This window comes from Kineococcus xinjiangensis (genome assembly GCF_002934625.1).
In the GTDB taxonomy this organism is placed as follows: Bacteria; Actinomycetota; Actinomycetes; order Actinomycetales; family Kineococcaceae; genus Kineococcus_A; species Kineococcus_A xinjiangensis.
Window position 1 is genome coordinate 1 of record NZ_PTJD01000001.1, and the last position, 56,152, is coordinate 56,152.

The 56,152-nt window shown below is 74.2% G+C and carries 56 protein-coding genes, 4 tRNA genes and 1 pseudogene (1 of these 61 cut by a window edge); 24 read left to right on the forward strand and 37 right to left on the reverse strand.

Annotated elements, in window-relative coordinates; translation table 11 throughout:
- Positions 1–274 precede the first annotated feature (274 nt).
- Complete coding sequence (locus CLV92_RS00005; RefSeq protein WP_146099361.1) at positions 275–823, forward strand: hypothetical protein; 549 nt, start codon at positions 275–277, stop codon at positions 821–823.
- A gap of 370 nt (positions 824–1,193) precedes the next feature.
- Here the strand turns inward: CLV92_RS00005 and CLV92_RS00010 are convergent, their stop codons facing one another.
- Both CLV92_RS00010 and CLV92_RS00015 read right to left on the reverse strand, forming a co-directional pair.
- Entirely contained in the window at positions 1,194–1,958 is a 765-nt protein-coding gene (locus tag CLV92_RS00010) for a maleylpyruvate isomerase family mycothiol-dependent enzyme (protein ID WP_158257077.1), read from the reverse strand.
- Positions 1,955–2,608, reverse strand: a complete 654-nt coding sequence (locus CLV92_RS00015) for a pyridoxine/pyridoxamine 5'-phosphate oxidase (RefSeq protein ID WP_104430761.1) — start codon at positions 2,606–2,608, stop codon at positions 1,955–1,957. The genes CLV92_RS00010 and CLV92_RS00015 overlap by 4 nt, the downstream gene beginning before the upstream one ends.
- A 54-nt stretch (positions 2,609–2,662) precedes the next feature.
- Between CLV92_RS00015 and CLV92_RS00020 the strand changes: the two genes are divergently transcribed.
- Positions 2,663–3,244, forward strand: a complete 582-nt coding sequence (locus CLV92_RS00020) for a TetR/AcrR family transcriptional regulator (RefSeq protein WP_158257078.1) — start codon at positions 2,663–2,665, stop codon at positions 3,242–3,244.
- Positions 3,245–3,347: 103 nt separating this feature from the next.
- On the opposite strand, the gene CLV92_RS00025 is transcribed toward CLV92_RS00020, so the two are convergent.
- Both CLV92_RS00025 and CLV92_RS00030 read right to left on the reverse strand, forming a co-directional pair.
- Positions 3,348–4,025, reverse strand: coding sequence for an HAD family hydrolase (locus CLV92_RS00025; protein ID WP_104430763.1), 678 nt, complete (start codon positions 4,023–4,025; stop codon positions 3,348–3,350).
- Between the two features lie 175 nt (positions 4,026–4,200).
- On the reverse strand, positions 4,201–5,178 hold the full coding sequence (locus CLV92_RS00030) for a LacI family DNA-binding transcriptional regulator (protein WP_211290731.1): 978 nt from the start codon (positions 5,176–5,178) through the stop codon (positions 4,201–4,203).
- A 294-nt stretch (positions 5,179–5,472) separates the two neighbouring features.
- Here CLV92_RS00030 and CLV92_RS00035 point away from each other — a divergent pair, with 294 nt between their 5' ends.
- Positions 5,473–8,238 (forward strand): glycosyl hydrolase, encoded by a 2,766-nt coding sequence (locus CLV92_RS00035; protein WP_104430765.1) that lies wholly within the window; start codon positions 5,473–5,475, stop codon positions 8,236–8,238.
- Between the two features lie 141 nt (positions 8,239–8,379).
- Positions 8,380–9,045 carry a hypothetical protein gene (locus tag CLV92_RS00040; protein WP_104430766.1) on the forward strand — a complete coding sequence of 222 codons (666 nt, stop codon included), beginning with the start codon at positions 8,380–8,382 and terminating at the stop codon, positions 9,043–9,045.
- 73 nt (positions 9,046–9,118) lie between these two features.
- Here CLV92_RS00040 and CLV92_RS00045 read toward each other — a convergent pair whose 3' ends face one another.
- Complete coding sequence (locus CLV92_RS00045; protein WP_104431212.1) at positions 9,119–10,615, reverse strand: sensor histidine kinase; 1,497 nt, start codon at positions 10,613–10,615, stop codon at positions 9,119–9,121.
- A 44-nt stretch (positions 10,616–10,659) separates the two neighbouring features.
- Positions 10,660–11,391 (reverse strand): response regulator transcription factor, encoded by a 732-nt coding sequence (locus CLV92_RS00050; protein ID WP_281256872.1) that lies wholly within the window; start codon positions 11,389–11,391, stop codon positions 10,660–10,662.
- Positions 11,392–11,553: 162 nt separating this feature from the next.
- Between CLV92_RS00050 and CLV92_RS23170 the strand changes: the two genes are divergently transcribed.
- Positions 11,554–12,711, forward strand: coding sequence for a dioxygenase family protein (locus tag CLV92_RS23170; protein ID WP_104430768.1), 1,158 nt, complete (start codon positions 11,554–11,556; stop codon positions 12,709–12,711).
- Positions 12,712–12,923: 212 nt separating this feature from the next.
- On the opposite strand, the gene CLV92_RS00060 is transcribed toward CLV92_RS23170, so the two are convergent.
- From CLV92_RS00060 to CLV92_RS00085, 7 genes are all read right to left on the reverse strand, one after another.
- Positions 12,924–12,996 (reverse strand) — tRNA-Arg (locus tag CLV92_RS00060).
- A gap of 86 nt (positions 12,997–13,082) precedes the next feature.
- A tRNA-His gene (locus tag CLV92_RS00065) sits at positions 13,083–13,159 on the reverse strand.
- A gap of 110 nt (positions 13,160–13,269) precedes the next feature.
- Positions 13,270–13,812 carry an HNH endonuclease gene (locus CLV92_RS00070; RefSeq protein ID WP_245886259.1) on the reverse strand — a complete coding sequence of 181 codons (543 nt, stop codon included), beginning with the start codon at positions 13,810–13,812 and terminating at the stop codon, positions 13,270–13,272.
- Positions 13,813–13,935: 123 nt separating this feature from the next.
- A tRNA-Gly gene (locus tag CLV92_RS00075) sits at positions 13,936–14,008 on the reverse strand.
- 5 nt (positions 14,009–14,013) lie between these two features.
- A tRNA-Pro gene (locus CLV92_RS00080) sits at positions 14,014–14,088 on the reverse strand.
- Positions 14,089–14,178: 90 nt separating this feature from the next.
- Complete coding sequence (locus CLV92_RS21215) at positions 14,179–14,322, reverse strand: hypothetical protein (RefSeq protein WP_158257079.1); 144 nt, start codon at positions 14,320–14,322, stop codon at positions 14,179–14,181.
- An 85-nt stretch (positions 14,323–14,407) separates the two neighbouring features.
- The gene (locus CLV92_RS00085) at positions 14,408–15,058 is read right to left on the reverse strand and encodes a class I SAM-dependent DNA methyltransferase (protein ID WP_211290732.1); all 651 of its coding nucleotides are present in this window, start codon (positions 15,056–15,058) and stop codon (positions 14,408–14,410) included.
- Positions 15,059–15,214: 156 nt separating this feature from the next.
- Between CLV92_RS00085 and CLV92_RS00090 the strand changes: the two genes are divergently transcribed.
- Entirely contained in the window at positions 15,215–17,605 is a 2,391-nt protein-coding gene (locus CLV92_RS00090; RefSeq protein ID WP_104430769.1) for an EAL domain-containing protein, read from the forward strand.
- Positions 17,606–17,687: 82 nt separating this feature from the next.
- The gene (locus CLV92_RS00095) at positions 17,688–18,044 is read left to right on the forward strand and encodes a cupin domain-containing protein (protein WP_104430770.1); all 357 of its coding nucleotides are present in this window, start codon (positions 17,688–17,690) and stop codon (positions 18,042–18,044) included.
- A gap of 41 nt (positions 18,045–18,085) precedes the next feature.
- Here CLV92_RS00095 and CLV92_RS00100 read toward each other — a convergent pair whose 3' ends face one another.
- From CLV92_RS00100 to CLV92_RS00135, 8 genes are all read right to left on the reverse strand, one after another.
- Positions 18,086–18,682 carry a hypothetical protein gene (locus tag CLV92_RS00100; protein WP_104430771.1) on the reverse strand — a complete coding sequence of 199 codons (597 nt, stop codon included), beginning with the start codon at positions 18,680–18,682 and terminating at the stop codon, positions 18,086–18,088.
- A 160-nt stretch (positions 18,683–18,842) separates the two neighbouring features.
- The gene (locus tag CLV92_RS22115; RefSeq protein WP_245886261.1) at positions 18,843–19,007 is read right to left on the reverse strand and encodes an ANTAR domain-containing protein; all 165 of its coding nucleotides are present in this window, start codon (positions 19,005–19,007) and stop codon (positions 18,843–18,845) included.
- Between the two features lie 244 nt (positions 19,008–19,251).
- Positions 19,252–20,229 (reverse strand): TIGR01777 family oxidoreductase, encoded by a 978-nt coding sequence (locus CLV92_RS00110; protein ID WP_104430772.1) that lies wholly within the window; start codon positions 20,227–20,229, stop codon positions 19,252–19,254.
- Positions 20,230–20,352: 123 nt separating this feature from the next.
- On the reverse strand, positions 20,353–21,801 hold the full coding sequence (gene argG, locus CLV92_RS00115) for an argininosuccinate synthase (protein WP_104430773.1): 1,449 nt from the start codon (positions 21,799–21,801) through the stop codon (positions 20,353–20,355).
- Positions 21,802–21,901: 100 nt separating this feature from the next.
- Positions 21,902–22,360 (reverse strand): GNAT family N-acetyltransferase, encoded by a 459-nt coding sequence (locus CLV92_RS00120; RefSeq protein ID WP_104430774.1) that lies wholly within the window; start codon positions 22,358–22,360, stop codon positions 21,902–21,904.
- A gap of 144 nt (positions 22,361–22,504) precedes the next feature.
- Positions 22,505–22,765 (reverse strand): hypothetical protein, encoded by a 261-nt coding sequence (locus tag CLV92_RS00125; protein ID WP_104430775.1) that lies wholly within the window; start codon positions 22,763–22,765, stop codon positions 22,505–22,507.
- A gap of 118 nt (positions 22,766–22,883) precedes the next feature.
- Positions 22,884–23,279: an ATP-binding protein gene (locus CLV92_RS00130; RefSeq protein WP_104430776.1), complete on the reverse strand. Its 396-nt coding sequence runs from the start codon at positions 23,277–23,279 to the stop codon at positions 22,884–22,886.
- Between the two features lie 81 nt (positions 23,280–23,360).
- Positions 23,361–23,717, reverse strand: coding sequence for a hypothetical protein (locus CLV92_RS00135; RefSeq protein ID WP_104430777.1), 357 nt, complete (start codon positions 23,715–23,717; stop codon positions 23,361–23,363).
- Between the two features lie 327 nt (positions 23,718–24,044).
- On the opposite strand from CLV92_RS00135, the gene CLV92_RS00140 reads away from it, so the two are divergent.
- The gene (locus tag CLV92_RS00140) at positions 24,045–24,491 is read left to right on the forward strand and encodes a GNAT family N-acetyltransferase (RefSeq protein ID WP_104430778.1); all 447 of its coding nucleotides are present in this window, start codon (positions 24,045–24,047) and stop codon (positions 24,489–24,491) included.
- Positions 24,492–24,631: 140 nt separating this feature from the next.
- On the opposite strand, the gene CLV92_RS00145 is transcribed toward CLV92_RS00140, so the two are convergent.
- Positions 24,632–25,411, reverse strand: coding sequence for a hypothetical protein (locus CLV92_RS00145; protein WP_104430779.1), 780 nt, complete (start codon positions 25,409–25,411; stop codon positions 24,632–24,634).
- 83 nt (positions 25,412–25,494) lie between these two features.
- On the reverse strand, positions 25,495–25,842 hold the full coding sequence (locus tag CLV92_RS00150) for a hypothetical protein (protein ID WP_104430780.1): 348 nt from the start codon (positions 25,840–25,842) through the stop codon (positions 25,495–25,497).
- A gap of 212 nt (positions 25,843–26,054) precedes the next feature.
- Between CLV92_RS00150 and CLV92_RS00155 the strand changes: the two genes are divergently transcribed.
- From CLV92_RS00155 to CLV92_RS00175, 4 genes are all read left to right on the forward strand, one after another.
- Entirely contained in the window at positions 26,055–27,497 is a 1,443-nt protein-coding gene (locus tag CLV92_RS00155; RefSeq protein ID WP_104430781.1) for a cell wall-binding repeat-containing protein, read from the forward strand.
- A 650-nt stretch (positions 27,498–28,147) separates the two neighbouring features.
- Positions 28,148–28,438: a hypothetical protein gene (locus tag CLV92_RS00165; protein WP_146099362.1), complete on the forward strand. Its 291-nt coding sequence runs from the start codon at positions 28,148–28,150 to the stop codon at positions 28,436–28,438.
- A 155-nt stretch (positions 28,439–28,593) separates the two neighbouring features.
- Positions 28,594–29,415, forward strand: a complete 822-nt coding sequence (locus tag CLV92_RS00170) for a hypothetical protein (RefSeq protein ID WP_104430784.1) — start codon at positions 28,594–28,596, stop codon at positions 29,413–29,415.
- Between the two features lie 111 nt (positions 29,416–29,526).
- Positions 29,527–30,255 carry a mycothiol-dependent nitroreductase Rv2466c family protein gene (locus CLV92_RS00175; RefSeq protein ID WP_104430785.1) on the forward strand — a complete coding sequence of 243 codons (729 nt, stop codon included), beginning with the start codon at positions 29,527–29,529 and terminating at the stop codon, positions 30,253–30,255.
- A gap of 12 nt (positions 30,256–30,267) precedes the next feature.
- On the opposite strand, the gene CLV92_RS00180 is transcribed toward CLV92_RS00175, so the two are convergent.
- Both CLV92_RS00180 and CLV92_RS00185 read right to left on the reverse strand, forming a co-directional pair.
- Positions 30,268–31,515, reverse strand: coding sequence for an MFS transporter (locus tag CLV92_RS00180; RefSeq protein WP_104430786.1), 1,248 nt, complete (start codon positions 31,513–31,515; stop codon positions 30,268–30,270).
- Positions 31,516–31,600: 85 nt separating this feature from the next.
- A complete protein-coding gene (locus CLV92_RS00185; protein ID WP_146099363.1) occupies positions 31,601–32,476 on the reverse strand; it encodes an oxygenase MpaB family protein in 876 nt (291 codons plus the stop codon).
- Positions 32,477–32,586: 110 nt separating this feature from the next.
- Here CLV92_RS00185 and CLV92_RS00190 point away from each other — a divergent pair, with 110 nt between their 5' ends.
- Entirely contained in the window at positions 32,587–33,384 is a 798-nt protein-coding gene (locus CLV92_RS00190) for a 3-hydroxybutyrate dehydrogenase (protein ID WP_104430788.1), read from the forward strand.
- A 26-nt stretch (positions 33,385–33,410) separates the two neighbouring features.
- Here the strand turns inward: CLV92_RS00190 and glmS are convergent, their stop codons facing one another.
- From glmS to CLV92_RS22685, 4 genes are all read right to left on the reverse strand, one after another.
- A complete protein-coding gene (gene glmS, locus CLV92_RS00195; protein ID WP_104430789.1) occupies positions 33,411–35,240 on the reverse strand; it encodes a glutamine--fructose-6-phosphate transaminase (isomerizing) in 1,830 nt (609 codons plus the stop codon).
- A gap of 38 nt (positions 35,241–35,278) precedes the next feature.
- On the reverse strand, positions 35,279–35,548 hold the full coding sequence (locus CLV92_RS00200; RefSeq protein ID WP_104430790.1) for a hypothetical protein: 270 nt from the start codon (positions 35,546–35,548) through the stop codon (positions 35,279–35,281).
- A gap of 101 nt (positions 35,549–35,649) precedes the next feature.
- The gene (locus CLV92_RS00205) at positions 35,650–36,591 is read right to left on the reverse strand and encodes a CPBP family glutamic-type intramembrane protease (protein ID WP_104430791.1); all 942 of its coding nucleotides are present in this window, start codon (positions 36,589–36,591) and stop codon (positions 35,650–35,652) included.
- A 91-nt stretch (positions 36,592–36,682) separates the two neighbouring features.
- On the reverse strand, positions 36,683–38,017 hold the full coding sequence (locus CLV92_RS22685) for a methyltransferase (protein WP_104430792.1): 1,335 nt from the start codon (positions 38,015–38,017) through the stop codon (positions 36,683–36,685).
- Between the two features lie 297 nt (positions 38,018–38,314).
- Between CLV92_RS22685 and CLV92_RS00215 the strand changes: the two genes are divergently transcribed.
- Entirely contained in the window at positions 38,315–39,109 is a 795-nt protein-coding gene (locus tag CLV92_RS00215) for a CDP-alcohol phosphatidyltransferase family protein (protein ID WP_104430793.1), read from the forward strand.
- A 100-nt stretch (positions 39,110–39,209) separates the two neighbouring features.
- Here the strand turns inward: CLV92_RS00215 and betT are convergent, their stop codons facing one another.
- Entirely contained in the window at positions 39,210–41,207 is a 1,998-nt protein-coding gene (gene betT / locus CLV92_RS00220; protein WP_104430794.1) for a choline BCCT transporter BetT, read from the reverse strand.
- Between the two features lie 440 nt (positions 41,208–41,647).
- Between betT and CLV92_RS00225 the strand changes: the two genes are divergently transcribed.
- A complete protein-coding gene (locus tag CLV92_RS00225) occupies positions 41,648–41,896 on the forward strand; it encodes a hypothetical protein (RefSeq protein WP_104430795.1) in 249 nt (82 codons plus the stop codon).
- A 40-nt stretch (positions 41,897–41,936) separates the two neighbouring features.
- Here CLV92_RS00225 and CLV92_RS00230 read toward each other — a convergent pair whose 3' ends face one another.
- Entirely contained in the window at positions 41,937–42,431 is a 495-nt protein-coding gene (locus tag CLV92_RS00230; protein ID WP_104430796.1) for a MarR family winged helix-turn-helix transcriptional regulator, read from the reverse strand.
- A 111-nt stretch (positions 42,432–42,542) separates the two neighbouring features.
- Between CLV92_RS00230 and CLV92_RS00235 the strand changes: the two genes are divergently transcribed.
- Complete coding sequence (locus CLV92_RS00235; protein ID WP_158257080.1) at positions 42,543–43,094, forward strand: NADPH-dependent FMN reductase; 552 nt, start codon at positions 42,543–42,545, stop codon at positions 43,092–43,094.
- Between the two features lie 43 nt (positions 43,095–43,137).
- Here the strand turns inward: CLV92_RS00235 and CLV92_RS00240 are convergent, their stop codons facing one another.
- A complete protein-coding gene (locus CLV92_RS00240; RefSeq protein WP_104430798.1) occupies positions 43,138–44,085 on the reverse strand; it encodes a nucleotidyltransferase domain-containing protein in 948 nt (315 codons plus the stop codon).
- A gap of 71 nt (positions 44,086–44,156) precedes the next feature.
- Between CLV92_RS00240 and CLV92_RS00245 the strand changes: the two genes are divergently transcribed.
- Positions 44,157–45,239 carry a VIT1/CCC1 transporter family protein gene (locus tag CLV92_RS00245; RefSeq protein WP_104430799.1) on the forward strand — a complete coding sequence of 361 codons (1,083 nt, stop codon included), beginning with the start codon at positions 44,157–44,159 and terminating at the stop codon, positions 45,237–45,239.
- A gap of 107 nt (positions 45,240–45,346) precedes the next feature.
- Here CLV92_RS00245 and CLV92_RS00250 read toward each other — a convergent pair whose 3' ends face one another.
- Together CLV92_RS00250 and CLV92_RS22690 are read right to left on the reverse strand one after the other, a co-directional pair.
- Positions 45,347–45,652 carry a hypothetical protein gene (locus CLV92_RS00250; protein ID WP_104430800.1) on the reverse strand — a complete coding sequence of 102 codons (306 nt, stop codon included), beginning with the start codon at positions 45,650–45,652 and terminating at the stop codon, positions 45,347–45,349.
- A gap of 124 nt (positions 45,653–45,776) precedes the next feature.
- Positions 45,777–46,250, reverse strand: a pseudogene (locus CLV92_RS22690) (DUF805 domain-containing protein); the annotation flags it as partial.
- Positions 46,251–46,429: 179 nt separating this feature from the next.
- Between CLV92_RS22690 and CLV92_RS00260 the strand changes: the two are divergent.
- On the forward strand, positions 46,430–46,960 hold the full coding sequence (locus CLV92_RS00260) for a hypothetical protein (RefSeq protein ID WP_104430801.1): 531 nt from the start codon (positions 46,430–46,432) through the stop codon (positions 46,958–46,960).
- Positions 46,961–46,978: 18 nt separating this feature from the next.
- Here the strand turns inward: CLV92_RS00260 and eat are convergent, their stop codons facing one another.
- On the reverse strand, positions 46,979–48,430 hold the full coding sequence (eat, locus tag CLV92_RS00265) for an ethanolamine permease (RefSeq protein WP_104430802.1): 1,452 nt from the start codon (positions 48,428–48,430) through the stop codon (positions 46,979–46,981).
- Positions 48,431–48,703: 273 nt separating this feature from the next.
- Between eat and CLV92_RS00270 the strand changes: the two genes are divergently transcribed.
- The 6 genes from CLV92_RS00270 (at position 48,704) to CLV92_RS00295 (ending at position 54,791) form a co-directional block, all read left to right on the forward strand.
- Entirely contained in the window at positions 48,704–50,116 is a 1,413-nt protein-coding gene (locus CLV92_RS00270) for a glutamine synthetase family protein (protein WP_245886263.1), read from the forward strand.
- The gene (locus CLV92_RS00275) at positions 50,097–50,918 is read left to right on the forward strand and encodes a gamma-glutamyl-gamma-aminobutyrate hydrolase family protein (protein WP_104430804.1); all 822 of its coding nucleotides are present in this window, start codon (positions 50,097–50,099) and stop codon (positions 50,916–50,918) included. The genes CLV92_RS00270 and CLV92_RS00275 overlap by 20 nt, the downstream gene beginning before the upstream one ends.
- On the forward strand, positions 50,915–52,306 hold the full coding sequence (locus CLV92_RS00280; protein ID WP_245886265.1) for an aldehyde dehydrogenase family protein: 1,392 nt from the start codon (positions 50,915–50,917) through the stop codon (positions 52,304–52,306). Before CLV92_RS00275 ends, CLV92_RS00280 begins: the two co-directional genes overlap by 4 nt.
- Positions 52,307–52,331: 25 nt before the next feature.
- Positions 52,332–53,144, forward strand: coding sequence for a 3-oxoacyl-ACP reductase (locus CLV92_RS00285; protein ID WP_104430805.1), 813 nt, complete (start codon positions 52,332–52,334; stop codon positions 53,142–53,144).
- 25 nt (positions 53,145–53,169) lie between these two features.
- Positions 53,170–53,919 carry a FadR/GntR family transcriptional regulator gene (locus CLV92_RS00290; protein WP_104430806.1) on the forward strand — a complete coding sequence of 250 codons (750 nt, stop codon included), beginning with the start codon at positions 53,170–53,172 and terminating at the stop codon, positions 53,917–53,919.
- A gap of 104 nt (positions 53,920–54,023) precedes the next feature.
- Positions 54,024–54,791, forward strand: a complete 768-nt coding sequence (locus CLV92_RS00295) for a maleylpyruvate isomerase family mycothiol-dependent enzyme (RefSeq protein ID WP_158257081.1) — start codon at positions 54,024–54,026, stop codon at positions 54,789–54,791.
- A 37-nt stretch (positions 54,792–54,828) separates the two neighbouring features.
- On the opposite strand, the gene CLV92_RS00300 is transcribed toward CLV92_RS00295, so the two are convergent.
- Positions 54,829–55,653 (reverse strand): HDOD domain-containing protein, encoded by an 825-nt coding sequence (locus tag CLV92_RS00300; protein WP_104430808.1) that lies wholly within the window; start codon positions 55,651–55,653, stop codon positions 54,829–54,831.
- Positions 55,637–56,152: the final stretch of a putative bifunctional diguanylate cyclase/phosphodiesterase gene (locus tag CLV92_RS00305; protein ID WP_158257082.1), read on the reverse strand. The gene runs 1,764 nt beyond the window's last position; the window shows 516 of its 2,280 coding nt (coding positions 1,765–2,280); its start codon lies off the right edge, out of view; it ends in the stop codon at positions 55,637–55,639. The genes CLV92_RS00300 and CLV92_RS00305 overlap by 17 nt, the downstream gene beginning before the upstream one ends.

A 56,152-nucleotide genomic window follows, 5' to 3' on the forward strand; every position in this document is an offset into this window, starting at 1 on the left:
GCGGCGACCTGCTCCAGCGTCACGTCCGGATCACGGTTGCGAGCGACCCGCACGACGTCATCGCGGAACTCGCGGGGGTAAGGCTTGGGCACAGCAACATCCTCCCAGGCTGCCTCTCGGGCAAGCCAGCGTCGGTGTCACCGGATCATGCAGCAGACCCCTCGAAGCTGCCCTGACCGTCTGGGGTCCGCACGCCATCGGCCTGCCCGACCCCAGCCAGACAGAGGACGGGGTACGCGAAGTCAAGGTCGGGAAGGTCACGGCCCGTCGCTGGGTGAGCCCCTGGGGCGTGGTGCAGTCCTGGACCTCCGACACGGGCAAGTGGGTTGTCACCGCCTCCGATCTCGACGCAGCCACCGTCCAGCGCGTCGCCGAGACGATCGAAGCCAACGGTGACGCCCGGAGCGTCAGCGAGCTGCTGTCCACGATGGAGTCGGTGGACCTGCCCGCACCGCCAGAGCCACCGTTCCTGACCTTCAGAGCCCTCTACGGCGTCCACGACGGCGGTGGCGAGGAACCGATCTTCGACGTGTCCATCACCGATGACGGCATCCCCTGGCAGGCCAACGCCAGCACCGGGCCACTCGAGGTGGATGCCGAAGGCGAGCTCGTCGACATCAACGGCCAGCTCGCCAATGCCGGCAGCAACGGCGCAGAGCCCGGCTTCGTGGACTGGCAGCCGGAACCGGGGATCTACGCGCAGATGTTCGGCTACGTGGAGAAGGGCTACCAGGACCTCATCCCACTCGCCCGCACCCTGCAGCCCGCCCGCCCGGACGACCTGAGGATCACAGCCCTGCCACCGGTCACCCCTGGGTCCTGAGGTCGGGGCAGGTTACGGCTTCTCCGTTGTGGTGAAGCGTCACCACAACGGAGAGACCGCGGGCTGCAGTCATCATCCGGCGCGGATAGCTGCACGAGCAGACGCCCGACCCCACTGAGTGCGGAATGCCGTCGCGTCAGTGCCGTAGTGCAGGATTCGTCACAACCGACCGTGCCACGATCTTGACTCAAGACAGGGTTGTGGTGCGTCACGATGTGCGGCGTGCCCGAAGCCCGGGTGGCGAGCTTCGCGCGTAGCGAGGGGCCGGATGCTCCTCGCTGCAGACGGCGGTGGAGCACCGCGTGGCTCCCGACAGCGTCGGCGGCGCCTGCGCCAGAAGTGCCGGACTGGCGTTCCGACGCAGGGCACGTCACGGCCACAGTCCCAGGTCGGGCAGTGGAGCGGGTACGGCAGTGGGTTGGTGCGGCGGCCGACGTCCGCTGAGCCATACCGCGAGGTCCTGGAGTCGTCCTCGGATGCGGACGGTGGGGCCGACGCCGCTTGTGACGTGTCCGGCCGTGCCGTCGGGTTTCAGCGTCACCCGCCGGCCCTGGGGTAGGCGCGGGCCGAGGTGGGCGAGCAGGTGCCAGCACAGGGCCGGGGGCCACTGTTCGGTGGTCATCGTGGGCAGGTCGAGGTCGCTGCCGTGGATGTGCACCTCGCGCCACCACGCCAGCAGGACATCGTGCAGAGTGCCGTCGCGGTAGCTGCAGGGAAGTGCCCACTCCTCGTCGCCGACCTGGCCGAAGGCCGTCTCGAGGTGCTGCAGCGCAACGACGGCATCGGCGACGAGCCGCTGGGCTGGAAGGGCGGCGCCTGCGGTGATGGAGGCGTCACGGCCGGCGCGTCCACCGTCGTAGACCGCGATGCGCCGGCCGGCCCGGGCGCACTGGACCTGGCGGGTGAAGGCCTGCGCCAGATCAGCGAGGTGACGCAGCAGGTGGGCCCGGGTCCAGCCCGGAAGAGCCGTCTCCCGACGCACGTCCTCCTCACGCAGATCAACGATCACGCGGGTCAGGGTGCGGTGGACGGCCTCCACGTCGGAGCGCAGCACCGCAACGGGCGGCAGGCGACGCGGGTCCGCCGAGAAGAGCCCGCCGTTCGATGTGGCGGTCGGAGGATCCGCGTGCGTCATGCCCACAACTCCTGCCGCACCCATGCCCCACCTTCACTGCGGTAGCGCAAGCGGGTGTGGCGACGGGTCACCGCTGCCTGCCAGAACTCCACCTCCCGTGGCTGCAGGACGTACAGCCGCCACGAGGAGGCCACCGAGTCCGGGGCGGCCTCCAGACGCCGGCGCGCCGCGGCCAGTTGCGCTGCAGCGTCCTCACCGTCAGGGCGGACCTGGCTCTGTCGTCCCAGCAGCGCCTCGGCCCGCGCATCGAGGGAGCGGGCGAGGAAGTCCGCGCCGGCCGCCTCGGATCCGGCGTCGCTGACCACGCCCCGTACGCGGATCTGGCGCCCCAGCAGCGGCCAGTAACTGCTCAGCGCGGCCTTCGGCTGCTGCGCCAGCTGGACCCCCTTGGCGCTGTCCGCACTGGAAGCGAAGTACCAGCCGGTCACATCCACGTCCTTGAGGATCAGCACCCGCGCATCCGGGGCACCGTGCGCGTCGACCGTGCTGAGCGTGACCGCATGCGGCTCGGGCACGTCGGCGCCGATGGCGTGGCGCAGCCAGTCGAGGCACAACGCCACCGGCTCCTCGGGCGCATCGGAAGTGTCGAAGGTCGGCAGAGACCGGTCGAACACCGGTAGTGATCGCAGCGTCTGACGCAGGGAGGTCACACCGCGAGCTTGCCATACCTGCGGGTAGGTATGGAGGTGTGGCAGGATGGCGTCGTGCCGAAGGACGCCAGTGACAGCCGCCGTCGCCTGCTGGATGCCACCGCGGAGCTGCTGTGGGAGCGCGGCGTCAGTGGCACGACCCCCCGAGTGGTCTGGGAACGCAGTGGAGTCGGGCAGGGCAGCTACTACCACCACTTCGCCTCCAAGACTGCCCTGGCCCGATCAGCTCTGGAGGAGGTCGTCGAGCGCAGCCTGCAGCAGGCCGTGGCCGATCTCGAGGCGCCAGGCCCGGCACTTGCAGCCCTTCAGGCCTACGTGCTGCGCCCGCGCGAAGGGGGCAAGGGCTGCAAGATCGGCCGGCACACCAGCGACCACGCCGTCATGAGCACTCCCGAGCTCACCGAGCCGCTGCGGCACTACTTCACCGAACTGCACGCTCAGGTGCGCCGCACACTGCAGCGGGCCCGCGAACAAGGGCAGGACGTCGGCGACGTCGACGACCTCGCTGACACCGTGGTAGCCACCCTCCAGGGCGGCTACGTCCTCGCCCGGGCCACCGGCGACGACGCGCACATGCAGCGGGCAGTCCGAGGCCTCGTGCACCTGCTGAGCAGCGCCACCGCCTCGGGCACGTAGGTGGCGGCCGCTCGACCGGTTGCCGTCCGCGGACCCGAGAGACCCACCAAGCGGCATGGGGACGCATCTCTCCACCCGCAGGCCCGAAGACCCGGATGACCCCTCACGACCCCGGGCCCAGCACCGCAAGCAGCTCAGCCAGCGACGCGGCGACGTAGGTGGGATCCAGCCGCGGCGGGAGGGGACGGCCAACGCGGTTGATCCACGCGGTGTCGATGCCCAGCGCCGCCGCACCCGCGACGTCGGAGGACGGGGAGTCGCCGACGTGGACGACCTCGGCGGCGTCCAGGCCGAGCTGCGCCAGGGCCAGCCGGAACGGCTCGGGACGGGGCTTGTACGCGCGGGCGTCCTGACTGCTGACCAGCGCGTCCACGGTGATGCCGTGCAGGGCCAGCAGCGCGTCGAGGTCGGTGCGGTCGACGTCGGAGACCAGGCACACCGGAACCTGCAACGCGGCCAGGAAGGGCGGCGCGTCGGCGAACAGCGGAGGGCGCGACCAGAAGGCCATCTGCTCCGCGCACAGGACCTCCGCGTCGACGCGCGCCCCGAAGTGCGCTGCCGTCTCCGCGAGGCTGCTGACGTTGAGATCGTTCAGGGAGCGGAAACCGGCACCGTACGACTCATCGGCTGCTCGGCAGATGCGGTCGTACCACTCCCGCTCCACCAGCACCGAATCCACTCCACCAGCCACCCGCGCCACTCGCACGCAGACCTCGGTCAGCAGATCATCGTCGTCGCGCACCAGCGTTCCGTAGACATCCAGCAAGACCGCGCGGTACACGCCCGGATCCTAGGTGCTCGAGCATCGACCGATGCGCTTCGGAAGGGACCGCGAGGCGACGGGGGGAGCGGAGCCGCCCGGCGAGCGGGGTGGTGTTCGGGCGCACCGGGCACCGGGCGCCGGACAGCCATCAGCGAGCTGATGACGACAGCGGGCCGGACAGGGCTGCGCCCGCTCAGGCGGAGACGCGGAGCACGAGCTCCGTCGGCAGCACCACCGGGGCGGCCGGTTCCCCCGTCCGCAGCTGGTGCAGGAGGGCTTCGACGGCTCGCTGCGCCTGCTCGGCGATGGGTTGACGCACGGTCGTCAGGGGTGGAGCGGCGTATTCGGCGAGCTCGACGTCGTCGAAGCCGATCACCGCGACGTCCCGGGGCACCCTGCGCTCGGCCTTGGCCAGCGCCCGCAGCGCCCCCACAGCCATGGCGTCGCTGGCGACGAACACCGCGTCGAGATCCGGCTGGCGAAGCAGCAGTTCGTGCATCGCCTGCTCTCCCGAGGTGCGCGTCCACGCCCCGTGCGCCAGGTCGAGCAGCTGCGCACCCCCAGCCTCCAGCCCGGCCTGCAAGCCCGCGATCCGGCCGGCGCTGGCGGGCATGTCGGTCGGACCACCGATGGCGACGACGCGGCGCCGGCCCGCCGCGAGGAACCTCTCGGCGACCAGGCGCCCACCGCCGGGGTTGTCGCAGTCCACGGAACAGACCCCGGGCAGGACGACCGCGGACGCGCCGCAGAAGACGAAGGGAACGCCGGCATGCAGGAGCCGCTCGGGCAGCGGGTCCCCGTCGTGCACCGAGACGAGCAGGACACCGTCGAAGTGCCCGGAGACGACGTAGTCGGCAACCGATTGCTGCTCCGCGTCGTCGCGCGCTGCGAGGACCACCAGGTGGATGCCGGTGCCGATGAGGGATTGACTCGCGGCGATCATGGTGGCGCTGACGTAGGGGTCGCTGACGCCGAAGGAGAGGGTTTCGCGCACGACGAGAGCGAGCGCGCTGGTCCTGCGGGTGACCAGGCCGCGGGCCGACTGGTTGGGGACGTAGCCGAGGCGCGCGATGGCCGCCTGGACCGCCTCGCGGTGCTCCTCGGACACCCGGGCAGAGGAGTTGATCACCCTGGAGACGGTGGCGGGTGACACGCCGGCCTCCAGGGCCACGGTCTGCAGGGTGGGCGCCTTCCCGTGGGGGCTCGGACGCAACCGCCGTCGCACGTCGCCCCCTCCCCTGGCCGGGACCTCATGCTAGCCACCCCGGCGGCCGTCGTGGGGCGGTGATCGCCTCCCAGTTCCCCAGGGGACGCGCAGGCACCGGACGGGACGCGCGGACCCAGCGCGTTAGCACTCTCGACACCCGGAGGCCGCCCCATTGACACATCCGTTGCAGCATCTCCATGATTGCGCTTTCACGAGCGCCGGCATCGCTGCGCGCCGACATCCCACTCCGGAGGACACGTGTCCCTCACACGCACCGTCGCGTGGCACCGCGCCGCACACCGGACCGCCTTCGCGGCCCTCGCCCTCTCCCTCGGCGCGGCCGGCCTCGCCGCCGTCCCGGTCAGCGGCGCCAGCGCCGCGACCGTCGGGCGCGGCAGCTATGCCGACACCCTGCCCGCCGACGCCAGCGGCCCCACCTCCACGTGCGGCAACCTGACGAGCAACCCCCGCCAGTTCGTCACCGCCAACGCCCCGGCCGGCCCCGTGCCGACCAACGACTGGTGGTCCTCGCTGCTGTTCAAGCGCACGGACTGCGCCTACTCCCAGCCGCTGGCCGCCCACCCGATGTCCTTCGACGCCGTCGCCGGCGGTCTCGACGTCTCCTACACCACCACCCCCAGCATCACCGGCACGGCCGACGGGGTGAGCGAGTTCCACTACACCCACACCACCGACCTCACCGTCGGCGTGGCGGGGTTGAACTCCCGCGACACCAAGGTCGACGGCTGGAGCGACTGGACGGTGAGCCCCTACTGGTCGGACGGCACCCGCACGCTGCGGGCGACCATCGGTCACGGCCTGCCCTTCGTCTACGCGCGCGTCACCGGCGGCAACGCCCGCATCGGCCTGGCCGGCACGCCCACCGTCTGGTCCAACAACGGCTCCACGGTCGGCTTCACCGTCCGGGGGCACGACTACGTCGCCTTCGCGCCTACCGGGTCGGCGTGGAACGTCGGGGCGGGCGAGCTCACCTCCGGCCTCGGCGGCAAGGGCTACTACTCCGTGGCCGTCCTGCCCACCACCGCCGCCTCGACCAACGCCGACCGGGTCGCCGCCCTGCAGCGGCTGGCGCCCTACGCCCACAACCACGTCACCGGCACCCGCGTGAGCTGGTCCTACAACGGCACCAACAGCACGGTGCGGTCCACGTACTCCTTCACCACGCAGGCTCTGGAGGGCAGCACCACCGGCACCGCAGTGGCGCTGTACCCGCACCAGTGGCGCCACCTCAGCGGCACCACCGCCGCCACCCCGGCCTACGTCTCGCCCCGCGGGCAGATGCGCACCCTGACCGGCGTCACGTCCTTCACCACCGCGATGAAGTACACCGGCGTACTGCCCGAGCTGCCGCCTGCCGGCATGTCCTCCGCGGACGCCGCAACGCTCAACAGCTACCTCGACCCGTTCGCCACCGGCGATCCCTTCGCCGGGTTCGGCCCCGACACGTACTGGCAGGGCAAGGCCCTCGGCCGGGCCGCGCGCATCGCCGAGATCGCCCACCAGGTCGGGCGCACCGACGTGCGCGACCACATGGTCGCCGCCATGAAGGCGCGACTGACCGACTGGTTCACCGCCTCCCCCGGCGAGACGCAGCGGCTCTTCGCCTACGAGCCGAACTGGAAGACGCTCATCGGCTTCCCCGCCTCCTACGGATCCGACCAGGAGCTGAACGACCACCACTTCCACTACGGGTACTTCGTCGCCGCCGCAGCCACCGTGGCGAAGTTCGACCCCGCCTGGGCGGCGAGCTCGGGCTACGGCGGCATGGTGGACACCGTGGTGCGCGACGCGAACAACTACGACCGTGCGGACGCGCGCTTCCCGTTCCTGCGCGACTTCGACATCTACGCGGGCCACGACTGGGCCTCCGGCCACGCGGGCTTCGGGTCCGGCAACAACCAGGAGTCCTCCTCCGAGGGCCAGAACTTCGCGGCCGGGCTCATCCAGTTCGGGGAGGCGACCGGGAACACGGCGATGCGCGATGCCGGCATCTTCCTCTGGACGACGCAGACGGCCGCGATCCACGAGTACTGGTTCGACTCCCGCAACCAGAACTTCCCCTCCGCCTTCGGCCACGACACCGTCGGCATGGTGTGGGGCGACGGCGCCTCCTACTCCACCTGGTTCACCGCCGAGCCCGAGATGATCCAGGGCATCAACATGCTCCCCATCACCGGTGGTTCGCTCTACCTCGGCCACAACCCCGCCTACATCGACCGCAACATCGCCGAGCTGGAACGGGTCAACGGCGGACCGGCGCAGGTGTGGAAGGACGTCATCTGGTCCTTCCAGGCCCTCTCGCGCCCCGACCTCGCCCTCACTGCCTTCCGCCGCGACCCCGGCTACACCCCCGAGGAGGGCGAGTCCAAGGCCCACACCTTCCACTGGATCCGCAGCCTCAACGCCCTCGGGCGGGTCGACATCTCCGTCACCGCCGACACCCCGCTGTACGCGGTGTTCAACAACGCCGGCAAGCGCACCTACGTCGCGTCCAACCCCACCGCCACGACCCGCACGGTCACGTTCTCCGACGGCACGAAGCTCACGGTCGAACCTCGCCGGACCGCCACCACCAGCGGCGGCACCGGCGGATTCGTGGCGCGCTCCACGATCCAGGCCGAGGCCGCCACCGCGCAGTCCGGCACCGGCCGCGAAGCCACCACCGACACCGGCGGCGGCGAGAACGTCGCCTGGATCGGCAACGGCGACTGGCTGCGGTTCGACGCCGTCGACTTCGGCACCACCGCACCCACGACGGTGAACCTGCGCGTCGCCTCCGGTGCCGCCGCGGGCATCAGCGGGACCGTCGAGGTGCGGCTCGACTCGACCACCGGCCCCCTCCTGGGGAGCGCCTCGGTGGCGAACACCGGTGGCTGGCAGAGCTGGCGGACAGTGCCGGCGAGCGTGTCCGGCGTCACGGGCAAGCGGACCGTCTACGTCAACTTCCGCTCCGGCCAGCCAGCCGACTTCGTCAACCTCAACTGGCTCAGCTTCTCCGGCTGACCACGAGGTCCCTCCGGTTCCGCCGCGCGCGCGGGAACACGAAGGGGCGGGACAGGCTCGTCACAGCCTCCGCACAGGCGGCCCGTCGATCGTCGTGGTGGCCCCAGGAGGGACCCGGGGCCGCGACGACGGGGAGACAGCATGAGGATCACGAAGCGGATCGTGGCCGCCGGGACCGCCGGGGTGCTCGGACTGGGGGCGGTGGGCACGGCGCTGGTGGTGGCTCCGGTGGTGGCCGTGGCCGCCACGCCGGAGGAGGGCGCCGCCGGGCAGGGCAGCACGGAGCCGGGCCTGGTGGACCGGCTGCAGTCGATCAAGGACGCGCTGGCGGGGCTCGTCACCGACGGCACGATCACCCAGGAGCAGGCCGACGCGGTGGCCGAGACCCTGGAGTCCAGCGAGGCGCTGCGCCACGGCCGCCACCACGGCCCCGGTGGCCGCGGCGGCTTCGGTGGGCGCGGCGGGGCGGACCTCGCGGCGGCCGCGGAGGTGCTCGGCACGAGCGCGGAGGAGCTGCACACCGCCCTGCACGAGGGCACGTCGCTGGCCGCGATCGCCGGGGAGCGGGGTGTCGCCGTCGACGAGCTCGTCGATGCACTGGTCGCCGCGAGCACCGAGCGCATCGAGCAGGCCGTCACGGAGGGGCGCCTGCCCCGGGAGCAGGCCGACGAGAAGATCGCCGCCCTGCCGGAGCGGGTCGCCGCAGCGGTGGAGCGGGTGCACCGCCAGCGCTCGGACGAGCAGCCCACGGCCGACGGGGAGACGGCGACCCCGCAGACGTCCGGCACGTCCTGGCGCACCACCTGACGGGGCGCAGCCCCTGGGACAGCCGGCCTGCCCGCAGGCCGGCTGTCCGTCGTCTCCGCGAGGCGTCCGACGATCACCTGGGAGGCTGCGCGGGCCCCGGGAGGTGGGCCCGCACGGTGGTGCCACCGGAACCGCTCCGCAGCGTCACGTCCCCGCCGTGGGCACTCACGACCGCTTGCACGATGGCCAGACCCAGGCCGGTGGATCCGGCGGCGCGGGAGCGGGAGGAATCGGCGCGGGCGAAGCGCTCGAAGACGTGGGGCAGGACGGCGGCGTCGATGCCGGGGCCGTCGTCGGCGACCTCGACCACCACCTGCCCGTCCTGCCGGCTCAGCCGGGTCGTGACGGTGGTGCCGGGCGGGGTGTGGGTGCGGGCGTTGGAGAGCAGGTTGGCCAGCACCTGGTGCAGCCGCGCGGCGTCCCCGCACGCCGTCACCGCGTCCTCCGGCAGGTCCAGGCGCCACCGGTGGTCCGGCCCGGCGACGCGGGCGTCGCTGACGGCGTCCAGCAGGAGCATCGTCAGGTCCACCTCCTCCCGGGCCAGGGGCCGTCCGGCGTCGAGGCGGGCCAGCAGCAGCAGGTCCTCCACCAGCCCGCTCATGCGCACCGCCTCCGCCTCCACCCGGCGCAGGGCGTGGGCGACGTCGCGCGGCACGGGTTCGGCCCCCGGGTCGCGGCGGCGGGTCAGCTCCGCGTAGCCGCGGATGCCGGCCAGCGGCGTGCGCAGCTCGTGGCTGGCGTCGGCGACGAACTGCCGCACGCGCTGCTCGGAGGCGTGCCGGGCGCTCAGCGCCGCGCCGACGTGGTCGAGCATCCGGTTCAGCGCCGCCGCGACCCGGCCGACCTCGCTGTCCGGATCGGCGTCGGAGGCCGGGACCCGCTCGGGCAGGGCGACCTCCCCGACGTGCAGCGGCAGCTCGCTCACCCGCCTCGCCGTCGCCGCCACCCGTGTCAGCGGCTGCAGCTCCCGGCGCACCAGCAGGCTGCCGAGGACGGCCGCCAGCGCCACGCAGGCGGCGACGAGGACCACCTCCACCGCCAGGATGCGGGCGAGGGCCCGCTCCACCTCCCCCAGGGACAGGCCGACGACCGACGTGGCGCCGTGCTCGCCCGGCATCGCCACCACCCGGTAGGAGCCACCGTCGGGCAGCTCGACGGTCTGCGCGGGCAGCCCCGGCCCGCCCCGACCGCCGCGATCCGCAGTCTCGTCCCCCGACTCGAACCCGGCCCCGCGCACCACCGGAAGCAGGACGGTGGCGGCCCCCTCCCCCAACGGCCGCACGAAGCCGTCGGCGCGCGGGTCCACGACCCCGCCCGCCACCAGCTCCCCGTCGCGGAAGCAGGCGGTGAGCGTGCCGAAGGCGGGACCCGGGCGCCGCTGGCCCACCGGCGACCCCTCCTCGCAGAGGCCACCGCCCACCGCCTCGGGGCCGCGCCCCGGTGCGCCGCGCAGGCTCGTGGCGGCGACGACCTCCAGGCGCTCGTCGACCTGGCGGACGAGCTGGCGCTGCAGGGCCAGCGCTGTGACCGCGGCGATCAGGCAGCTCACCAGGGTCAGCAGCGCCACCATCGTGAGGATCAGCCGGGCCCGCAGCGACCGCGGGCGGCGGAGCCTCACGCGCCGGACTGCTCGGCGGGCTTGAGCACGTAGCCCGCGCCGCGCACCGTGTGGATCATCGGGGGGCGCCCGGTGTCGACCTTGCGGCGCAGGTAGGAGATGTACAGCTCCACGATGTTGGCCTGCCCGCCGAAGTCGTAGTTCCACACCCGGTCCAGGATCTGCGCCTTGGACAGCACCCGGCGCGGGTTGCGCATCAGGAAGCGCAGCAGCTCGAACTCCGTGGCCGTCAGCTTCACCTCGACCCCCGCGCGGGTGACTTCGTGGCTGTCCTCGTCCAGCAGCAGGTCCCCCACCGCCAGCACCGGTTCCGAGCGGGCCGCGACCATGCCCGCCCGCCGCAGCAACCCGCGCAGGCGGGCCACCACCTCCTCCAGGCTGAAGGGCTTGGTGACGTAGTCGTCGCCGCCCGCTGTCAGCCCGGCCACCCGGTCCTCCACGGCGTCCTTGGCGGTGAGGAACAGCACCGGCACGTCCGCGTCGTCGGCGCGCAGGCGGCGCAGCACCTCCAGCCCGTCGACGTCCGGCAGCATCCAGTCCAGGACCACTGCGTCGGGCCGGAAGCCGCGGGCCAGGCGCACCGCCTCCAGCCCGGTGCCGGCCGTCTGCACCTGCCAGCCCTCGTAGCGCAGGGTCATCGACAGCAGTTCGCTGAGGGTCGCCTCGTCGTCCACGACGAGCACCCGCAGGGGCGAGCCGTCGGGGCGGGTCAGCTGGGGGGCACGCACCGGACCAGGATGGGCGGTGCCGCTGAGCACCGCACGGGCAGCGCCTGTGAACCGGCTGTGAGCGCGGCGCGTCGCATGCACCCCCGGGGCGAGCGGCGTGCTCACAGGGAGGGCACAGCGAGCTGATATCCGGCTCCTGGGCGGGCCGCCGACACTGCCCGTGTGACTGAGACGAGCCGCGCCGCCCCGCAGGAGGAACTGCGCCCCCACCCCGGTGGCGGCTTCAACGGCGCGAACATCCTCGACCGGTCCGGCGTCGTGCGCAGCGACATCCGCCCCTCCTTGGGCACCTCCACCACCACCGAGGGCGTCCCCATGACCCTGACGCTGCACATCGTCGACATGGCCGGCGGCGACGTGCCCTTCGAGGGCGCCGCCGTCTACGTCTGGCACTGCGACCGTGACGGGAACTACTCCCCCTACTCCGAGGGAGGGGAGGACGAGAACCACCTGCGCGGCGTGCAGGTCGCCGACGCGAAGGGAAGCGACACCTTCACCAGCACCTTCCCCGCCTGCTACTCCGGGCGCTGGTCGCACATCCACTTCGAGGTCTGCCCCGACGTGAACTCCATCACCGACGCCACCAGCGCCATCGCCACCTCCCAGGTCGCCCTGCCCGAGGACGTATGCGAGGCCGTCTACGCCACCAGCGGGTACGGACTCTCCGTGGCCACCCTCTCCGAGGTCACGCTGTCCGGCGACAACGTCTTCGGGAACGACGCCGGCGCCAGTCAGCTGGGCACCGTCACGGGAGACGTCACCAGCGGCTACGCCGTCACCCTCACCGTCGGGGTCGACACGACCACTACGCCCACCGCCGGCTCGGCCCCCGCGGGAGGTCCCGCGGGTGCAGGGGTTCCCGGCGGCCGGCCCCCGTCGGGCGCTGCCCCCGACGGTCCCCCGCCCACCGCCCGCCCGGCTTCCGCCTGGGTCGGACGACGTCTTCGCCGGCCCCGACCTGTTCCTGGAGCCGCCCCTCGTCGGCGCTCGGGTCGACGCCGTGGGCAACCAGGTCTCTGTTGTCATCGACCTCCGCACCTGCCTCTCATCCAGTTCCGCAGACACCTCGGGGAACGGTCGCTGGTGATCAGCCTCGGGGGCGGTCACCTGCTCCTCCCGCTGCGCGCCCCGACGCTGCTCGCCCACGAGCACGACTACGTCATCCTCGAAGCCGAGCGCCTCACCCGGGTAGTGACCCCGTACGGCGGCGGCGATCCGCACAGCGCGTCCTGGGGCGATGCGCACCTGCGCTTGACGTGGAATCCGGACCGGGCCATGCAGGACTGGGGCCCACGAGGCCCCGTCGAGGATCCACGATGAGCGCACCGCAGCACTGCGCCTGCCTCCCCGCCGACGTCGCGGGGGTCGGCTGCGGGGGCACGGAGAGAACTCGACAGCGTGTCGCAGCAGTAGCCGGCCGGGGAGCCGAACCCCGAACCTCCCGCTCCTCAGGCGGGCGCCTGCGCCGGTCGGGCCGGTCGGCCGTGCACGTCCCCGGCGTCCTCCGGTGACGTGGATGTGCGGATCGTGCGCGCCCCCGGCAGGAGTCGAACCTGCGACCTGCCGCGTCGGAGGCAGCCGCGCTGTCCACTGCGCTACGGGGGCGGGATGGCCGTGGTGGCGGGGCGCGAACCTGCGGGCCGAAGCCGCGGGTTCGCGCCCGCTGAGCGACCGGTCGCTCGACACCACGCTGGGGTGACGTACGAGACTCGAACTCGTTGTCTCCGGCTCCACAAGCCGGCGCATCGACCACTTCCGCCTACGTCACCGTGACCCCCGTCCCCTCGGGACGGGGGTGGCCCCGTTCTGCGAGAACGGTGGGGCCAGGCCGTCGGTAGCGCACCGGGGCCCGTGGCGGGGGGTGGCCGGTGTCCCTCGCTAGCTGGAGGTCTGCTGCACGCCCGTGAGTTCACCGGCGGCGAGCTCACGCCAGATCCGCCGCTGCACCGAGGCCGCGATGTCCGGCCGCCACGGCGTCCAGCGCAGCCGCATCCTCGCCTCCGACGGGGTGCGGTCGGCCTTGGCCGCGTTGCACGGGGCGCAGCAGGCGGCCTGGTTCTCCCAGGAGTCCTGCCCGCCGCGACTGCGGGGCACGATGTGGTCGATCGTCTCGCCCCGCCCGCCGCAGTAGATGCAGGTGTGCTGGTCCCGTTCGAGGACGGCCCGCCGGCTGGCGAGGCCACCCTCGGCGCCGGGGCGCGGCGGCGCGAAGCGCACGTGGACCCAGCGGGTCAGCCGAATGGCCCGTGGCCACGGCACCGCCGTGGACGGGGAGCGCACCAGGCGCTCGGGGTCGGCCTCGTGCACGACGGCGAGCGGCGTGCCCGAGCCGTCGAGGGTGAGGAGCATGGTGACCGCCCGCTGCCACTGGACGGTGGCCAGGACGGTGCCGCAGGCGTTGAGGACGAGAACTGCACCCACGAGGATCACCTCCTGTCGGTCGTGGTGGGCGGTGCTGGCGGATGGGTGTTGCTCGTGGTGCGGGATCGAACCGCTGACCTGCCGCACGTGGGGCGGTCGTGCCAGCCGGACGAGCCCGGCGAGAGCGTGAGACGGGATTCGAACCCGCAATCGCCTGCTTGGAAGGCAGGTGCTCAGCCAGTCGAGCTCCTCACGCACGAGTCGGGACGGCAGGATTCGAACCTGCGATGACCTGCACCCGAAGCAGGTGGGGTGACCTGGCTCCCCGACATCCCGAACCGCCGGCACGACCGGCGCCCACCCCTTCGACCGCCCGCACCCGCCGACGTGGAGCCGGGCGGGGACGCTGACGCAGCAGCGGGGAGATCAGTGCCGGAACGGGTGGTCGCCGCGTCGCCCTCGCGGCGCCGGCGGCTTCGGCATCGACTCCAGGAGCCGGCCGTACGACGCGCGCCCGCCGGCGACGGGCAGGCACCGAGCCTGCTCGCTGCGGGAATTCGTCGTCGTCATGGGCATGAGGATGCCTGGCGGCTCAGGAGCGTGCAACGGGTTTCTCCGGCGGGCTCCCGGCAGCTCCCCCGGTGCATCCAGCGCCTCAGGCTCGTCGCCGGGCGAGCAGCACGGACTGCGGCGTCCTCTCGACGCCTTCGGCGCCGCGGTGCAGGTGGGCGTGGACGTCGAACCCGGCCTCGGCCAGCACGACGATCAGGTGCTGCGGGTCGTGGCGGTAGTTGGTCAGCTCCACCGGGTGCCCGTAGGCGCTGGTGATCTCCACGCGCCGGCCGTCGCCGGCCTGGAAGGCCGTCAGCAGCCAGGCTCCCGGCCGGAGGACCCGGGCGAACTCGCCCACGATGGCCGGCAGCCGGTCCGGGGTGGTGTGGATGAGGGAGTACCAGGCCAGCAGGCCACCCAGGGTCGCGTCGGTCGCGGGGAGATCCTCCAGGGCACCGACGTCGAAGCGCAGGTGCGGACGGGTGCGCCGGGCGAGGTCGACCATGCCCGGGGAGAGGTCGACGCCGGAGACGTCGAGACCGCGTGCGGCGAGGTGGGCGCTGACGCGCCCCGTGCCGCAGCCGGCGTCGAGGACCGGGCCGAGCTGCGCGGCGGCACAGCGGGCGGCGAAGTCGTCGATCATCGCGATGTCGAGAGCGGTCTCGGCGTCGAGGCCCGGCAGCAGCCTGGCGAAGTCCTCGGCGATGGTGTCGTACCCCTGCCGCGTCTGCGGGCGGTGGTCAGGAGGGGTCACGAACGCACACGCTACGCACTCGGGGGCTCGCGGGGCGATGGAGCGGCGATCCTCACCAAGCGCAGCTCGTGACTCTGCGTAGAATGTCCGTTACCGTGCCCGACGGGGCGCGGGGGGCGTCTCGCGCGGCGATCGTCGCCCTCCGACTGTGCGGAGGTGAGCACGCTGACGGATGTGCGGGCAGCAGTCGCCGACATCGCCCGCCTGGCCGCGGTGAGCAGCTACCAACTGCACGGGCACGCCGGTGACCCTGACCTGGACGGCGTCGTGGAACACCTGGCCGAGGTGCTGGGCGTGCCGATCGCGGTGATCAACCTGGTGGGGACCGACCACCAGTGCTACCCGGCCGAGCGGGGCGTGGGTGCGCCCGGCACGAACGTGCCCGACGAACTGTCCTTCTGCGCCTACGTGGTCGCCGGGCAGGCACCGCTGTGCGTGGCCGACGCCAGCGCCGACCCGGTCTTCGCCCGCAATCCGCTGGTGCAGGCCGGGGCGATCCGCTCCTTCCTGGGCGTGCCCCTCGTGGACGAGGACGGCTTCGCCCTGGGGGCCCTCAGCGTGTTCGACACCCGGCCGCGCGAGTTCAGCGCAGCCGACGAGGCGGTGCTGCAGACCCAGGCGCGGCTCGTGCGGGCGCTGCTGGCCGCCCGCCGGCACGAGGAGGCGCACCGGCGCCACAGCCGGATGCTGCGCCTGCAGCGCGACGTGCTGGACGCGATCGCCTCGGGTCGGCCGCTGCCGGAGGTGCTGGAGCGCCTGGCGGTGCACGTCGAGGCCCTGCTGGAGGGGCGCGTCCTGTGCTCGATCCTCCTGCTGGACCCGGACGGCGTCACGTTGCGGGACGGTGCCGGGCCCAGCCTGCCCGCCGCCTACCGCGACGCCATCGACGGGGTGCACGCCGGGCCGCACACCGGCTCCTGCGGAACCGCCGTGCACCGCCGTGACGTGGTCGCCGTCGACGACATCGCCACCGACCCGCTGTGGGCCGACTACCGCGACCTGGCCGCCGAGCACGGCCTGGCGGCCTGCACCTCGGTCCCCGTCCTCGGCGACGACGGGGCGGTGCTGGGCACCTTCGCCCTCTACCGCCGCGAGGCCGGGCCGCTGGACATGGTGGAGGGGGCTGCGATCGCCGCCGTCAGCGACCTGGCCCGGGTGGCCATCGAACGGGACCGGCGACGCCGGGAGCTGACCCGGCTGGCCACGCGCGACACCGTCACCGGCCTGCTGAACCGAGCCGCCTTCCTCGATGCCTCGAAGGCGCTGCTCGCCCGGTCCCCCGAGCCCGGCACCGTGCACGCGGTGCTGTTCTGCGACGTCGACCACTTCAAGCTCGTCAACGACTCGGTCGGTCACGCCGCCGGCGACGCCTACCTGCGTGCAGCCGCGGAGGGGTTGCACTCCGCGCTGCGCCCCGAGGACATCGTCTGCCGCTTCGCCGGCGACGCGTTCACCGTCGTCCTCGCCGACGCCACCCCCGACGCCGTGCACACGATCGCCGAGCGGGTGGGCGGCTGCTTCGTGCTGCCCGTGCGGATCCCCGGCCACGTCATGCACCTGAGCGCCAGCACCGGCCTGACCACCACTGCGCTCAGCGGCACCGCGGACCTGGACGTCCTCCTGCGCGACGCGGACATGGCCATGCACGCCGCCAAGCAGGCCGGCCGGGCGCGGGTGCAGGTCTACGACGCGGCGATGCAGGCCCGCGCAGCGGCTCACCTCGAGCTGACCCTGGCCCTGGCCGAGGCGGTGCACACCGACGAGTTCCACCTGCACTACCAGCCGGAGATCGACACGCTGACCGGGGAGGTGATGGGGTTCGAGGCCCTGCTGCGCTGGACGCGCCCCGGCACCGGCGCGGTCTCCCCCGCCGACTTCATCCCCGTCGCCGAGAGCAGCGGCGTGATCATCGACTTGGGCTCCCGGGTGCTCACCGACGCCTGCCAGCAGCTCGCGCACTGGCGCACGCAGCATGCGGCAGCGGAGGCGCTGACCGTGTGGGTGAACGTCTCGCCCCACCAGCTCACCGACGACCGGTTCGTCGAGACGATCACCGACGTGCTGTCCCGCACCGAACTGCCCGGCACCGCCCTGGGACTGGAGATCACCGAGTCCGCGGTGATGGCCGACCCGGAGACGGCCCGCTCGACCCTCACCCGGTTGCGGCGGGCAGGCATCCGCATCGCGGTGGACGACTTCGGAACCGGCCACTCCAGCCTGTCGACCCTGCGCACCCTGCCGGTGGACGTCGTCAAGATCGACCGCTCGTTCGTCAGCCGCCTCGGGCAGTCCTCGCGCGACCTGCGCATCGTGGACGCGATCGTGTCCATGGCGCACGCGCTGGAGCTGAAGGTGATCGCCGAGGGTGTCGAGGAGCAGGGCCAGTACGACCTGCTGCGCGGCCTGGGGTGCGACCTCGTCCAGGGCTACCTGCTGGGGCACCCCACCCCGGCGGGCCGGCCGGAGCAGATGCGGTCCCAGTGGCCCGGGCCGAGCCCCTCCGGAGCCGGCCCGTCCCCGGGCGTCCTGCTGACGCGAGCCCGCTGAGGGAGCCCGGCGTGACGGGCCCCGGAACCGCCGGGACCGCGCCGACTGGTCGGCGCCCTCGCGCGGCACGAGGATCACAGGCATGACCTGGTGTGCGGGCAACGCGGACGTCGACGGCGCCGAGGACGGGGGCTGGCTCGTCGGGCACTTCAAGGCCGGACGCGCGCCGGAACTCGCCACGGGTGACGTGGAGGTGAAGTGGGCGCGCCTGGCCCCCGGTTCCCGGGACGACGAGTGGACGGAACCCGAGCCGCAGACGTCGCTGTGCGTGCTCGTGAGCGGCAGCCAGCGGATCAGGTTCCGCGAGGGGGAGGTCGTGCTGCGGAGGTCCGGCGACTACGTCATCTGGTACCCCGGGGAGTCGCACACGTGGGAGTCCTCGGCGACGGAGGAGACCACCACGATCACGATCCGGTGGCCGTCGAGCGTTCCCGGCTGACCGCCACGAGGAGGGCCCTGCCACGTATCCGCGCGGACGCCCTACTCCCGCGGATCCTCGGGACAGGGCCGCTCGAGGAACTCCCGGTGGGAGGTCACCACGGCCTCCTGCTGCCACGTCGTCATGTCCGGATCGGTGAAGGACCTCGCCTCCGGTTCGGAGAACAGGATCTGCCCGGGCTCCAGGTCCTCCAGGTCGGCGAGGGAGAAGTCGAGGACCGTGATCGTCCAGTCCCCGTACGAGCCGTCCGGGTCCTCGTAGGACTCGACGTAGAGCTGGTAGTGGAGCTCGTCGTCGAGCGTTCCGTCCCAGCTCTGGACCATCTCCCACCCCTGGGACCGGGCTCGCTCGGGGTCTGTGAGGCTCCACGTGCTGACCTGGGCCGGGAGCCTGGACGGCTCCCAGATCGGGATGTTCGTCTCGTCCTGCCGCCCGTCCTCCAGGTGGTTCTCGAGGCTCACGCTGGCAGGGGGCATCTCGTCGCAGTCCTTGACGACGGCGACCAGCTGACGGTCCGCGTCGTACATGACTCCCAGCATCTCGTCCGGAGGAGGGGTGTCACCGAGGCAGGAGGTCAGGACGATGCTGCACGCCGAGCCCGCCACGAGCAGAGCGGACGCCTTCTTCCTGGATGCCACGATGTTCTCCCTGCCTGCCGGTGGACGGGGTCCGAACGTAGCGGAGCCGCCTGGAGCCGACCACGGAATCCCTCCGCCGCAACGGGATCAGCGACTTTCGTCGCAGGCGGGGTAGACGATCGAATCCCGGGGCGGGCCGGGACCGACCGCACCGCGGGTCTCAGCCGCGGACGGCGCTTGCCACGACGTCGGCGGCGGGGTTCCTCAGCTTCCGGTTGCTGTGCTGCGACAGCTCGACCAGGTGCGGGGAGGCGTCCTCGGGAGTGCAGCGGAACTGGACGACGAGGACACCCTGCGCCTGGTCGATGATCGCCCGGGAGTGCATGGCCTGCTGCAGCTGACCGGCGAGGGCGGCGGTGTCGTCGATCCGGATGGTGCGGCCCGACTGCGCCGCGTCCAGGCAGGGACCGAAAGACGCAGGCCTGCGCCAGTTCCGCGACGCGCCGCAGAACTTCGCTGACGGACTGTTCGCCCAGCACGATGCGCCCGGGTTCGAGGAACGCGTCCCGCGGATCCATCACCGGCCGGTCGCCGGATCGGGCCTCCTCACCGGCCGGAGGCGGCCCCGCTCACCCCTGGCGCCGGAGCCGGCGCGCCTGCGAGACGAGGTCCCGGGCCGCCGCGTCCCAGGCGGGGTGGGTGAAGGTGAAACCTGCGTCGAGGAGCCGGCCCGGCACGACCCGGCGGCTCTTCAGCAGCAGTTCGGTGTCGGTGCGCAGCGCCAGGGCACCGACCTCGGCCATCAGCCGGGTGGCGGGCAGACCGACCCGACGGCCCCAGGCGGTGCGCAGGGACTTCATCAGCTCACCCTGCGGCACCGGGTCCGGAGCGGCGATGTTGAACGGGCCGTCGAGGTCGTCGCGCTCCAGGAGGAACTCCACCGCCCGCACGAAGTCCTCGCCGTGCACCCAGGAGACGTACTGGCGCCCGCCCGCGACGGGCCCGCCGAGACCGAGGCGGGCGATCCCGGAGAGGTAGTCGAAGATGCCGCCGCGGTCGGGGGTCATGACCATCGCGGCACGCAGGGCCACGCGGCGGGTGCCGGGGGTGTCGGCCTGCGCCTGGGTCTCCTCCCAGCGGCGGGCGATGCGGACGCTGTACTCCCAGTAGAGGGGGACGTCGGGCTCCTCCCCGCCGATGATCCCGTTCGTCTCGTCGTGGGGCAGGTCGTCGCCTCGGCTTCGGGAGTCGGCGTAGATCGTGGCCGTGCTCATCTGCAGCCACACCCTCGGTGGCCGATCCGCCTGCGCGATCGCCTCGCCCACCACCTGCGTGGAGTCCACGCGGGAGTCCATCATCTGGCGCAGGTTGGTGTCGGTGTAGCGGCAGCTGACCGTGCGGCCGGCGAGGTTCACGACGGCGTCGGCGCCGTCGAGTTCCGCCGCCCACGCCCCGAGCGTCCGCCCGTCCCAGACCGCGTGCCGGACGCCGGCCTCCAGCTGCTCCGGTTTGCGGCTGAGGACCGTGACCTCGTCGCCGCGCTCCACCAGTGCGCGGCGCAGCACGCCGCCCACCTGGCCCGTTCCCCCCGGGATCACGACCTTCATCCCTGGAGCCTAGGACGTGGCGGCCCGCCGCTCCCGGAGGGTCGGGCGGTCCCGGGGCGGGCAGGCGCGGGAGGGGGCGCTGTCCCCGCGCCCCCTCCGGTGGTGCCCCGGTCCGGCGGCGCCTCAGTCGGTGCCGAACTCCATCGCGGCGCGGTCCAGCAGCTCGTCGTCGCCGGAGGGCTCACCGCGGGAGGCGATGACCTCGGCCCCGCCCCGCGGCATGGCCTCGATGAGCCCCGTGGACGCGGCCTGCGCCGCACCGATGAGCGTCGGCTGGGAGCTGCCGACCATGCCGAGCGCCGCGTACTGCTCGAGCTTGGCGCGGGAGTCGGCGATGTCGAGGTTGCGCATGGTCAGCTGGCCGATGCGGTCCAGCGGGCCGAACGCGGAGTCCTCCGTGCGCTCCATGGAGAGCTTGTCCGGGTGGTAGCTGAACGCCGGGCCGGTGGTGTCGAGGATCGAGTAGTCCTCGCCGCGGCGCAGCCGCAGGGTCACCTCCCCCGTGACGGCCGTGCCCACCCAGCGCTGCAGCGACTCGCGCAGCATGAGGGCCTGCGGGTCGAGCCATCGGCCCTCGTACATCAGGCGCCCGAGGCGGCGGCCCTCGCTGTGGTACGTGGCGAGGGTGTCCTCGTTGTGGATGGCGTTGACGAGGCGCTCGTAGGCGACGTGCAGCAGCGCCATGCCCGGCGCCTCGTAGATCCCGCGGCTCTTGGCCTCGATGATGCGGTTCTCGATCTGGTCGGACATGCCGAGACCGTGGCGGCCGCCGACGGCGTTGGCGCGCAGCACGAGGTCGACGGCGGAGGAGAACTCCTCGCCGTCGATGGCGACGGGCCGGCCCTGCTCGAAGCGGATCGTGACGTCCTCGGGGGCGATCTCCACGGCCGGGTCCCAGAACCGCACACCCATGATGGGCTCGACGTCCTCGACGCTGGCGTCGAGGTGCTCCAGCGACTTCGCCTCGTGGGTGGCGCCCCAGATGTTGGCGTCGGTGGAGTAGGCCTTCTCGGTGCTGTCGCGGTAGGGCAGGCCGTGGGCCAGCAGCCACTCCGACATCTCCTTGCGCCCACCGAGCTCACCGACGAAGTCGGCGTCCAGCCAGGGCTTGTAGATGCGCAGAGAGGGGTTGGCGAGCAGGCCGTAGCGGTAGAACCGCTCGATGTCGTTGCCCTTGTAGGTGGAGCCGTCGCCCCAGATCTGCACGTCGTCCTCGAGCATCGCCCGGACCAGCAGCGTGCCCGTGACCGCCCGCCCGAGCGGGGTGGTGTTGAAGTAGCTGCGGCCACCGGAGCGGATGTGGAACGCCCCGCAGGTGAGTGCCGCGAGTCCCTCCTCCACGAGGGCGGCCCGGCAGTCGACGAGGCGCGCCACCTCGGCGCCGTAGGCGGTGGCACGCTCGGGGACGGAGGCGATGTCGGGCTCGTCGTACTGGCCGATGTCGGCGGTGTAGGTGCAGGGGACCGCACCCTTGTCGCGCATCCACGCGACCGCCACGGAGGTGTCGAGGCCACCGGAGAAGGCGATCCCGACGCGCTCGCCGACGGGCAGGGATGTGAGCACCTTGGACATGAGATGAATATGCATCACAATGCATGTTCATGCAAGTCCCGTCGTGATCTCCTTCCGCGGTCAGCGACTGCGCACCCGCACCGCCTCTGGCTGAAGGCGCTCACGACAGCCCGAGGATCGCCGCCCTGGTCGGCCTGCGATCGATCTCCATCCACCGGTGGGCGCCCTCCAGCTCGGCGAAGCCGCTGCGCCGGTAGACCTCCTGCGCATCCCTCGTCGCGAGCACGAACCGCGGCACCCCGCGCGCCGTGAGGTCCTCGACGACGACGTCGACCAGCCACCGCCCCACTCCCCGGCCCCGGTGCGCGGAGTCGACGAACACGTCGCAGATCCAGGCGAACGTGGCCCCGTCGGTGATGGCGCGGGCGAAACCCACCTGCACGTCCCCGGCGAACACCGAGTAGGGGGTCGATCCGGCGATCGAGCGCTCGACGACGTCCACCGGCCGGCCGGTGGCCCAGTACGACTCCTCCGACAGCCAGCGGTGCACCCGCCCCAGGTCGACCCTGGCGGCGTCGGTGGTGATCTCGTAGCCGTCACGTCGCGCCTGCACGAACACGGTCCCGTCCTCCCCTGCCGACCGGCGGGACGCCCCGCGGCTGCCCCTGACCGGCCTCGATCCTCCGGGACGCAGCCTCGGTCCGGACAGGGCCGAACCGCACGTCTTGGCCTCGTCGCCGGGCGCGCCCCGGAGGGACGCGCGTCAGCGCCAGTCCTCCAGGTCGTACGCCCACGCCTCGCGGTCGTCGCCGAGGATCGCCGCCGCGACGTCGCGCAGCCGGTACACCTCCAGGGGCCACACCTCGTCGGGTCCCAGGGGTGACCTCACCCGCGCCGGCAGGTACAGCAGCAGCGGCGGGCGGCCGTGGTCGTCGGACACCGGGACCCGCTCCCCGTCGCGCTCTCCCCCGTGCAGGGTGGCGAACAGGCACAGCGGCCCCGCGTCACTCAGGTCGTCCAGCACCCGAGCAAGTGTGCGGACCGGGAAGGCGTGCGCACCTCGAACCGCCGAGGACCCGGCCACCGATGGAGATCACGCATGGGTTCGCTCCGAGGCCGCTCCTGGCGCGGGGGGGCCGGCCCTACAGCGCGTCCGCGGCCGGCAGGTGGAACCAGACGGTCTTGCCCGTCTCTCGCAGATCGACGCCCCAGTCGTCGCTGAGCAGGTCCACCAGGGCGATGCCGCGGCCGGACGTCGCCTCCGGGGCGGCCTCGCGCCGGACCGGCGCCTCGGAGCCGCCGTCGCTGACGGCGACCAGCATCCCCGGCGTCCCGTCGCAGGTCAGGCGCAGGGTGATCGGCGGTCCGCCATGGGCAACGGCGTTGGTGACGACCTCCGTGACCAGCAGCTTGGCCTCCTCCAGCACCCGGGAGTGGTGCACCGGACAGTCGTTCTCCTCGAGGAAGCGGCGGGCCGCGCGGGCGGACTCCATGTGCGGGTCGAGGGCCAGGAGGGCCGGGGGCGTCACGTCGCACATGCAGTCATCGTCGAGGGCGCGATCCGGATCGGCACCTCGGCCGCCACGGTCGGCCGTCCCGATCCGGTCGGCCCCGACGCCTCAGGCGGGTGCGGCGGAGGGGCGCCGTTCCAGGTGGTCCAGGGCCGCGGTGAGCGTCTCCGGGGTCAGCGGCGAGGCCGGTCCGAGCCCGTGGCGCAGGGCGAGGCCGCGCACGTAGGCGCGACTGACGACCTCACCGGCGGCCAGGATCCCGGAGCTGCGGTCGGCTGCCAGGTAGAACGCCAGCAGCGGCAGCGGCTCGTCCGCAGCGAGGCAGGCGCCGGTGACGACCTGCAGGAAGTCCACGTCGGCCGCGGTGAGCAGCAGGAGGGCGCGGGGCCCCACCTCCGGGGCGGCTGGAGCGGGCGCGCGCGGGTCGGGAGCGGTCAGGACGGCGGTCGCCGCGGATCCGGACACGGACGTTCCTCCCGAGGGGGCGTGGGGACCGGGGACGGGACCCCCGGACCGATCCCCCCCTCATCGACAGCCCGCCGCTGCGGCTTGAGCACCCGAACGGGTGACCGTGACACGGGACCCCGGCGCCCCATCTCACGCGTTGGACCGAACCGGTCGGCATCGCCAGAGATCCACGGTCGGCGTCGGGAACCGCCGATGCCGGTCGTCCAGATGTTCGCTCCACAGGCGGGGGGAGCCCGCACGACGCCCGTCGAAGCCGTGTGCAGCGCCCTGTCGCAGTACGGGCGTTGCCGTGGACTTCCCCGCCCGCCAGTAGGGTCGGCGCACATGGACGGTCCTGACCCGCAGCACCGGCTGACCACGGCCGGGCAGGACGCGGACCTGGACGGTCGGCTGAGCGCGGAACTGGACGCCTTCAACGTCGCCGCCTCCGGCGTCGCGGACCAGCGCGAGTTCACCGTCAAGATCGAGGGCGACTCCGGTGAGCTGCTCGGCGGGCTCAGCGGATGGACGTGGGGGCCGTCGGCGGGCATCTCGATGGTGTGGGTCCGGGAGGACCAGCGCGGCAGCGGCCTGGGTGGCCGGTTGCTGGCCGCCGCCGACGACGTGGCGCGTGAACGTGGATGCAGGCGCGTGTTCGTCTCCTCGTTCACGTTCCAGGCGCCCGGGTTCTACGAGCGGCACGGGTTCGTCGAGTGCGCCCGCACCCCGGAGCACCCACTGGACGGCACGGCCGACGTCCACCTCGTCAAGCACCTGCCGCCCACGAGCTGACCGGCCCGGCACCTGCGTGCACCACCTCCGGCTCGTCGCCAGGTCGGCACGAGGGGGTGGCGACCGGCCGCCTGCAGACGCTGCAGGATCCGGTCCGGGTGGTCGGTCAGCCACCAGGGTGGGCGCCGTTCCCGGCGCGGTCAGCCGGAGTGGGTTGCCGCCGGGCGCTCCAGGCCCCGGAACGGCTCCAGCCGCTGCCGGAAGGTGTCGCGGTGCTCGTCGGCGATGGTCGTCACCCCGTAGAACAGCACGACGGACCGCAGCGGCAGGCCGAGTTCCCGGCGGTCCTCGACCCGCCGCGGATCGACGTGGCGGGTGACGTCGGTCAGGTCGAGGGAGAGCCACTGCGCGCCGTCGCGCGCCACACCGTCCCAGGCCCAGAACCCATCCGGGTCGGTGGTCCCTGAACTGCGCTCCCGTTCCCGCCGCTCGTCCTGCTGCCACGCGTGCCCGGTCTGCTCGTGGTCCAGCAGCACCGGGCCCAGGCCGTGCTCCCGGGTGATCTCGCTGACGGTCTCCACGACGCCGCGCCAGACCCGCGGATCGTCGGGCAGGTCGCCGGTCCGCCGCTGCGCGGAGTTGTACGTGACGTAGGCGGAGCTCCCGCCGTAGCCGTTGCCGCCGGACGGGAACCAGCCGGCGTCGTCGCCGTGTGGGGCGAGCTCCAGGCCGTGGCGCTCGGCGAGCGCCGCCTGGAGGTCCGCGAGCAGCGCGTCCGCGACGCGCTCGGCCTCCTCCTGCGGCGGTGCCGCCAGCGCGTCGTCGGCGTCGAGTCCGGCGTGGCCGGGGTAGTCCGCCCAGTCGACGGTGACCTCGCGGCCGGCGGCGTCGGTGTACGTGGTCGTCGGGGAGGTGGTGCACCCGGTCAGCAGCGCCGCGGCGGTGGCGGCGGTGGCGAGCCGGCGCAGCAGGGGTCCCACGGTGACGACGGTAGGTGGCGGGGCGGCCCGAGGAGAGGACATCGGGGGGAGCCGGCGCCGATGCCACCCGTGCGGCGCACGGATCAGGCGTCGTGCCCCGCGGCGGTGGCGAGGTCCAGCGCCGCGAGGTCCACGACCCGCTCGGCGTCCTGGCAGGCCCGCCAGGCCTCGTCGAAGGGATCGGGCTGGGCGGCGACGCGGTGCAGCGCGGACACGGCGCCGCGCAGGGCGTCCCCGTCGGCGGGCGGCGGGGTCTTCGCCCTCGACGCCAGGGCCCTGCGCAGGGCGCGCGCCTCCTCGCGCACCGCGGCCTGCGCGGGTGCGCAGCACTCGCCCTCCAGCGCGGCCAGGGCCTCGCCCCAGTTCCGGCGAGCCGCCGCCAGGGCGTCGCGCTGCAGGGTGAGGTCCTCGCGGTCCGGGCGCAGGCTCATCGGGCGTCCCCTCGTCGCTCGGGCAGGTCCCAGCGGTGCGGTGCGTCACGGGCCTCAGCGGAACCCGCGGCCACGAACCCCGGGGCCCGTCACCCGGCCCGCACCGTGGGCCGACCGAGCGAAACCCCCGCGGCGGGCGCGGCTGCCGTCTAGTCTGGCAGGGCTCCTGGCCACCACGCACCCGGAGGCGCTCCCGTCCCGAGAGGTGCCCCGTGCCCGCGTTCCTCCACCGTCGCCCCGCGCGCGCCGGCGCCGCCCTGGCGCTCGCCGCGGCCATGGCCGTCGCGGCCGTGGCCCCCGCCGGCGCGGTGGGGGTGCCCGAGCGCATCTCGGGCCAGGACCGCTTCGAGACGGCGGTGCGCATCGCCGGTCAGGCGTTCCCCGGGCGCGCGGCGACCGTGTACCTGGCCCGAGCGGACACGTTCCCCGACGCCCTCGCCGCAGGGGCGCTCACCGACGGCCCGGTCCTGCTCGTGCCGCGCTCCGGAGAGGTGCCGGCCGTCGTGGTCCAGGCGGTGGAGCGGCTCGCGCCGACGGCCGTGGTGGCGCTGGGGTCCCCGGACGCCGTGGGCGACGACATCCTCAAGGGGGCGGCGGGCGGACGCCCCACCCGCCGGATCGGCGGCGCCGACCGCTACCACACCGCCGCGCTGCTGGCGCGGGCCGCCTTCCCCGGCACGGCCCCCACCGTCTACCTGGCGCGGGGCGACGCCTTCCCCGACGCCCTGTCGGCGGGCTCGCTCATCGACGGCCCGCTGCTCCTGGTGCCCTCGACCGGAGAAGCGCCCGAGGCGGTGCGCCGGGAGGTCCAGCGGCTGGCACCCCGGCGCGTGGTGGCCCTCGGGTCGCAGAACGCGGTGGCGGACTCCGTGCTCACCTCCGCCGCCGTGGGACGGACCACGTCGCGGCTGTCGGGGGAGGACCGCTACGCCACCTCCGCCGCCATCGCCCGGGCAGCCTTCCCGCACGGCACCCCCATCGCCTACGTGGCGCGCGCCGACACCTTCCCCGACGCCCTCGCCGCCGGGTCCCTCACCAACGGCCCCGTCCTGCTGGTGCCCTTCGACGCACCGGTCCCGCCGGCGACCCTCGCGGCGATCACCGCACTCGGTGCGTCGAGGGTCGTGGCGCTGGGCGGGCAGAACGCGGTGACCGACGCCTCGCTCTTCTACGCCGGGCGGGCCGCGTTGCACGAAACCCAGTACCTGGGCGAGGAGTACTTCGGGGGCTTCAGCGACTTCTGGCGGATGCGCACCCCGCTCGACGTGGACGGCACGACCTACGACCAGTCCGCGCAGGTCCACTGGTGGGGCGCGCAGACCGTCAACGGCTTCGAACTGGCGGGCAGGTACGCCTCCTTCCGCACCACCGTCGGCACGCCGGGCGACCAGCCGCAGACCGGCGATCGGGTGACGCTCGACGTCGAGGTCGACGGACGCGTGGTGGACACCACCGTGCTCGGCGTGGGCTCGCACCGCGACGTGGAGGTGGACGTCACGGGCGCCCAGCGACTGCGGCTGCTGCTGCGCAGGACGCCCGAGGACCCGACACCCCCCTACGGAGGGCTGATGACGGACCTGGGGAACCCGCGGGTCACGACGGCGACCGGGGTGGACGACGCCTCGCTCTACACGCGCCCCACGCATCCCCAGTGATCTGCGGCTGACGTTCGCTCCCAGCCCCTTCCGGGCTGCGGGTGACCGGTCGTAGACCGGCGCGCCTCTTCAACCGTGGCGGGGCGCAGCCGTCGGGGGCCGCGGTGCAGCCAGACGGTGCCACCGCCCTGGTCGCTGACCTGCACCAGGCCGGTGATGCCGTCCGGCGCGAGGTCACGGTTGCCCAGGACCTCGCCACCGGGGTGAGTGATCGTCACCATGTGAGCGGTGCCCTGCCGGAGCAGGCGAGCACCCGCCACGCTGCTCGCGGTCGGTGGAGTGCTGCCCACCCTGTCCATGAGGCAGGCGAAGGAGCACCGGGAGTTCAGCCGGATGTGCTCGTCCTCGCCCGAGCTCGCCTTGGTCACCAGGACGCGTCCACACGCGAAACGGCCGTCGCCCGACGGCACCGGCCAGAAGTCTCCGGCTCGGAGGTAGCTCGTCGACCGCGGTTCGAACGGGTACCCGGGGTGCTTGCTCGCCGCCGCCTCACGCTAGGACGAGTCGCGCCCCGCCCCTGACGTCGTACGGGGGCGAGATGCGACGGCGGCACCCGGTGGCAGCATGAGCCCGTCGAGCCGATCGGGAAGCCTGCGGATGGAGATCGCCTGACGCCCGCATCAGCCGATGGTCGCGGAGTCGCCGGCTCGGTGGCCTCGTTCGTCGCAGGTGCGGACGAAGCCCGGACACGGGTGCTCGGCACGGTCCAGCCTGTGCTCATGTCGCATGCAGAGGTGGCCAGCGGGACCGTGGGTGGCGAGTCGATGAAGCAGACCGCGACCGGGGCTCTGGCAGCGGGACTGGTCCTGGCGTTGGTGAACTACTTCCTCTTCGACAACACCGTCGCGATCTCGGCGTTGAAGGGTGCCGGCTTCGCCGCCTTCATAGTGATCATCCACGCCGAGAGGCCGACATGGGCTCGGCGCAAGCAGCGACGCTGACTCATGTGGCGCCGCCGCAGGCCCCGACGTGGAGATCCCCCTCGCCGCCCACAGCACGACTGGCCATCTGGGCCTCGACGGGGCTGGGCCCGAACGCCCGCGATCGCCGCGGGTCGAGGATGTTTCTTCGATCTCCCGGGCTGACAGGTCAACCGATGATCGTCTCCGTCCGTGTCACTTCCATGAGGTGTAGCGGCAGGACGATCGGAAACGTCACGACGCTGGCGGTCACCGTGTCGGTGCTGGCGACAGGGTGCGCCAACGGCGGCGTTGCGGAGCCCGCTGGCGCACCGGCCGCGGAGGAAACTCTTCTCTCGCACAGCGCCGCGCCCACCACCGTGGCTCCGGCTGCGCCGTCGTCCGAGGCACCTCCCTCTGCGACGAGCACCCCGACGCAGGACATGGCGATCACCGACCAGGACGGCACGACCGTCACCTGGCGCGGTCCCGCCCGAGGCGAGGGCTGGACGGTGGAGCCAGACCGCACGGAGGAGCTCTACTGGTATCCAGCCCCTGCCGGAGAACAGCTGAACACCTGGGACCGCACCCTGCGCGACGAGATCTTCGGCGGTGGCTACCACGAGGAACTGGGAGTCCGCCTCGGGCCGGACGGGCAGCTCTCCTACGCCCGCTCGATCGGGAACTTCGGCTCTCTCATCTGGGCCCAGGGGCCGGAGCTGACCTGGCTCGACCTCGACCCGTGCTCGCAGTGGCCGTCCTCCCCTCTGTCGGAAGAGCCCCACACCAGGGCCGTGTGCCGGGTTCTGACCGTCGACGGGCACCCCGTTGTCGCGGCGGAGCACCGCCCCGACCTCACTGTGCATCCCGACGGCACACTCCATCTCCCGGAGACGACCGTCTTCACGGTGCGCCCTGACGGCGTCGCCGTCCGCATCGAACAGCGCAGTGGCATGGGCGAGCCCACCCGCAGCAGTGAGGACCTCGCCAGGGCCGCCCTCACCCTTCCCCCGCCCTGACGAACATCCGGCTGTGGCGCTGGTGGCGCGCGACCACGGCCGGCTCGGAGCGTCTCCCCGGTCCGCAGGACACGTCCTGCGCCCGCGCGGGTCGGGCCGTACTCTCGCGGCATGGCCGATGCCGACCTGCACTTCTACTTCGATCCGGTGTGCCCGTTCGCGTGGATGACCAGCAGGTGGGTCCGCGCCGTCCAGGCGCGCCGCGGCTACGGCGTGGACTGGCGCTTCATCTCCCTGCGCCTGATCAACGCCCACGTGGACTACGACGCCCACTTCCCGCCGGGCTACGAGACCGGCCACACCAGCGGCCTGCGCCTGCTGCGCGTGGCGGCACGGGTGCGCGCCGAGCACGGACGCGAGGCCGTCGCCCCGCTCTACCGGGAGTTCGGCACGCGCATCTTCGACAGCGCTCCTCCGGCCGACGAGGCCGCCGCCGCGCACCACCGGGGCACCGCGGCCTTCGTCGAACCGGTCCTCGCGGACCTCGGACTGCCCGCGGACCTGGCCGCGGCCCTCGACGACGACTCCTGGGACGCCACCATCCAGGCCGAGACCGACGAGGCGCTCTCCCTGACCGGCCGCGACGTCGGCACCCCGATCATCCACGTCGACCCGCCCACGGGCGCCGCGTTCTTCGGGCCGGTGATCAGCCGGCTCCCGGACGAGGACGACGCCGTCGCACTGTGGGACCACGTCGTCGCCCTCACCCGATTCCCGGGTTTCGCCGAGTTGAAGCGCAGCCTGCGCGAACTGCCGCAGCTGCGCGCCCTCGGGGTCGGGGAGGACGAGGTGGGCGTGCAGGAGGACTGGCACGGCGGGAGCCGCCGCACGAAGCACTGACCGCGCCCGGAGTCACGCCGGACGGCCGCCCCGCTCCCCCGGCGCCCGCGCCCCCTCGGCCCCCTCGGCCCCGTCGGCGCGCGCCGGCGGGGTGACGACACCGGCGATCAGCGTGGACACGCCGAGCAGCACGGCCACGACCGTCAGGGCGCCCAGCACCGTGACGCGGTCACCGAGGAACCCGATCAGCGGCGGCCCGGCGAGGAAGGCGCAGTAGCCGATGGAGGAGACGACGCTGACGCGACCGGCGGAGAACCGCGGGTCGTCGGAGGCGGCACTCATCCCCACGGGGAACCCGAGGGAGACCCCGAGCCCCCACAGCAGCACGCCCACGAACGCCAGCGGCGTCGCGGGAGCGAGGACGAACAGCAGCGTTCCCCCGATCCCGAGGACGGCCAGCAGGCGCACCAGGGCCACGCGCCCGAAGCGGTCCAGCATCGGCGGGCCGAACCAGCGGCCCGCGGTCATCGCCGTCAGGAACACGGCGAAGGCGAGCGTGCCCAGCGCCGGCGGCGCCCCGTAGCCGTTGATGAGGGCCACGGCGATCCAGTCGTTGCCGGCGCCCTCGGCGAAGGCGAACGCGAGGACGAAGAGGCCGACCAGCAGCGTCCGCGGTTCCCGCCAGGCCCGCAGGGCATCGAAACGGCCGGCAGGCTCCCCTGCGCCGGATGCGCCGTCGTCCTGCTCACGCAGGAACCGCCGCGTCCCCACCGGGACCACCGCGGCGACGACGAGGGCGACCACCCCCAGGTGCACCGGCACGGAGACCCCGGTGGCCACCGCCGCCGCACCCACCAGGGCACCGGCGACGGTGCCCAGGCTGAACCCGGCGTGGAAGCGGGACATGATCGAGCGCCTCAGGTGCTGCTCGACCGCGGCCCCCTGCACGTTCATCGCCACGTCCCACGCCCCGTTCGCCAGCCCCAGCGCGAACAGGCCGATCACGACGGGCACCAGGCCGACGAGGAAACCGCCCGCGACCGTGGCCGTGCCCGCGGCGAGCAGCAGCGCCATCGCCAGGACGGTGCGCCGGGAGCCGAAGCGGGCGATCACGGGCCCCGACGCCGGCAGGGCGAGGACCGCACCGGCCGCGACGGCGAGCAGGACGAGCCCGAGGGAGGAGTGGTCGAGACCCAGGCGCTGCTGCAGCTGCGGAATGCGGGAGGCCCAGCTGGCGAAGGCGAACCCCGAGCCGATGAACGCGACGTAGGTGGCGGTGGTGGCGGCTCTCACCGCGTCGGGCGGGGGCTGGGCGGTCACGACGACCAGCCTCTCGCATGCGGGGCGGGCCGGGGCCCACGGCCGTCCGCACCCCTGCTCCCGGCCCGCGCGGGCATCGCCCTCCTCAGCCGGCGCGCAGCCGTTCCTCGCACTGCCGCACGTGGGGCACCTCGCGCAGGGCCCGGGGTGCGCGCGGCCACAGGCGCCGGGTGGCGGCCGTGAGAGCGGCGACCTGGGCCCGGCGGGCCGCGGTCAGCGGCAGGGAGTACGACCGCCGCGCCGCATCGGGGAGCAGGTCCGCGGTCACCGCCCGCAGCAGCACACCCGCGCCGGGGACGGGGGGCGTCAGCCGCGGCACGAGGAGGTCCCGGGCCACGTCGAGCACGGCAGGCGTCACCGCGAGGCGCGGGAGCACCGAGTCGAAGTAGGCGCAGAACTGCGCCCAGGAGCCGGGCAGGTGCCCCGGCGGAACGCGGAAGGTGAGCGCGAACGCCTTGGACTCCCGGTAGTACCTCTCGCGCTCGGCGGCGCCCAGCGGGGCGCGATAGCGCTCGTGCACGCGCAGGGACGTGCGCACGAGCGTGGCGTACACCCACAGCGCCAGGTCCGGGTCACCGGCGGAGTACGGCGTGCCCGCGGGGAACTCCCCCACCGCGGAGGGCAGCGTTCCCCGGACCCGTCGGTGGCGCCCGCCGACGGCGGCCGCGGCGGCCGCCGCTTGCTCGCGGTCGCCGAACGTGATGGCGAGGGTGGCGTCCAGCGTGGCGAGGAGGCGGTGCCCCGGACGGCTGCGGTAGTCGGAGTGCTCGACGACGCCCGCGCCGACGAGCGGGTGCGCGATCTGCAGCAGGATCGCCGCGGGCCCGCCCATCAGGGCCAGGCGGTCCCCCCACAGCCGCTGGAAGGGGCCATCCGGCTCGACGACACCGGGGTCCCCCGCCCGCCCCGGCGGCAGGGGCGGGGGGAAGGCGGCGCGCAGGGGCATCCGGGGGCGGCTCACCCCGGCAGTCTCGCCGAGCGGGTTCCGCGCGGCATGCCGGGACCGCGGCCACCGGAACGCGGCCACTGGAACGCGGCCTCCCGCGCCTGCGCCGGTATACCGTCCGCGCCATGACCCCGCCGAACGGCACGTCAGCCGCCAACTCCCCCCAGCACGGCCTCCTCGACCTCTCCGGGCGGACCGCGCTCGTCACCGGCGCCGCGGGCGGCATCGGAGCCGCCGTCGTGGCCCGCCTCGCCTCCGCCGGTGCGCGGGTCCTCGCCGCCGACCGGGACCGCGACGGCCTGGAGGCCCTGACCGCCCGCACGGAGGGCGTCGAGGCGCTCGTCTGCGACCTCGCCGACCTGGACGCGACCGACGCGCTGCCCGCGGAGATCGACGTCCTCGTGAACAACGCCGGGATCCAGCACGTCGCCCCGCTGCACGAGTTCCCGCCGGACCGGTTCTCCTTCATCCTCCGCCTCATGCTGGAGTCCCCCTTCCGCCTCATCCGGCACGTGCTGCCGCACATGCGCGAACGCGGCTGGGGACGGATCGTCAACGTCTCCAGCGCCCACGGGTTGCGCGCCAGTCCCTTCAAGGCCGCCTACGTCTCCGCCAAGCACGGCCTGGAGGGGCTGTCCAAGGTCGCGGCCCTGGAGGGGGCCGCGCACGGCATCACCAGCAACTGCGTGAACCCCGGGTACGTGCGGACCCCGCTGGTGGAACGGCAGATCGACGACCAGGCCGCCGCCCACGGGATCCCGCGGGAGGAGGTGCTGGGCCGGGTGCTGCTGGACTCCGCGGCGGTCAAGCGGCTCGTGGAACCGGAGGAGGTGGCCGAGGTGGTGGCCTTCCTCTGCGGCCCCGCCTCCGCGTCGATCACCGGGGCGTCCTTCGCGGTGGACGGCGGATGGACGGCGCACTGAGCGCGCGTCGGTCTCGGCGGCGGCCGCTACTCCACCGTCACGCTCTTGGCGAGGTTGCGCGGCTTGTCGATGTCGCGGCCGAGTTCCAGGGCGACGTGGTAGGCGAGCAGCTGCAGCGGGATCGTCAGCAGCACCGGGTCCAGTTCCGGCTCGCTGCGCGGAACCCGCAGCACCGCATCGGCGAGATCTCCCGGGACGTCGGCGTTCGTCACGACGATGACGGGTCCGCCGCGGGCGCGGATCTGCTCGACCGTGGAGAGGTTCTTCGCGTAGAGCTCGTCGTCGGGGAGGATCACCACGCTGGGCATCGAGGAGTCGATGAGGGCCAGCGGTCCGTGCTTCAGCTCCGACGCCTGGTACGCCTCGGCGTGGATGTAGGAGATCTCCTTCAGCTTCTGCGCACCCTCGCGGGCCACCGGCCAGCCGCGCACGCGCCCGAGGAAGAACATGTGCCGGGCACCGGCGAACTGCTTCGCCACCGCCTGCACCTCCGGTTCGGAACGCAGCACCTCCTCGATCCGGTCGGGCAGGTCCAGCAGGGCGGAGACGAGACGCCTCCCGTCGGCCGCCGACAGGTCGCGGACCCGGCCGAGGAGCAGCGCGAGCAGGGCGAACGAGATCGTCATGTTCGTCAGCGCCTTGGTGGAGGCGACGGACACCTCGGGCCCCGCGTGCAGGAAGATGCCCTGCCCGCACTGGCGGGCGATCGCGGAACCCACGGCGTTGACCACTCCCACGACCCGGCCGCCCTTGCGCTGCAACTCCTGCACGGCCATCAGGGTGTCGAGGGTCTCCCCCGACTGGCTCACCGCCACGTAGAGGGTGTCCGGGTCCACCACGGGGTTGCGGTAGCGGAACTCCGAGGCGGGTTCGGCGTCGGCGGGGATGCGGGCCAGTTCCTCCACCAGGGACGCCCCCATCTGCCCGGCGTAGTAGGCCGAGCCGCAGCCGAGGAACGTCACCCGCCGGATGCCGCGCAGTTCCCGCGGTTCCAGCCGGATGCCGCCGAGGTGGGCGGTGGCGAACCGGTCGTCGAGGCGCCCGCCGAGCACCCGCCGCGCCGCCGCCGGCTGCTCGGAGATCTCCTTGTGCATGAAGTCCGGGTGGTCGCCGAGGTCGTAGTCCTGCGCGGAGAGCGCCGACGCCTCCACCTCCCCCGCACCGCCGGCCACGGGGGCGATCGGCGACGTGCGGTACGAGCCCGCGCGGACGGTGGCCAGTTCACCGTCGCCGAGGTGGACGACCTGCTGGGTGTGGTGGACGAGCGCGGCCACGTCGGAGGCCACGAACATCTCGCCCTCGCTGACGCCGAGGACGACGGGGCTGCCGAGGCGGGCCACGACCAGCTCCCCGGGCCGCTGCACGTCGAGCACCACGAGGCCGTAGGTGCCCTGGACCTCCTGCAGCACGGCCCGCACCGCCGCCTCCAGTGTCGCCGTACCGGATTCCAGCTGCTCCGCGACGAGGTGGGCGATCACCTCGGTGTCGGTGTCGGAGGCGAGGGCGACGCCCTCCCGCTGCAGCCGCGACCGCAGCTGGACGGCGTTCTCCAGGATGCCGTTGTGCACCACGGCGATGCGCCGCGCGGTGTCGACGTGGGGGTGGGCGTTGGCGACCGTCGGCGGGCCGTGCGTGGCCCAGCGGGTGTGGGCGATGCCGACCACGGCCGGGGAGACCGCGCCCACCTCCTCGCGCAGCTCCTGCACGCGGCCCGCGACCCGGTGCACCTGGAGCCGGCCGCGGTGGACGACCGCCAGCCCGGCGGAGTCGTAGCCGCGGTACTCCAGGCGCCGCAGCCCCTCCAGCAGGATGGGCTCGGCCTCCTGGCTGCCGACGTAGCCGACGATGCCGCACATGCGATGGGCCTCCCTGGTTCCGGACCGCCGGGCGGCGGTCAGCCGTAGACGATGCGCCGGAGCTGGCGCTGGGTGAGCACCGGTGCGCTGAACCTGCGCTGGGGCAGTTCCGCGGCGATCAGCGCCCAGATCCGGTCGTTGGTGAGCCGGCGCCGCTGCAGCTCCCGGTGCCGGCGCCGCACGTACTGCTCCACGCTCTCGTCGAGGTACGCCACGACGTCCGCGACGAGCCGGGCGGCCGTCGGGGCTGGCAGCCCGGTCGTGGCGGCGACGTGCTGCACGAGGTCCCCGAGCGGCGGGCCGGTCACGGGAGCGACCTTGCCACCCGCACGGCGCCGCAGGCCAATCCCCTGCCCGGAATCGGGCAGGATCCGGGGCGGGGCGGGTCCGGCCCCACGTGGACACGGCCTCAGGCCGCGTCGGGCAGCACCGCCACCGGCCCGGCCACCCGCGCCGGGCCGCGCACGGCGCGTCGGTGCAGGAGGACGAACACCAGCCCCGCCGCCACCAGGGTCGCCGCCACGAGCGGCAGCGCCGAGGGTGAAGCGGCCACCGCGCCCGTCCCCCCACCGGCACCGGCCACCACCCGCAGCAGCAGCAGGAGGGCCAGGTGCGCGCCGATGCACGTCCCCAGCGACTCCTCCCGCGTGGCGTAGCGCGCCGCGGCGAGGACCAGGCCCAGCAGGGCCAGCAGCAGCGCCTGGGTCAGCGGCTCCCAGCCTCCCGGGACCGCCCCCACGGGGACCGGCGGGAACCCCAGCACGGCACGCTCCACCGCGGAGGACGCTGACGGCGCGAGCACGAACACCGTGGTCGCCAGGACCGCCGCCCAGCCGCGCCCCGCTCCGGATTCGCGCAGGGCGGTCAGCGCGTAGCCCCGCAGCGCCACCTCCGCGGGCAGCACCCGCAGCAGCAGCACGAGCACCGCCTCGGCCACCAGGAGGCGGGCCGCGGCGGGCGGGTCGGCGGGCAGGGCGGCGCCCTCCCAGCGCAGCAGCCCACCGGCCGCCGCCGGCACGAGCACCGCCGCGCCCGCCGCCAGCACCACGGCACCGCCGAGCGCGACGGCCCGCAGCAGCCGCACACCCCCGTCGAGGCCGAGGCCGGAGCCCAGGCCGGCGCCGCCCCGCACCGCACCGGCACGCGCGCGCCGGCGCCGCAGCGCCAGCAGGGCCGCGACGACCAGCACCGTGCACAGCGCCGCGGGGGGCAGTCGGCGCCAGAACCCGGCGTCGGCGCCACCGGCGGCGGCGGTGAGGGCCGCCGCGCAGCCGCTGCCGAGGGCGAGCACCCCTCCCCCGAGCAGGGCGCGGCCCAGGCCGGTGGCCCGTTGCGCGCGCGGGGTCTGCACCCCACCACCGTGACAGCCCCGCCGCGCGGGCGGCAATGCCCCCGCCGGACCCGGCTGCTCCGCTGCGGCGGCGGCGGAGCAGCCGGGCGCCTCAGGACCGCGGGGGCGCGGCCTGCCGGTGCAGCACGTAGATGCGCGGGTGGTGGCCCTTGTGGAAGACGCTGAGCTCGGACACCAGCCCCCACGACGCCGCCGCCTCGCGCAGGCAGCGGCCCATGACCCGGATCTCGTGGGTGAGCACGACGAGCCGGGCGCCGGGGGCCGCCACCTCCGCGGCGCGGCTCAGCAGCAGGCGGTGGACCTGCTCGCTCTCGCTGTGCCGGCCGGCCTTGTCGCCCCAGGGCGGATCCGCCAGCAGCAGGTCGAACGGACCCTCGGCGGCCCACTCCGGCGACTCCACGTCGGCGACGACCAGCCGGGCACCCTCGGCGAGGCCGGCCGCCGCGAGGTTCTCGCGGGTGGCGGCGACGGCCTCCTCCGAGGCGTCCACCCCCACCGCGAGCGCCGCCGGGCCGGCCAGCAGCCGCTCCACCAGCAGCGTCCCCGAGCCGCACATGAGGTTGGCCACCCGGTCGCCGGGAGCGCAGCCGCCGAGCCGGGTCATCGCGGCGGCCACGGTGGCGTTCGCCGCAGCCGGATGGCCGACCCGGCGCCACGCCCGCGCCGACAGCGGCCTGGCCCCGAGGCGGACCAGCACGTCCCAGCCCTCGCCACCGCGGCGCAGGCGGATCACCACCGCCCCGTCGTCCGGGTCGTGGCGCAGGCGGGCGGCGGCGGTGATCTGGTCGGCGAGCAGCCGCAGCACGGTGGAGTCGCGCCCCGCCGCGTCGAAGCGGAAGGAGCGCACGGGGGTGGCGGGGTCGAGGTCGCGGGCGGTGCGCAGCGCCGTCAGCAGGCGGGGGAAGTGCTCGCCGCTGAGCAGGGAGCGCGGCCGGGGGACGTCGAAGTGCAGGCGCAGGAAGGGCGCGACCACGGTCCGCAGCCGCAGCGCACCGCGCAGGCCCCCCGACCACTCCACGTCGAGGGCGTCCTCGCGGCCCGGGACGGCCCGGACCCGGCGCACCGCGGGCAGCTCCGCGAGCTCCCCGCGCACCACGTCGGCGAGGCCGGGGAGGTGGACGAGCTCCAGCCGGTGCACGGAGGGCTCGGAGACCCGGGCCGGCTGGCTGCGGGCCGCCCCGCTCCGCGCCGACTGGGCGCGAGCCGGCTGGGGCCGCTCGCGCTGGGTCCGCTCGGGCTGGGGCCGCTCGCGCTGGGTCCGCTCGGGCTGGGTCCGGTCCCGCCGGCGGCCACCATCGGCGCCGGCGCCGCGCCGCTCGGGCACCGCACCGCGACCACCGGTGCCGCCACCACCGGTGCCGCGACCGTTGCGGGAGGGGGCGGGGCGCTGCGGCGCGCGGCCCGGGACACGGCGAGGGGTTCCCACGTCAGCTTCTTCCGGCAGGTCGAGGACGCACGACGTCCGTGCCCGGCCACGGTACCGGCGGCGGCCGCGCCCTGGAGCCGAGCCGGGAGGGGCGCCGGCGGACGGGTGCCTCGGCGGCGCGCGCGTCCCCCGAACGGGTGCGCCACGACCGCCCGCCGTGCGGCGATCCGGAGCACGCGCCGTTGCGGGAGGGTAGCGTTCGTCCCCATCGACAGGCTCGCGGCCACGCGCCGCCACACGCACAGGACCAGCCCCGGGGGTGGCGACATCAGCACTCGAGCACTGCCACCGGACACCGTGGTCGGCTCACCACCCTCCTCGGGACGGCAGCGTCTCGGGGCCGGTGCCGTCCACCTGTACACGGCCAGCGGCTCGGCCCTCGCGCTGCTGATCGTGCTCGCCGCCTTCGAGGGCGACGCCATGCTCGCCCTCTGGCTGGGCCTCGCGGCGCTCGTCATCGACGGCACCGACGGGATGCTGGCGCGCCGGCTGCGGGTGCGCGAGCACCTGCCCTGGTTCGACGGCGCCAAGCTCGACGACATCGTCGACTACCTCACCTACGCCTTCGCCCCGATGCTCCTGCTGTGGAGCGACGGGCGGCTGCCGTCGGGGGCCCCCGGGATGGCGCTGGCGATCATCCCGCTGCTGGCGTCGAGCTACCAGTTCTGCCGCGTCGACGCGAAGACCGACGACCACCTGTTCCTCGGCTTCCCCAGCTACTGGAACGTGGTGGCGTTCTACGCCATCGTCCTGGACCTCGGTCCCGCCGTGGTCGCGACCATCCTGATCGTCTGCTCGGTGCTGGTCTTCGTGCCGATCGGGTACCTGTACCCCTCGCGGACCAACGCCCTGCGCACCCCCAGCCTCGTGCTGACGGTGGTGTGGCTGGTCACCTACGCGGTGCTGCTGCTCCAGATGCCCGACCCGCACCCGCTCGTCGTGGCGCTCTCCCTGAGCTACCTCGTCTACTACGTCGTGGTGAGCCTCTACTTCACGCTGGCGCGGGCCAGCTACCGGGCCCGTGCCGCGCTGAAGCGGCCCGGGCCGGAGCCGGCGGAGGCCGACGCCGCGACCGCCCCCGCGGAGGGCTGAGGGTCCGCAGGGCACAGGCGCACGAACGGCGAACGGGCCGGGCAGGAGGTTCCTGCCCGGCCCGTTCGCCGTTCGCCACCGCTCTGCGCGGTGCCGGTGCTCAGCCGCTGAGCTGACCGACCCGCAGGGACTGCACGTGGCGGGTGTACTGGTCGAAGGCGTCGTCCACGAGCTGGGAGTGGGTGAACCCGCGGACGTCGTAGCCCTGGCCCTCCCCGCTCAGGTGAACCTCCAGGCGCGGGTACGTCGGGCCCTCGGTGGCCGAGCGGAACGCCTGGCCGGGCAGGGGGGCGTCCCGGCGCTCGATGCGGTAGCGGAACGGCTCGTCGCCCGCGACGGCCACGTGCAGCTCCACCGCGCGCTCGCCGGGCCCGGCGTCGGCCCAGTCCGCGTGCGCCTCGACGCCCTGGGAGCGGACCTCCTCGGCCACGGCCCGCAGTGCCGGCAGCGCCACCTCGTCGAGGTACTCCTGCGCCGGGCCCTGTCCCGGCAGCGCGGCCAGGCGCGGGCGGCCGAGGCGACCCGGCAGGTACTGGAAGGTGCCCGCCGCCGCCCGCGTCTCCGCCCGCAGCGCCCGGTGCAGCCCGACCATGACGAGGACCATGACGAAGGCGAAGGGCAGGCCCATCACGATCGTGGCGTTCTGCAGCGCGGTCACGCCCAGGCCCTCGTCGACCTGCAGCATCGCCGCCGTCAGCAGGCCGGTGGCCACCGCCCAGAAGATGCGCAGCCGGGCGCTGCCGTCGGCCTCGGGGCTCTTCAGGTCGGAGCAGAGGTTGGACATGACCAGCGCGCCGGAGTCCGCCGACGTCACGTAGAAGAGCAGGCCCACGAACGTCGCGATCGCCGCGACGAACGGGAAGGCCGGGTACTCCATGAGCAGCGTGTAGAAGCCGCGCTCGGGGGTGTTCATGGCGAGCTCCCCGAAGGCCGCGTCGCCGCCGCGCACCCGGTCCAGGGCGCTGTTGCCGAAGATCGACACCCACATGACGATGTAGCTGAACGGGATGATCAGCGTTCCGGCGACGAACTGGCGGATCGTGCGCCCGCGGGAGATGCGGGCCAGGAACAGGCCCACGAACGCCGACCAGGCGATCCACCAGGCCCAGAAGAACAGCGTCCAGCCGCTGAGCCACTCCCCCGCGCCGTCGTGGGCGAAGGTCTCCAGGCTCAGGCCGGGGAAGCGGGAGACGAAGCGGCCGACGTCGGAGACCAGCGCGTTGAGCAGGAAGCTGGTGTTGCCGAGGAGCAGCACGAACGCGGCCAGGCCCACCGCGAGCAGGACGTTGACCTGGGACAGCAGCCTGATCCCGCGGTCGACACCGCTGACGGCGGAGACGGTGGCCATGGCGACGGCGAGCGCGATCAGGCCGATCTGCGCCCCGCGGCCCTCGGGGATGCCGAAGAGCACGGAGAGGCCGTAGTTGAGCTGGACGACGCCGATGCCGAGAGACGTCGCGACGCCGAAGATCGTGCCGAGGACCGCGGCCATGTCGACGCCGTGGCCGATCGGCCCGTGCACGCGCTTGCCGAAGATCGGGTAGAGCGCGGAGCGGATCGCCAGCGGCATGTTCATCCGGTAGGCGAAGTAGGCCAGCGCCATGCCCATCAGCGCGTACATGCCCCAGCCGCTGATGCCGTAGTGGAACAGCGTCCACATCGTGGCGTCCCCGGCGGCCTGCGCGGTGCCCGCCTCACCCACCGGCGGGGCGAGGAGCTGCGTGACCGGCTCCGCGACGGCGAAGAACATCAGGTCCGTGCCGATGCCCGCGGCGAAGAGCATCGACGCCCACGCGAAGGTGGAGTACTGCGGCTTGGAGTGCTCCGGGCCGAGCCTGATCCGCCCGTAGCGGGAGGCCCCGAGGAAGACCACGAAGACCAGGACCGCGGTCGCCAGCAGGATGTAGAACCAGCCGAACCACTCCGCGGCCCACCCGACGAGGACGCCGATCGTCTCCGCCGCGCGCGTCGGTGCCGCCAGCGCCCAGCCCGCGATGAGGAGCACCCCGACCGCGGATCCGAGGAACACGGGGCGTTTGACCACCGACTCCGACGTGGCGGGGCCGGCGGCCCCGGGACGGACAGATCGCTCGCTCATGAGGGTGTCTCCACTGCTCGTCGTGCTGCGGACTGACCCGCCTCCGGGTCCGGCGGAGGCTACCAGCGGGCCCCTTCCGGACCCGGTGCGCGAGCTGGGCGGGCCGGGCGCGGCGGCGGCACCGAGGAGCCGGCGAGCGCCCGCCGCAGCACCCCCGGGCGGCGACCTCCGACGGCCGGACCGCGCGGACTCGCTCGGAGGCGTCGGCGGAAAACCCGTGGCGGTGCCGCGCGCCGCCTGGCTACCGTCGAGCCCATGATCTCCTGAGGCGCAGCCGCGCCGAGGCTCTCCGCCGAGGCGCCGCCGGTGTGACCACCCCACCGGACGCCGGCCCTCGCGGGCCGGTGCGATCCCTCCACCGCGCCACCCGTCGACCGGGTGCCGGGACGAACCGCAGCGCCGCGCGCGGTGGCGCTGCCCCTACATCCCCCGGAGGCTCCATGCCCGAGATCCCCACACCCGCCCTCGATCCGGCCGTGCTCGGCGGCGCACTCGGTGCCGCCGTGACCGTCCCCGCGCGGCCGCTGGTCGTCGACCTGCGGGAGGTGTCCGGCGGGGCGGCACCGCCCGCAGGGACAGCGCACCGCACCGGTCCCGCCACCGGCGGGACCGGGCCGGCAGCAGTGCTCCAGCACGGGCCGCGGGCACGGGGTCGGTCCCCGCGCCAGTACGCGATGCGCCGGCGCTGAGGTCGCGCCGGCTCCACGGCCGAGGCGGCGGGACGGGCCCTCAGCCCGCCCCGCCGCCGTTCGCGGGCGGCGTCTCCTGCGAGCCGTCGCAGGAGAAGCCCTCCCGCCCCCGGCAGAGGCTCCCGGCCAGGTCCGTGAGGACGTCGAGGAGTTCGCGCGCCCCGGTGCGGCGCAGCCCGGCGACCGTCTCCTCGGCGAGGCGCTGGTAGATCGAACGGACCTCCTCCACGACTGCGCGCCCGCGCGGGGTCAGCTCCACCACGGTCGCGCGGCGGTCGGTGGTCGAGGGCCGGCGCGCGATGAGCCCGGCGGCTTCGAGCTTGCGGGCGGTGACCGTGACGACCGGCGGCTCGCAGCCGGAGGCCACCGCGAGCTGCGCCTGGGTGCGCGGTCCGTGCACGTCGAGGTCCAGCAGGAGGGTCTCCTGCCCGGGGTGCAGCCCGACGTCGGCCAGCAGGGCCGCTGCGCGCGAGCGGTGGCGGATGCCGACGGTGCGGATCGCGGCGTTGATCGCCTCGGCATCGCGGTGGTCCATCTCGCCCCTTGCCCCACGGTCGTTAGCCGACTAACCTCCAGGTCGATCCTTAATCGGCTAAGCAGATGGTAGCCGTGGCCGCCCGGCCGCGCACCGCTCCTGGAGGAGATCGTGGACATCCTCGTCCTGTCCGGCTCGACCCGCGCCGAGTCCCTGAACACCCGCCTCGCCGGCCTCGTCGCCGACTCGCTGCCCGGCCACGACGTCCGCATCGACGCCGGCCTCGCGCGCCTGCCGTTCTACGACGCCGACGTCGAGGCCGCCGCCGTGCCGCAGGAGGTGTCCGGCCTGCGCGCCGCCGTGGCTGGCGCGGACGTCGTCGTCATCACCTCCCCCGAGTACAACGGGACGACTCCGGGCGTCCTCGTCAACGCCCTCGACTGGCTCTCGCGCCCGCACGGCGCCTCCGCGCTCATCGGCAAGCCGGTGCTCGCCCTGACCGCCGCGCCCGGCCCCCGCGGCGGCACCAGGGCGCTCGCGCACCTCACCGCGCTGCTCGGCACCATCGGCGCCCGCGTGGTGGGTGGCGGGCTCAGCGTGCCCCGGGCGGGGCAGCGCCTCACCACGGAGGGGCTCCCGGAGCTCCGGGCCGAACTCGCACCGCTCCTGCAGGCGGCGCTCGACCTCGCCGCACCCGCGGACGGGGCCGAGACCGCCGCCTGAGGAGGGTTCGGCGGCGGTCCCGGCCCGACAGCCGCGTGCCTGATCAGCCCCGCGCCCAGTAGGCCGCGTGCGCACGGTGCAGCCAGTCGTCCACCCACGCACGGTCGGGCTCGGCCGGGACGGCCGGGCTCTGCCGCAGCGCCTCCAGCCGCTCCTCGGCCGCGGCCACCGCGCGCACCACCTGCTCCAGCGGAACCTCGCCCCGCCGGACCGCGCGCAACCGCTCCCGCGCCGGCTGCGGAACGGGCAGGGTGATGCGCCCGGTCGTGAGCAGTTCGACGCCCTGCACACCCAGCCGCAGCGCGTGCATGGCGAACTTCGTGTCGTACCCGTGCTCCGCGACCAGCTCGGGGCGGTTGGTGTGCGCCCCGGCGGAGCCGGTCATCGCCGCGCGCTGGGAGCGCAGATAGCCGAGGAACCGCTGCGCCGCCAGGCGGGAGACGAACCGGTGGGCGTTCTCCACCAGTTCCGCGCCGGCCGCATCGCGGTAGACGACCTCCTCATCGGGCACGAACAGCAGCAGCAGGACGGTGGGGTTACCAGCCAGGGCCAGCCGCGCCCACTTGCGCGCGGAGTACACGACGACGTCGAGATCCCCTGCGCCGGAACGGTTGCGCAGACCACCGTCGCGATCCCAGGCCGTGTGCCGCTGGTACTGCTCGAACTCGGCGCGCCGCGAGGTGGCCGACGTTCCCGCCGGCACCCGGGCGAGACCCGTGACGAACTCGCGGGGTTCCAGGCAGATCCCCATCTCGTCGCGGTCGTCCTGCCCGCTCACCGCCGTGCCGTGGACACCGGAACCCACCTGGGCCCGCAGCACCAGCCCGTCCTCCGCGATGCGGCGCGCCTCCTCCGACGCGTGCGGGTGCGCGTAGCCGCGCGGCAGCTCCCGCGGTCCCCGCACCTCCCCGACGCCGCGACGGCCGGGCGCGGTCGCCGCGGCGCCGTCGCTCGCGAGCAGTTCGTCGGGGTTCAGCAGGTCCGTGCGCATCCGGCGACTGTGGCAGGGAGAACCGCAAGATCGCCGGTGGTTTTCCGCCGGCGCCCGGGCGGCGTGGGACCATGGCCACCGTGAACGACGCGCGCGACCCCGCGGCCTCCGACGTCCGCCGCTGGCGGCAGTACCTGGCCGACGAGCGCGCCGAGGCCGCCGTCTACCGCGACCTCGCGGCCCGGCGCGGAGGCGAGGAGCGCGCCATCCTCCTCGCCCTGGCGGACGCCGAGGACCGCCACGCGGCGCACTGGGAGGACCTCCTGGGCGACCGCGCCGGAGCTCCCCGGCGCGCGGACCGGCGCAGCCGGGTGCTGGGTTTCCTGGCCCGCCACTTCGGTTTCGTCTTCGTCCTCGCCCTCGTCCAGCGCGCCGAGGCCCGCTCGCCCTACGAGGGGGACGCCGACGCCACCGAGGCGATGGCCGCCGACGAGCGGATCCACGGCGAGGTCGTGCGCGGCCTGGCGATCCGCGGCCGCAACCGGCTCTCCGGCACCTTCCGCGCGGCCGTCTTCGGCGCCAACGACGGGCTGGTGAGCAACCTCTCGCTCGTGATGGGCATGGGTGCCGCCGGCGCCTCGACCCGCACGGTGCTGCTGGCGGGCCTCGCCGGACTGCTGGCGGGGGCGCTGTCGATGGGGGCGGGCGAGTACGTCTCCGTGCGCTCCCAGCGGGAACTGCTGGAGGCCTCCAACCCGGATCCACAGGCGCAGGCCGCGCTGCCGTTCCTCGACGTCAACGCCAACGAGCTCGCCCTCGTCTACCGCGCCCGCGGCATGTCTGCGGAGGACGCCCAGGCGCACGCGGCCGACGTGCTGCGCGACCACGCCCTCGCCGCCGCGACGGGCAGGGGAGACGCCGAGGAGCACGAGGCCGTGGGCACCGGCACGGGGGCGGCGCTGTCCAGCTTCGCGTTCTTCGCCTCGGGCGCCGTCGTCCCCGTCCTGCCCTACCTGCTCGGGCTCACCGGCGCGGCGGCCACGGTGGTGGCGGTGGTCCTCGTCGGTCTCGCCCTGCTCTGCACGGGCGCGGTCGTCGGCCTGCTCTCCGGCGCCCCGCCGCTGCGCCGGGCGCTGCGGCAACTGGCCGTCGGCCTCGGGGCGGCCGCGGCCACGTACTGCCTCGGCCTGCTGTTCGGCACGACCGTCGGCTGAGGACGCGAACGGCGCGCGATGCCCCGCCCCCAGCGCACCCCGGCGCTGCCGCTCCTGCGGATGCCCGCGGTGGTGGTCCTCGTCGCCGGCTGATCCGCGAGCGCGGTTCAGCGCCGCGCGCGCCGGTCCCCGAGCACGTGCGAGGCGGCACCGGTCAGGCCGGACACCGCGAGCACGGAGGGCCACGCGCCGATCCGCTTGGCCAGCGGGTGGGACAGCCCGAACGCGGCGACGTAGACGCCGAGGAGCCCCGCGGTGGTCACCGGGTCGGTGGTCCTCGCCCACTCACGCCCCGCGAGGACTCCCCCGGCGGCGAGCACGACCCCGCCGAGGGGGCGCACGCCCGTGCGCCGCGCGACCTGCCAGCCTCCGACGAGAGCGCCTGCCGTGATCAGTGCGGTGGGGATGGCCATGGCGGCACGCTACGCCCTGCGCCCACCCGGCGGGACGGGGCGTCGTGACGAGGGGGGACCGGGTCCCCGCGACCTCGGGGACGTCCTGGACGGCGGCGTCGGCGGGTGGGACCGGGCGCGCCGCTCACCGGCTCCCGGCGTCACCGCCCGGGGCCTCACCGTAGGGACCGCCGTACGGGGCTCCGGGGACCTGACCGTAGGGGCCGCCGTACGGACCACCGCGGGGACCGCCCGTCCAGCCCCCGCCGAACTTGGGGCAGGGGCCGAAGCGGTTGGGGCCGGGCTCGCTGTCCTGGGCGAGGAGCACGAGCAGGACGATCGGCCCGGCCAGGGGGACCGCCGAGATGAGCATCCACCACCCGGAACGGCCGGTGTCCTGCAGCCGCCGCACGGTCACCGCCAGGCTCGGCAGCACGAACCCCAGGATCACACCCAGGAGGGCCAGGCCGCCCACGCCCTCCACGACGTCGACGACGGCACTACCCGGCCCCGCCATGCCGGCGAGCGTCGCGAAGAACTGGCCCACCAGGACGACGGCGAGGAACGCGACGTAGGAGAAGAAGTAGAACCACCGGAACTCCGAGCGGCGCGCACGACCGCGGAACCGGGCCTACTGCGACAGGACACTGCGCACGGCCGTGACGGGGTCCATCGATCTCCTCTGGCGGTCTCCGGCGCGGGCGGCGGAACTCCAGCGACTCCGGACGTCCGTCCCCTCCACGCCGTCGCCGCACCCGGGACCGGCGCGGGATCGCGCCGCAGCACTAGCCTCGGTGCATGGCCCACGACCCCGGCAGCGCCCTGCCCCCGGCGGCGAAGGCGCTGGCCGACGCCATCACCGCCAGCGTGCGGGCGGCGGAGGCCGGCGACACCCCCCGCTACGCCGAGGCCGTCGCCCGGCTCGCGACGGCCGAGCCGGAGCACGTCCGCCTGCTGCTCGGCTCGGTGGTCCGCTCGCTGCTGGAGGAGCTGCACCCCGACGGCATCGACGCCGACGACCTGCGCGAGGCCGTGCACCGCTGCGCCCGCGGCACCGCGACGTGGACCCCCGCCCCTCCGGAGGTGGACCCCTACGCCCTCGTCGTCCTCCTCGCCGGTGCCCTCGGCGTGCACCCCGACACCCCGTCGCCCGCGGCGGACGAGGAGGAGTCCTGGCCCGCTCCCCGCCCCGTCCCCCCGGCCGCCGTCGCCTTCCTCGCCCCGCTCCTCCTCGCCGACCTGCTCTCGCGCTCGCGCCGGCGGCTGGCGCCGGCGCTGGGCGCGGCGTTCGCCGAGATCGCCCGCGCCGAGCGGATGGAGATGCCGTAGCGGCGGGCGGCGGCGCGGCTACTTCAGCCCCGACTCCGCCTCCTGCAGGGCGGCGAACTCCTCCTCCGGGGCGCTGGCGACCAGGTGGTGACGGGAGTAGAACCAGAAGTAGGCGAGGAAGGCGACGAACACCGCCGCCGTGATGCCGGCCGCCCGTTCGTCCACGAAGAAGGTCGCGACGACCGCCATGGCCGACAGGACCAGCGCGATGCCCGTGGTGACCGTGCCGCCCGGCGTCCGGTACGGGCGCTCCAGGTCCGGCTCCCGGCGGCGCAGCACGATGTGGGACAGGTTCATCAGGACGTAGGAGACGGTCGCCCCGAACACGGCGATGTTGATGAGCAGGCCGCCGTCCTGCGTCCACGCAGCCAGCACGAAACCGATCGCGGCGGGCACCAGCAGTGCGAGGTACGGCGTCTTGCGCCGGCCGGTGACCGACATCCAGCGCGGCAGGTACCCGGCCCGCGACAGCGCGAAGAGCTGGCGGGAGTAGGCGTAGACGATGGAGAAGAAGCTCGCGACCAGACCCGCGAGGCCGACCCAGTTCACGAAACCGGCCAGCAGGCTGTCCTCGCCGCGGGCGATGCGTGCGGCCTCCGGCAGGGGGTTGCCCGAGTCCTGCATGGCGGCGGAGCCCGCCGCGCCGGGGGCGAGCAGGAGCACGCCGGCACCGAAGACCAGCAGCGCCAGCATCGCGGCGATGATGCCACGCGGCATGTCGCGGCGCGGGTTGCGCGACTCCTCCGCCGCCAGCGGGACGCCCTCGATCGCGAGGAAGAACCAGATGCCGTAGACGAACGCGCCGATCACCCCGGCGTAGCCCATCGGCAGGAACTCCGAGGCCCCGGCGGCGTCGGTGGGCGCGATGTCGAACAGGTTCGCCACCTCGAAGTGGCCGATCATCCCGGCCATCCACACCAGCAGGGCGACGACCGCCAGGGCGGTGATCCCGAAGATGACCTTCATCGCCTCCCCCACGCCCCACAGGTGGATGCCGACGAAGAGGGCGTAGCAGGCCAGGTACACCGGCCAGGGACTCGGCAGGCTGAAGAGCTGCAGCGCCTCGACGTAGCTGGCGATGAAGGTGGCGATGGCCGCCGGGGCGATGGCGTACTCGATGAGGATCGCCACGCCCGTGGCGTAGCCGCCGAGCGGACCGAGCGCGCGGCGCGCGAAGCCGTAGCCGGCCCCGGCCACCGGCATCGCCGAGGACATCTCCGCCAGCCCGAACACCATGCACGTGTACATCAGGCCCATGAGCAGGAAGGCGATCAGCAGGCCACCCCAGCCGCCCTCGGCGAGCCCGAGGTTCCAGCCGGAGAAGTCCCCGGAGATGACGTAGGCCACGCCCAGACCGGCCAGCAGGAGCCAGCCCGCGGCGCCCTGGCGCAGCTGCCGCTGCTGCAGGTAGTCGTCGGAGACGCGCTCGTAGCCGGCGCGGGAGGGGGTGGAGCGTCGCTGCGTACTCATGCGGTCCTCCGAACCAGGTGGAGCCCGGTGCCGGCGGAGCCCAGTACCGGGTGGCGCTCTCGGACGGTGCAGCCGGACCGTGCCCGCGGGGGCAGCGCAGTCCGGCGGAATGGATCGTCGGTGGTCCTTATCCAGCGGGCCGCCGAGCATGCCGCCCCGCGCCGCAGCCGTCAACGGTCTTGACATGACGCTGCGTGAGGACTTCGATGCGGCCAAATGGTCCGCCGTCGAACCAAAGGGGCGGGCCGATGCCGTCGTTCGGAGGAGGACGCCGTGGGCCCCACCGGCACGCAGGACACCGCCCCGCCCCAGGTCGTCGAGACCCCGGCCGCGACGGCACCGCTGTCCCTGCAGGACCTGCGCCACGACATCGCCTCCGGGCGCGTCGAGACGGTCCTCGTCGCCATGACGGACATGCAGGGCCGGCTCCAGGGCAAGCGCGTGACGGGGCGCTACTTCCTCGAGGAGGTGCTGGAGCACGGCACCGAGGCGTGCAACTACCTGCTCGGCGTCGACGTGGAGATGAACACCGTCGGCGGTTACGACATCACCTCCTGGGACCGCGGCTACGGCGACTTCCTCCTCCGCCCGGACCTCGCCACGCTGCGGCGCATCCCCTGGCACCCGGGCACCGCCCTCGTCCTCTGCGACGTCCTCACCCTCGACGGCGACCCCGTCGCGCCCTCCCCCCGTCAGGTCCTGCGCCACCAGCTCGACCGCCTCGCCGGCCGGGGGCTGCGGGCGATGGCCGCGACGGAGCTGGAGTTCAACCTCTTCGGCGTGACCTACGAGCAGGCGCAGGCCGCCGGGTACCGGGACCTGCGCCCGGCCAACGGCTACAACATCGACTACTCCCTCCTCGGCACCGGCCGGGTGGAGCCGGTCCTGCGGCGGCTGCGGCGGGAGATGGACGGCGCCGGGCTGTACACGGAGTCCGCCAAGGGCGAGTGCAACCTCGGCCAGCACGAGGTCGCCTTCCGCTACACCGACGCCCTGACGACCTGCGACCAGCACTCCGTCTACAAGCTCGGGGCGAAGGAGATCGCCGCCCAGGAGGGGATGTCGCTGACGTTCATGGCGAAGGTGGACCAGCGCGAGGGGAACTCCTGCCACATCCACCTCAGCCTCACGGACGCCGACGGCCTGCCGGTCTTCGCCCAGGGGAACGGCACCGAGATGTCGCCGCTCTTCCGCTCGTTCCTCGCCGGCCAGCTCGCGGCACTGCGCGAGCTGACCCTGCTGCTGGCGCCCAACATCAACAGCTACAAGCGCTTCGCCGCCGGCTCCTTCGCGCCCACCGCGGTCGCCTGGGGCTACGACAACCGCACGTGCGCCCTGCGCGTCGTCGGTCACGGCCCCTCCCTGCGCATGGAGAACCGCGTGCCCGGTGGCGACGCGAACCCGTACATGGCGGTCTCCGCGCTGCTGGCCGCCGGGCTGCACGGCGTCGAGCAGGGACTGGAGCTGGCGGAGCCGACGCGCGGCAACGCCTACACCGGCGACGCCGAGCGGGTCCCGACGACCCTGCGGGAGGCCGCGGAGCTGTTCTCCGCCTCCCGCATCGCCCGCGACGCGTTCGGCGACGAGGTCGTCGACCACTACACCCGCGCCGCGCAGGTCGAGGTCGAGGCCTTCGACGCCGCCGTCACCGACTGGGAGCGGGCCCGTGGCTTCGAACGCCTCTGACGCCGCGGGCGGCTGCTCGCCACCGGTTCCGGGGCGGCGGCCGCTCATCGGGCTGACGACCTACCTGGAGGCGAGCCGGCACGGGGTGTGGAACGTGGTGTCCGCCCTGCTGCCGGCCGCCTACGTCGACGGCGTCCGCGCCGCCGGTGGCCGCCCCGTGCTGCTGCCCCCCTGCGGGCCCGGTGCGCCGGCGTGGTCGCCGGAGGAGCTCGCCGACCTCGACGCCCTCGTCCTCACCGGCGGCGCCGACGTCGCCCCCGCCTGCTACGGCCAGCAGCCGGCACCCAGCACCGGCAGCCCCTCCCCCGAGCGCGACCACAGCGAGATCGCCCTCCTGCGCGGCGCCCTGGCGCTCGGGCTGCCGGTGCTGGGGATCTGCCGCGGGGCGCAGGTGCTCAACGTCGCCCTCGGCGGGACGCTGCACCAGCACCTGCCCGACGTGCTGGGCAGCCCACGCCACCAGGTCTCCCCCGCGGTCTTCGCGTCGACGACGGTGCGGACCGAACCGGGCTCGCGGGTGCACGGGCTGCTCGGCGAGGAGGTGGAGGTGCGCTGCTACCACCACCAGGCCGTCGACCGCCTCGCCGAGGGCCTGCGCGTGGCGGCCCGGGCGCCCGACGGCACGGTGGAGGCCGTGGAGGCCGCCGACCCCGGCGCGGGGTTCTGCGTGGGCGTGCAGTGGCACCCCGAGCAGGACGAGCGCGACGTGCGCCTCTTCGCCGCCGTCGTCGACGCCGCCCGCCGGCGCGGGACGACGGGTGCCGACGGGCGCGGACAGCGGGTCGAGGAGGGGGTCCGGTGAGCACGGGAACGTCGGAGGCGGTGCACGAGCTGGTCGACCCGAGCACCGGGCAGGTGTTCACCACCGTCGCCCTGCACGACACCGCCGCCACCGACGGGGCGGTGTCGCGGGCCGCGGCGGCGTTCCGGCGGTGGAGTGCCGTGGCCCCCGCCGACCGGGCGAGGTTGCTGCGCCGCTTCGCCGACGCGGTCGACGCCGACGCGGAGAACCTCGCCGCGCTGGAGGTCAGCGAGGCCGGGCACACGCTGGCGGGGGCCCGCTGGGAGGCGGCCAACGTCCGCGACGTGCTGGAGTACTTCGCCGGGGCGGTGGAGCGCCATCTCGGCGACCAGATCCCGGTGGCCGGCGGCCTGGACGTCACCTTCCACGAACCCCTCGGCGTGGTGGGCGTCATCGTGCCGTGGAACTTCCCCATGCCCATCGCCGGCTGGAGCATCGCCCCGGCCCTGGCCGCGGGGAACACCGTCGTGCTCAAACCCGCCGAGCAGACCCCGCTGACCGCGCTGCGGCTGGCGGAACTGGCCCTGCAGGCTGGCATCCCCGAAGGGGTCCTCCAGGTGCTGCCCGGGCGCGGCTCCGTCGTGGGGGCGCGGCTGGTGGAGCACGAGGACGTGCGCAAGATCGTCTTCACCGGCTCGACCGCCGTGGGCCGGCAGGTGATGGCCGGCGCCGCCCGGCACGTCAAGCGCGTCACCCTGGAGCTGGGCGGGAAGAGCGCCAACATCGTCTTCGCCGACTCCGACCTGGAGCGCGCCGCGGCCACCGCCCCCGACGGGGTCTTCGACAACGCCGGGCAGGACTGCTGCGCCCGCTCCCGCATCCTCGTGCAGCGCAGCGTCCACGACCGCTTCCTGGAGATGCTGGAACCGGCCGTCAAGGCGGTGCGGGTGGCGGACCCGAGGACGCCGGACGCCCAGATGGGGCCGCTGATCTCCGCCGCCCAGCGCGAGCGCGTCGCCTCCTTCCTCACCGACGACGCGCTCGGCGGCGCGGAGGTGGCCTTCACCGGCACCGCACCGGCCGGTCCGGGGTTCTGGTTCCGCCCGACCGTCGTGCTCGCCCCCGACCCGAGGGTCCGTGTGGCGACCGAGGAGGTGTTCGGGCCGGTGGTGACCGTCACCCCGTTCGAGGACGAGGCCGACGCCGTGCGCATCGCCAACGACAGCCGCTACGGGCTCTCGGGCTCCATCTGGACCCGCGACCTCGGCCGCGCGATCCGCGTCTCGCGGGCGGTCGAGGCCGGGAACCTGTCCGTGAACTCCCACTCCTCGGTGCGCTACTGCACCCCCTTCGGCGGGGTGAAGGAGTCCGGCCTCGGCCGCGAACTCGGCCCGCGCGCTCTCGACGCCTTCACCGACGTCAAGAACGTCTTCATCTCCACCGACTGACCCCGCCGGACGAGAGGCACCAGCCGTGACCGACAACCCCACCTCCGCCGCTGGCGCGCCGGAGACCCCCACGTCGCGTCGCCTGCCCGGCCGGGTCGCGGTCGTCACCGGCGGCGGCAGCGGCATCGGGCTCGCCACCGTCCGCCGCCTCGCCTCCGAGGGCGCCTCCGTCGTCGTCGCCGACGTCGACGACGCAGCCGGCAAGGCCGCGGCCGAGGAGGTCGGCGGCCTGTTCGTGCGCACCGACGTCACCGACGCCGACGAGGTGGAGGCGCTCTTCGCCGCGGCGCAGCGCACCTACGGCTCCGTCGACATCGCCTTCAACAACGCCGGCATCTCCCCGCCCGACGACGACTCCATCCTCACCACCGGGATCGACGCCTGGCGGCGGGTGCAGGAGGTCAACCTGACCTCGGTGTACCTGTGCTGCAAGGCTGCGCTGCCCTACATGCGTTCCCAGGGCCGCGGCTCGATCATCAACACCGCCTCCTTCGTCGCGGTGCTGGGGTCCGCCACCTCGCAGATCTCCTACACCGCCTCCAAGGGTGGCGTGCTCGCCCTCAGCCGGGAGCTCGGCGTGCAGTTCGCGCGGGAGGGCGTCCGCGTGAACGCGCTCTGCCCGGGCCCCGTGAACACGCCGCTGCTGCGGGAGCTGTTCGCGGCCGACCCCGAGCGGGCCGCGCGCCGCCTCGTCCACGTGCCCATGGGCCGCTTCGCCGAGGCCGAGGAGCTCGCCGCCGCGGTCGCGTTCCTCGCCAGCGACGACGCCTCGTTCATCACCGCCTCCACGTTCCTCGTCGACGGCGGCATCTCCAGCGCCTACGTCACCCCCCTCTGAGCGCACCGTCGGGGAGGTGGCGGCGATGACGGGTGACCCGGGGCAGGCCGTGGGAGCGCCCGCGCCCCGGGCGACGGCCCCGCAGCCCGTGATCCTGCGTCCGCTGCGCACCGGCAACGCCTTCGAGGAGACCGTCGAGCGGCTGCTGCAGACGATCCGGCTCGGGCTCGTGCCCCCCGGGGACCGGCTGCCCGCCGAGCGGGACCTCGCCCTGCAGCTGGGCGTGTCCCGGGCGACGCTGCGCGACGCGCTCGCCGCGCTGCACGCCGCCGGGTGGGTCGAGGCACGCCGCGGCCGCACCGGCGGCACCTTCGTGCGCGACTCCCCACCGCCGTCCGCCGGGACCGCTCCCGCCCCGACGGCGGAGGAGGTGGAGGACGTCCTGGCGCTGCGCTGGGTCGTGGAGGTCGGCGCGGTGGAGGTGGCGGCCCGCCGGGAGCTGCGGGCCGCCGAGCGCCGTGAGCTCGACGGGCACCTGCGCGTGGCCGAGAGCGCCGACGCGCGCGACTACCGCCGCTGCGACTCCCGGCTGCACCTGGCCCTGGCCGAGGCCAGCGGCTCCCCCTCGCTCGTGGCCGCCGTCGCCGACGCCCGCACCCGGCTCAACGCCCTGCTCGACCGCATCCCCCTGCTGAGCGTCAACCTTCAGCACTCCAACGCCCAGCACCGCAGCATCGTCGCGGCGGTCCTGGCCGCCGACCCCGAGCGGGCGCGGGCGGCGATGGTCGAGCACGTCGAGGGCAGCGCCGCCCTGCTGCGGGGCTTCCTCAGCTGAGCGCCCCCGCCGACGAGGTCCGGCGGCGGGGGCCGGGCGGCGAGGTCCGGGCGGTGCGTCGCAATCCCCTCGCCCGCGGCGGTGCCGTCGGGCAGGCTGTGGCCGTGCCGAGACTCGAGGCCTCCCGCTACCTGTCCGCCCTGCGCGCCGACACCGCCCGCATCGTCGCCCTCGCCCCCGGCGCCCTGGACCGCCCGGTCCCGGGATGCCCCGGGTGGAACGTGGCCGACGTGCTGCGCCACCTCGGGGAGGTCTACCTGCACAAGGCGGCTTCCGTCCGCCTCGGACGGCGGGCCCCCCAGGACGGGGTGCCACCCGCTCCGGACGACGACGCCGCCCTCCTGCCCTGGCTGGACGACGCTCTCGGCACCGTGCTGGCCGCCGTCGGCGGCGACCCCGAGGCACCGGCCTGGTCGTGGTGGCCGCCCGACGCGACGATCGGCTTCTGGCAGCGGCGGATGGCTCAGGAGACCCTCGTGCACCGGGTCGACGTGGAGCAGGCCGCGGGCCTGAGCGCCGACGTCGACGGGGAGCTCGCCGCGGACGGGGTCGACGAGGTGCTCACGGCGTTCCTGCCGGTCTGGCTGCCGCTCGACGGGCCGGGAGCGGGACTGCCCGCCGACCTCACCGCCCACGTGGCCGTGCGCACGACGGGACCGGACGCCGCCGGGCGGAGCTGGGACGTCCGCGTCGACGGCCTGCGCGCCGAGGTGGGCGGGCCTGCCGGTGACGCCCCGGCTGTGCTGGAGGGACCGCCCGGCGCGCTGCTGCTGTGGGCGTGGGGCCGCGGGGACGCCGCCGCCCTGCGCGTCGGCGGCGACCGCGGACAGGTCGACGCCCTGCGCAGGGCGCTGGCCGCGGCCACCGTCTGAGCCCCTCGCGCCGAGCCCCTCGCCGTACGCCGCGACCTCAGGCGAGGAGTCGGCTGAGCTCCTCGGACTGCGCCGTGACCACGCTGCACAGGTGCTCGATCTCGGCCTCGCGCCAGCGCCCCGCCGTCAGCCGCTCCACGGCGGCACGCCGGTGCTCGGGGTTGACGATCCGCTCGGAGATCTCGATGCCCGCGCTGACCGCAGCCGCCAGCGGCACGGACACACCACCACGGGCCACCTGCAGCAGGCCCTCCGGCATGTCGGCGGGGAACCCCCACGACGCCAGCGCCTCCGCCGACAACCGCACGTGGGTCACGCCGTAGGCGCGGGACTCCGCCACCAGGAGATCGGCGCGGTCCGGCGAGGAGGCCACCAGCTCGCGGTAGCCGTCGTCGCAGCGGTGCAGCAGCGCCTGGCCGAGACGAGCCAGCAGCCCCAGGCCGAAGGCGTCGGGTGCACGCACCCCCAGCCGGGGCGCGAGTTCGCCCGAGGCCACGGCGCAGAGCAGGCTGCGCTCCCAGAACCGCTCCGGCAGCGCGCTCTCGTCGTCCAGGCCGGCCATCGCCGCGACCGCGAGGCTGCGGACGGTGGAGAAGCCCACGACGGTGACGGCGAAGGAGGGGCTGGAGACCCGCCCGCGCAGCCCGAAGTAGGCGGAGTTCGCCAGGCGCATGAGCTTCGCGGTGAGCGCGGGGTCGTAGGAGACGACCTCCCCCAGCGTCTTGGCGGAGCTGCGCAGGTCGTCGGCGGCCCCGATGACGCGCGCGGCGACCGGGCGCTGCGCCGGAAGGTCGTCCAGCGCGGTCGCGATGCGACCCAGGACGTCCGCTGCTGCCGCGGAACCGTCAGCGGTGAGCTGCACTTGGCGCCACCTCCGTGTGTGGGGTTCCCGCCCCTGCGGCGGAAATCGAGGTCAGGTGCTGGGCAGGACGCGCGTCGGGCGGCCCCGCCGGGCGCGGCAGCGCCGCCTGCGCGGCCGGGGACGGCGTGGCGGAGGACGGTGCGGTGGAGGACGGCGCGGGTGCCGCGGCGTGCGGGAGCGGACCGCCCCGCAGCAGCAGTTCGAGGATCTCGCTGGCCACCAGCGGGTGGGAGTACAGGTAGCCCTGCGCGGCGTCGCAGCCGAGCTCGGCCACCACCGCCGCCTGGTCCGTCGTCTCCACGCCCTCGGCGATCGTGCCGAGGCCGAGAGCCCTGGCCAGCGCCACGACGGCCGTCGTGACGGCCCGCGCGCTGCGGGCCGAGTCCGAGCAGAGGTCCTTGATGAAGCTGCGGTCCACCTTCAGGTGGTCCACCGGCAGCTCCCGGAGGTACGTCAGCGAGGAGTACCCCGTGCCGAAGTCGTCGACGGCGACGCTCGC

What these genes read in the sequence shown, in the direction of transcription:
- CLV92_RS00010 (WP_158257077.1), bottom strand. Translation starts at nt 1,958, where the DNA reads ATGACGCACGCGGATCCTCCGACCGCCACATCGAACGGCGGGCTCTTC.
- CLV92_RS00260 (WP_104430801.1), top strand. Translation starts at nt 46,430, where the DNA reads ATGGCCCACGACCCCGGCAGCGCCCTGCCCCCGGCGGCGAAGGCGCTG.
- CLV92_RS00140 (WP_104430778.1), top strand. Translation starts at nt 24,045, where the DNA reads ATGGACGGTCCTGACCCGCAGCACCGGCTGACCACGGCCGGGCAGGAC.
- CLV92_RS21215 (WP_158257079.1), bottom strand. Translation starts at nt 14,322, where the DNA reads ATGACGACGACGAATTCCCGCAGCGAGCAGGCTCGGTGCCTGCCCGTC.
- CLV92_RS00170 (WP_104430784.1), top strand. Translation starts at nt 28,594, where the DNA reads ATGATCGTCTCCGTCCGTGTCACTTCCATGAGGTGTAGCGGCAGGACG.
- CLV92_RS00095 (WP_104430770.1), top strand. Translation starts at nt 17,688, where the DNA reads ATGACCTGGTGTGCGGGCAACGCGGACGTCGACGGCGCCGAGGACGGG.
- CLV92_RS22115 (WP_245886261.1), bottom strand. Translation starts at nt 19,007, where the DNA reads ATGCACTCCCGGGCGATCATCGACCAGGCGCAGGGTGTCCTCGTCGTC.
- CLV92_RS00040 (WP_104430766.1), top strand. Translation starts at nt 8,380, where the DNA reads ATGAGGATCACGAAGCGGATCGTGGCCGCCGGGACCGCCGGGGTGCTC.
- CLV92_RS00110 (WP_104430772.1), bottom strand. Translation starts at nt 20,229, where the DNA reads ATGAAGGTCGTGATCCCGGGGGGAACGGGCCAGGTGGGCGGCGTGCTG.
- CLV92_RS00130 (WP_104430776.1), bottom strand. Translation starts at nt 23,279, where the DNA reads ATGTGCGACGTGACGCCCCCGGCCCTCCTGGCCCTCGACCCGCACATG.
- CLV92_RS00225 (WP_104430795.1), top strand. Translation starts at nt 41,648, where the DNA reads ATGCCCGAGATCCCCACACCCGCCCTCGATCCGGCCGTGCTCGGCGGC.
- CLV92_RS00150 (WP_104430780.1), bottom strand. Translation starts at nt 25,842, where the DNA reads ATGAGCCTGCGCCCGGACCGCGAGGACCTCACCCTGCAGCGCGACGCC.
- betT (WP_104430794.1), bottom strand. Translation starts at nt 41,207, where the DNA reads ATGAGCGAGCGATCTGTCCGTCCCGGGGCCGCCGGCCCCGCCACGTCG.
- argG (WP_104430773.1), bottom strand. Translation starts at nt 21,801, where the DNA reads ATGTCCAAGGTGCTCACATCCCTGCCCGTCGGCGAGCGCGTCGGGATC.
- CLV92_RS00045 (WP_104431212.1), bottom strand. Translation starts at nt 10,615, where the DNA reads ATGGTGGCGCTGCTGACCCTGGTGAGCTGCCTGATCGCCGCGGTCACA.
- glmS (WP_104430789.1), bottom strand. Translation starts at nt 35,240, where the DNA reads ATGTGCGGCATCGTCGGCTACGTCGGCAGCCAGGAGGCCGAGCCCATC.
- CLV92_RS00245 (WP_104430799.1), top strand. Translation starts at nt 44,157, where the DNA reads ATGGCCACCGTGAACGACGCGCGCGACCCCGCGGCCTCCGACGTCCGC.
- CLV92_RS00240 (WP_104430798.1), bottom strand. Translation starts at nt 44,085, where the DNA reads ATGCGCACGGACCTGCTGAACCCCGACGAACTGCTCGCGAGCGACGGC.
- CLV92_RS00190 (WP_104430788.1), top strand. Translation starts at nt 32,587, where the DNA reads ATGACCCCGCCGAACGGCACGTCAGCCGCCAACTCCCCCCAGCACGGC.
- CLV92_RS00175 (WP_104430785.1), top strand. Translation starts at nt 29,527, where the DNA reads ATGGCCGATGCCGACCTGCACTTCTACTTCGATCCGGTGTGCCCGTTC.
- CLV92_RS00290 (WP_104430806.1), top strand. Translation starts at nt 53,170, where the DNA reads ATGACGGGTGACCCGGGGCAGGCCGTGGGAGCGCCCGCGCCCCGGGCG.
- CLV92_RS00250 (WP_104430800.1), bottom strand. Translation starts at nt 45,652, where the DNA reads ATGGCCATCCCCACCGCACTGATCACGGCAGGCGCTCTCGTCGGAGGC.
- eat (WP_104430802.1), bottom strand. Translation starts at nt 48,430, where the DNA reads ATGAGTACGCAGCGACGCTCCACCCCCTCCCGCGCCGGCTACGAGCGC.
- CLV92_RS00230 (WP_104430796.1), bottom strand. Translation starts at nt 42,431, where the DNA reads ATGGACCACCGCGATGCCGAGGCGATCAACGCCGCGATCCGCACCGTC.